Source organism: Bradyrhizobium sp. 63_E2_N1_3 (assembly GCF_052076005.1).
GTDB classification, from domain to species: Bacteria; Pseudomonadota; Alphaproteobacteria; order Rhizobiales; family Xanthobacteraceae; genus Bradyrhizobium; species Bradyrhizobium barranii.
The window spans coordinates 5707749-5762533 of sequence record NZ_CP197235.1 but is presented as its reverse complement, the minus strand read 5'-3'; the positions used below and the strand labels follow the sequence as shown (position 1 = coordinate 5762533).

Here is a 54785-nt window from a genome sequence, read left to right as displayed (position 1 = left end):
GCGTCACCCGCATCATCGACGGCAAGATCGTGCGCATCCGCGTGGCCGAGGATCTGGCGCATCGCGACGTCATCATCGACGACATCATTTCGAACTTCTTCCGCCGGGTCGGGTGGATCACCATTCCGATCCTGCTGATCCTGCTCGCCGCCGACATCATCATCTTCCGCCGCGCCATCGCGCCATTGTGGAAGGCCTCGGAGGAGGCCAGCAATATCGGCCCGGCGCGCACCGACATCCGCCTGCCGACGGAACAGATTCCGCGCGAGATCATGCCGCTGGTCACCGCCGTGAACCAGGCGCTCGACCGGCTCGAGGACGGTTTTCGGGTGCAGCGGCAGTTCACGGCGGATGCCGCGCATCAATTGCGCACGCCGCTCACGATCCTGCGTACGCGGATCGAGACGCTGGGCGATGGCGCCGCACGGCAGGCGCTGCACGCCGACATCGAGGGCATGAGCCGCATCGTCGCCCAGCTGCTGGAGATCGCCGAGCTCGACACCCTGGTGCTCGATCCCGGCGAGACCGCGGACCTGCGCGCCGTCTGTGCCGAGGTGGTCGGCTCCATCGCGCCGTTCGCGATCGCGCAGCACAAGGACATCGCGCTGAAGGGCGCCGACGCGCCGGTGCTGATCCATGGCAATGCGGAGATGCTCCAGCGCGCGATCTTCAACCTCGCCGAAAACGCCATCAAGTTCACGGCGAAGGATACCGCCGTCGACGTCGAGGTGCGCGAGGACGGTTCGGTGCGCGTGCGCGATTGCGGCCCCGGCATCGCGGAGAACGAGCGCGAGCTGATCTTCCAGCGCTTCTGGCGCGCCGACCGCCAGCGCAGCGACGGCGCGGGCCTCGGGCTCTCGATCGTGCGCGGGGTCGCGGACGATCATGCCGCGACGGTGGCGGTGGAGAATCTTCCGGGCGGCGGCGCGGAGTTCACGCTGCGGTTTCGGCTGGCGGAGAAGACGGCTTCTTCACCCTCTCCCCTTGTGGGAGAGGGTGGCTCGCCGCGATAAGCGGCGAGACGCGGCGCGCTATTTCAGCTTGCCCGTGGACAGGTCCATGACCATGCGCGTGGCCAGATAGAGCCGCGGCACGATGCTGTTGATCTGCACATATTCGGCATCGTTGGAGTGCGCGCCGAAGCCTGACAGGCCCATGCCTTCCACCACGGCGCCGCTGGTCTTGAGCGCGGCAAACGCGGCGTCGGTGCCGCCGCCGGTGGCCTTCTCGTCGACCTTGAGGGACAGTCCGATCTCCCCATAGATCGTCTTGCCGTAGGCCGCGACGCGGCGTGAGGCATCGTTGGCCTCCAGCGGCGGACGACGTACCTCGAATTTCAGCTCGACCCTGGAGTCGGGCAGCAGGCGGTTCTTGATCTTCTCCTGCAACGCCTTCTGCAACTCGTCGAAATCGGCGACCTTGAGCGCACGTGCGTCGGCCTGGGCCGAGGCGTCGGCCGGGATGACGTTGCGGTTGGTGCCGGCCTTCGAGACCGTCCAGTTCAGCTTCAGGCCCTGCTCGGGCTTGGACAGGTCCTTCATCTGCAGCACCTGGTGCGAGAGCTCGTACAGCGCGTTGACGCCGCCCTCGGGCCGCGCGCCCGCGTGCGAGGACTTGCCGTGCACCGTGAGATAGGCCGAGCCGATGCCGCTGGTGGCAAGGCGCAGCGTGCCGTCGGTGCCGCCGCCCTCGAACGAGAACACCACGTCCTGATCCGCGGCGAATTTGGTGATGGTGCTGCGCCAGCCGGGCGAGGAGATCTCCTCGTCGCCATTGGTGAGCACCGTGAGCGTGCCGTAATCCCTAAAATTGAGTTTCTGGAGCATCGCCACGGTATGGAGAATGAGCGCGACGCCCTGCTTGTCGTCGGCAATGCCGAGGCCGTAGGCCTTGTCGCCGTCGACGCGGAACGGTTGGTCCTTCAGCATGCCCTTCAGGTACACCGTGTCCATGTGGGCGATCAGCATGATCTTCTTGCTGCCGGTGCCCTTGAACACGGCGTGCACGGCCGGGCCGATTGTCTCGGGCGTGTCGTCGAGGCGATAGACGTCGGTGGGGTGCAAAATCTCCACCGTGCCGCCGAGCTGCTTGAGCTGGCCGGCAACGCGCTCGGCGATCTGGTTCAGGCCGTCGATGTCCTTGCTGCCGGATTCGATACTGACGAGATCGCGCAGCGTGTCGAGCAGCGGCTGCTGCTCCTTTTGCGCCAGCGCATGGACATCGGTCATCGGTTCCGCATGCGCAAACGTTGCGGCACATGCCACCCAGAGCGATGCGATCAAGGGAGCGAGCGACGGAGCAGGGAGCGATCGGGACATGCGCGGCGGTCCATCAGTTGGAGGATGGCCCGGTATGCCCGTGTTTGCGTTGCTTGTCACGCGCGCGGGCGCGCGCGTCATGAACCGCCGAGGCGGAACATGACGGCGATGGTTATGGCCGCTACTTCTGCGGCGGTCCGAGATCCAGCGGCGGCAGGTCGATCTGCGGCACTTCGATCTTGACCTTGTCGAGGTCGACGTTGAGCGGCTTGTCGAGCAGGCCCGTCACCGTGATCGGGAAGATGATCACGAGCAGCACCATGATCAGCTGCAGGCCGATCCAGGGGATCGCGCCCCAATAGATGTCGGAGCTCTTCACTTCCTTCGGCGCCACGCCGCGCAGATAGAACAGCGCGAAGCCGAACGGGGGATGCAGGAACGAGGTCTGCATGTTCACGCACAGCATCACGCCGAACCAGATCAGCGCCGCGTCCGGTCCCACCACCGGGGCGAGGACCTTCTGCGCGATCGGCGCGATCATCGGCAGGATGATGAAGGCGATCTCGAAGAAGTCGAGGAAGAACGCCAGGAAGAAGATGAAGAGGTTGATGAAGATCAGGAAACCCCACACGCCGCCGGGCAGCGAGGTCAGCAGATGCTCGAGCCAGACGCCGCCGGAGACGCCAAGGAACACCACCGAGAAGCAGGTCGAGCCGATCAGGATGAAGGTGACCATGCAGGTGAGGCGCATGGTGGACTCGTAGCCCTGCTTGATCAGGTCGCGCAGCTCGGGGATGCGTGCGGCCTGGATGCAGATCCACGCCACGGCGAGATAGGTGACGGCGAACGAGAGCCTGAAGACCAGGTTCTCGGTGAACAGCATCGCGACGATGGTGCCGACGCCGGCGGCGATCACGCCGCCGATCAGGATCATGCGATCCTTCGAGGTGAAGTCCTTGTGATGGATCGCGGCGAGCACGATGGCGCCGACCGCGCCCATCGCGCCGGCTTCCGTCGGGGTCGCAAGACCCATCATCATGGTGCCGAGCACGACGAAGATCAGCACGGCCGAGGGGATGATGCCCATCAGGCACTTCTTCCACAGCGCCCAGCCGGTGAGCGTGCGCGCTTCCTTCGGCACCGGCGGCACGTGGCTCGGCTTGATCAGGCCGAGGATGAAGGTGTAGCCGGCGAACAGCATGATCTGGAACACCGACGGACCCCAGGCGCCGAGATACATGTCGCCGACCGACTTGCCGAGCTGGTCGGCGAGCACGATCAGCACCAGCGAGGGCGGCACCAGCTGCGTGATGGTGCCGGAGGCCGCGAGCACGCCGGTGATGTAGCGCATGTTGTAGCCGTAGCGGATCATCACGGGCATCGAGATCAGCGCCATGGCGATGACCTGGGCCGCCACCGTGCCGGTGATGGCGCCGAGGATGAAACCGACGATGATGACGGAATAGCCGAGGCCGCCGCGGACCGGGCCGAACAGCTGGCCCATCGAGTCCAGCATATCTTCGGCTAGTCCACATCTCTCTAATATGGCGCCCATGAAGGTGAAGAACGGGATCGCGAGCAGCAGCTCGTTGGAAAGCACGCTGCCGAACACGCGGCCGGGAATCGCCTGGAGGAAGTTGAGGTCGAAGAATCCGAGATGGATGGCGAGGAAGCCGAAGGAGAGGCCGACCGCCGCGAGCGTGAACGCGACGGGGAAGCCGATCAGCATCGCCAGAACCAGGCCGCCGAACATCAGCGGCGGCATCATTTCCAGCGTAATCATTGGGTCGGCCTCTCGTACTTGGCGTCGATCGTCACATAGCCCTGGAGAGCCGCGATTCGCTTGATGACTTCGGAAACACCCTGGAGCGCCAGCAACACGAAGCCGGCGGGGATCACGAACTTGATGGGCCAGCGGATCAGGCCGCCGGCATTGCCCGACATCTCGCCGACGTTATAGGCCTGCATGAAGAACGGCCAGGACAGATAGGCGAGCAGGAGGCAGGAGGGGATCAGGAAGCAGAGCGTGCCGATCATGTCGAGCCAGAGCTGGCCGCGTTCCGAGAGCGTGAGGTAGAAGATCTCGACGCGGACATGCTCGTTGCGCTTGAAGGTGTAGGACGCGCCGAACATCACCAGGATGGCGAACATGTACCATTGCAGCTCCAGCCAGCCGTTCGAGGAGTTGCTGAAGGCATAGCGGATCATGGCATTGGCCGCGCTGACCAGGCACGCCAGCAGCACCAGGATATTACAGACGTACCCAATCTTTTCATTGAGGGCGTCGATGGCGTTGCTCACCGCCAGCAATGGACGCATCTTACTTTCTCTCCGTCGCCGTCGCGGCCTAACACTTTACGGGAGGCTTCAGCACGCATCGCCTGGCCGGCGTGCGAAAAGCACGCGACCGCACGGACAATATTCCGGAGCGATTGCGGCGTCAGTCCTCCCCTCGTGCCTTGCCGTCTTGACCGCGACCGCCAAAGGGGCGCGGCCGGCTTATTGCTGCCGGGCAAGCAAAGGCGGCTGCACCAAACCAGCGCGCTTGTGCGCCGTCAATCGGAAAATGGGCAAATTGACGCCGAGTCAAAAGCTTATGGCGGGGAGGGCGCGAATCCCTCAGCCGCCCGTGACGCTCATGTGCCTGGAGACGCTGGGGCGGTCGTGGCGGCGGTCGATGATGAAATCGTGGCCCTTGGGCTTCAGCCCGATGGCGAGGTCGATCGCATCCGCAAGCAGCATGTCGTCGTCAGATGCACGCAGGGGTTTGCGCAAATCTGAAGCATCCTCGTGGCCGAGGCAGGTGTGCAGCGTGCCCGTGCAGGTGATGCGCACCCGGTTGCAGGATTCGCAGAAATTATGGGTCATCGGCGTGATGAAGCCGAGCTTGCCGCCGGTCTCGGCAATGCTGACATAGCGCGCCGGCCCGCCGGTGCTCTCGGCCAGATCGGTCAACGTGAATTGCTGGGCGAGCCGCGCGCGCACCAGCGACAGCGGCAGGTACTGGTCGATACGGCCCGAGCCGATCTCGCCCATCGGCATGACTTCGATCAGCGTCAGGCCCATGCCCTTGCCGTGCGCCCAGCGCATCAGGTCGGGAAGCTCGTCCTCGTTGAGGTTCTTCAGCGCCACCGCGTTGATCTTCACGCCAAGCCCAGCGGCGCGCGCGGCTTCGATGCCCTCCAGCACCTTGTCGATCTCGCCCCAGCGGGTGATCTCGCGAAATTTCTTGGGATCGAGCGTGTCGAGCGAGACGTTGATGCGGCGGACGCCGCAATCGGCGAGCTCCCGGGCGTGTTTCGCAAGCTGGGTGCCGTTGGTGGTCAGGGTCAGCTCGCTCAGGGCGCCGCTCGAAAGGTGGCGGGACAGCGAGCGCACCAGCGTCATCACGTTGCGGCGGACCAGCGGCTCGCCACCGGTGAGCCGCAGCTTCTTCACGCCCTTGGCGATGAAGGCCGTGCAGAGCCGGTCGAGCTCTTCCAGCGTCAGCAGGTCCGCCTTGGGCAGGAACGTCATGTCTTCCGACATGCAATAGAAGCAGCGCAGATCGCAGCGGTCGGTGACGGATACGCGCAAATACGAGATGGTCCGCCCGAACGGATCGGTCATCGCGCTCGACAGCGCGTCGCGGGGGGTCGCTGCTGCGAGAGGGCTCGCGGAAGGTCCGTTCATACCAGATGCCTTGCCAAATGCCTTGTCACTTACGGCGACGGGCGCACCTTTGCTTCAGTGGTGCTCTGGAAGCAATCTAAGCATCGGACGCGGTTAGGACAATCGGGTGGTATACGTAATCAGCGCCTGGATCAGCGCTTTCCTGCGTTCGGATCGGGAAACGGCGAGGCCGCCACCGCAGCAGGTGCAGCATCCGCAGGGGCCGCAGCGGGTGCGGCATCCGCAGGTGCCGCGGCGGCTGCGGCCGGCTTCGGCTTCTTCGGCCGGTGCGGCTTCTTCACAGGCTTGGGCGGCACTGCCGGCTGGAGTTCCGCGAACACCGGATTCGGGTCGGTGGTGACCGAGGCGGGCGTGGTGAAATCCCCGGGATTCTTGATCACGTTCACCGGCACGCTGGCCGGCTGATATTTCGGCAGCGCGAAAGCGACGGCGAACGGCGCGTCGGGGGCGGGAACCGAGACGGAGCAGGGGGTCTTGCAACCCGCACCCAGCGAGGTCGTGGCGTCAGCTCCTGGAGGATTGGATTCCAGCCGGACCTGGACGGTCGGCGGCGCCGATTTGAACATGTCCCAAGACATCGAGGAGCAGCCACCAAGGCTCGCTCCCGCTAGCGCAATCGCGATGACACGACGCATGACCACCCACTTCTAACTGCGACGAACCGCCACATCCCCGGGCGAACCTACGAGCGTCGTTCCAAGCAAGCAACCGGCGCGCTGCGCATAGTTAATAGATGGTTAACGCAGGGTTCCGTAGAATATGGCAGTTATCTCAGAGGCTTGTGGTTCCTAGGCAGTCATCAGGCTGTGGGCCGCGGCCGGCAGGTCGCGCATGTGATGGATCAGCCGGTCCGGCTTCAGCTCGGCGATCGGCACGTCCGTATAGCCGAAGCTGACCCCGATCACGGGCACCCCGGCGCGCCGGGCCACGCCGACGTCGGTTCCGGCATCGCCGACCATGATGCTGGCTTTGACCGCCCCGCCGGCGCGCGCCACGGTCTCGCGGAAAATGGTCGGATCGGGCTTCTGGACGCCAAAGGTGTCCGCGCCGCAGATCGCGGCAAAGCGGCGGGTGAGGTCGAGCTGGTCCAAAAGCCGCTTCGACAGCCATTCCAGCTTGTTGGTGCAGACCGCCAGCCGGTGGCCCTGGGCGGCAAACTGGTCGAGCGCGGCCTCGAGCCCTTCGAACGGGCGGGATTCGACCGCGATATGGTCGGCGTAATAGGCGATGAAATCCGCCGTCATCCGGTCCATGTCCGCCGGCGTGACCATGCGGCCTTCGGCCTCCAGCCCCCGTTCGATCAGCTTGCGGGCGCCGGCGCCGATCATGTTGCGGGCCGAGGCCATCGGCACGGGCGGCAGCCCTTCGCGGTCGAGCACGAAATTCAGCGCGGTGATCAGGTCGGGCGCCGTATCCACAAGCGTGCCGTCGAGATCGAAGACGAGGGTGTAAGGGGAGGTCATGGTTCCAGCGCTATCGGGCCGGCCGGATCGGCGCAAGGGCCGAAGCCATAAGTTCACCTTATAAGATCGGCCCGGAGGCCTGTTCCGGCGGGAAAAACGAGGCTACATAGGCCGCCGCAAGCAACCTATCGGCGGCACACTCTAAAATTCAGGGGCGGGCGCATCGTGAACATGGACCAGTTGAAGCGGCAGGCTGCGGCGCGCGCCCTCGAGGAGGTGCGTGACGGCATGCAGCTCGGGCTCGGCACCGGCTCGACCGCCAAGCATTTCGTCGAGCTGCTCGGCGAGCGCGTGCAGGCCGGGTTGAAAGTGATCGGCGTACCGACCTCGGAGGCGACGCGCCTCGATGCGGAGCGCTGCGGTGTGAAGCTGACGACGCTGGACGAGATCGATCATCTCGACCTCACCGTCGACGGCGCCGACGAGATCGATCCCGACTTCAACCTGATCAAGGGCGGCGGCGGCGCGCTGCTGCGCGAGAAGATCGTGGCGGCCGCCTCGGATCGCATGATCGTGATTGCCGACGACAGCAAATGGGTGCCGACGCTCGGCCGCTTTCCGCTGCCGATCGAGGTCATCCCGTTCGGGCTCGGCGCGACGCGCCGCGCGATCGAGAAGGCATTTGCCGAATGCGGCGTTTCCGGGCAAATGGCGGTCCGCAAAGCCAAAGGCGGCGACAAGGATGGCCACGTTTTCGTCACCGATGGCGGCCACTGGATTCTCGATGCTCAGCTCGGACGCATCGTGGATCCGCCTGGCCTCGCCAAGGCGTTGAGCTCGATCCCCGGCGTGGTCGAGCATGGCTTGTTTATCGGCTTGGCCAGCTCGGCCGTTTTGGCGGGCGGCGAGGGAATTCGCGTGATTGAACGGCGTAAGCCGAAAGGAGACTAGGAATGAAGAGCGTATTGAGATTCTTGCCGGCCGCGACGCTTGCTGCTGGACTGGCCGTCTTGGCGGTCCCGGCGATCGCGCAGCAGGCCGCGCCGGCCCAGAAGGCTGCTCCCGCGCCGGCCCCGCCGAAAGCCTCGCCTGCGGCGATCGCGGCGGCCAAGGAAATCCTGCAGATCAAGAACGCCACCGCGATGTATCAGGGCGCCGTGCCTGGCATGGTCGAGAAGACCAAGATCACGCTGATCCAGCAGAATCTCAACTACCAGAAGGAGCTCAGCGAGGTCGCGCCGATCGTGGCCCAGCAGCTCAACGGCCGCCAGAACGAGATCGGCGAAGGCATGGCGCAGATCTATGCCAGCGAGTTCACCGAGCAGGAACTGAAGGACCTCGTCACCTTCTACAAGTCGCCGCTGGGCAAGAAGCTGATCGACGCCGAGCCGCGCGCCATCGGCCTCAGCATGGCCTTCATGAACTCCTGGGCCCAGAACTTCTCCGAGACCGTGATGGGTGCCTTCCGTGCCGAGATGCGCAAGCGTGGCAAGGAAATCTGACAGTACCTATCTGATCAGAAACCCCTGAAGCGCGTCATCGCGCTTTAGGCTGTTATTTGCGCATGATCCTATCGGAGAACCGCTGCACACTTCTCCGGATCATGCGCTGAAAGAAGAGGTCGGAGTGGACAATGGCTGAATTCGACGTCGACCTCTTTGTCATCGGCGGCGGCTCGGGCGGCGTGCGTGCCGCCCGCATCGCGGCCGGCCACGGTGCGCGTGTGATGATCGCGGAAGAGTACCGCATGGGCGGGACCTGCGTGATCCGCGGCTGCGTGCCGAAGAAGCTGTTCGTGATCGGCTCGCATGTCCGTCACGAGCTGGAAGATGCCGCCGGTTTCGGCTGGACCGTTCCGCCCGCGACCTTCGACTGGCCGACGCTGATCGCCAACAAGGACAAGGAGATCGCGCGGCTGGAAGCGGCCTACACGACGAATGTCGAGAAGTCGGGCGCGCAGGTCGTCAAGAGTCGCGCGGTGATCGAGGACAAGCACACCGTCCGCCTGCTCGAGAACGACCGGAAGATCACCGCAAAATACATCCTGATCGCCACCGGCGGCGCGCCCAACCACGGCGCCTCGATCCCCGGCATCGAGCACGTGATCTCCTCCAACGAGGCGTTCCATCTGAAGAAGCTGCCGAAGCGGATCGTGATCCAGGGCGGCGGCTATATCGCGCTGGAATTCGCCGGCATCTTCGCCGGCTACGGCTCCGACGTCACCGTGATCTATCGCGGTGACAACATCCTGCGCGGTTTCGACGAGGACGTTCGCGCCCACGTCCGCAGCGAGATGGAAAAACAGGGCATCACCATTCTCACCGGCTGCACGGTGGCGAAGGTCGATCGGCACGGCGAGGAATTTACCACGCATCTGTCGAACGGCTCGAGCCTCGCTTCCGACCAGGTGATGTTCGCGATCGGCCGCCATCCGTCGGTCGCCAATCTCGGCCTGGAGAAGGCCGGCGTCGCCATCAACCCCGAGAATGGCGGCATCGCGGTGGACCATTTCTCGAAGAGCTCGGTCGACAACATCTATGCGATCGGCGACGTCACCCACCGGCACAATCTGACGCCGGTTGCGATCCGCGAGGGGCATGCGTTTGCCGACACCGTGTTCGGCAAGCGCGAGGTGCAGGTCGATCATTCCTACATTCCGACCGCGGTGTTCTCGCAGCCGGAGGTCGGCACGGTCGGTCTGACGGAGACCGAGGCGCGTGCGCAATTCAGCCACGTCGACATCTACAAGACGACGTTCCGCCCGATCAAGGCGACGATGTCCGGCCGTGACACCCGCGTGCTGATGAAGCTCGTCGTCGATGGCTCGACCGACCGCGTGCTCGGCTGCCACATCGTCGGCGATTGCGCCGCCGAGGTCACCCAGGTGGTCGCGATCGCGGTGAAGATGAAGGCGACCAAAGCCGACTTCGACGCGACGATCGCGCTGCATCCGACCGCGGCCGAAGAGCTGGTCACCATGCGCACGCCGACGGCGCGGCATGTACGGCAGGCGGCGGAGTAGGACCGGCCTTTAGCGCGACCTCAAAGCACTGAGATCACGTCACGTCATCTCCGATATCTTGCCCTTGCCTTGGCAGGACTCGCATTTGACTGGATAGATCTTGCGACCCGGGTGCGTTGGCTCCTTGGATTTGGGAAAGCCGGTTCCATTGCACAGCGGGCAGGTATGTTCTTTGATCTTCGGGGGCATGCTAGATCCTTTCCGGCTGTGGTGGCGCAGCGGCCCCTGCAGGGGCCGCGTTGCCTTGTGGTCAATGGTTCAAGGCCGACCTAGCCTCCGGCGGGCTCATCCTCGGCGAAGGTCTGCTCGATGGCGGCGGGCATCTTCGCAACCGACATCAACGAACGTGCGACCTGATTGAGCAACTGGTCCGCGTTCTCTTCCTCCGCCAGATTCTTGGAAAGCAGCGCGACGACGGCGGTGTGACGCAACTGCTGCGCCAGGTTGCGGGCGGTCGCGTAGCCGGCAATCTCGTAGTGCTCGACACGCTGTGCCGCACCGATCAACGCGAGATCCGCAGCGGCATCGTCCTTCCTGGCGCCCTCCTTGATCACTTCGTCGCCTTCCTCGACAAGCCCCTGCATGCCCTTGCAAGCCTTGGCGCGCGGCTTCTTCCCAAGAAGTTCGAAGCACTCGTCGAGACGCTCGATCTGCGCTTCGGTTTCGGCCAGGTGAACGGTGAACAGCTCGGAGAGCTGGTCGTAGCGGGCAGCCTCGATCATCTGAGGCAATGCCTTGGTCAACTGCTTCTCCGCGTGCAGGAGATCCCGCAGCTGATCGATCAGCAGGTCGTCAAGGCCAACGGACGGTTCCGATGGCGAGCTTTCGGCAACGATGGAAGGCGCTGCGCCGGGATCGCCGCTCTGGAGTGCCGGTGATTCCATGAACACCCAGTCCTCGCCTTCATTCCAGGGACCTCTTGTGTCGATTTCTCCATTGTCGCCGGACCCTGTCGAATCGTTGAAGAACTGGTCCACGAGACCGGGCGTCGGAGCGATGCGGCCGATGCTGAACGTGGGCTTGTTCATGCTTTCCAGCGCGCGTGAGAACGCCTTCATGTGGGTGATTTCCCGTGTCATCAGGAATTGCAAGGCGTCCTTGGTGCCGGCGTCATCACAGAAATTGATCAGGCGCTCATAGACGATCTTGGCCCGAGCTTCTGCGGCGATGTTGCTGCGCAGATCGACGTCGAGTTCTCCGGTGATCTTGAGATAGTCCGCCGTCCAGGCACTGCCTTGCGAGTTGAACAGATTGACACCGCCGCCTCCGGCAATCGCGATCAAGGGATCGGCTTCCGCCGCTTCGCGATCGAACTTCATGGGTTTCAAGTGCAGCCGCGCGAGCGATCCGACGACCTCAAGGTGGCTCAACTCCTCGGTTCCAATATCCATGAGGAGATCCTTACGGTCGGGATCCTCGCAGTTGAGACCCTGAATGGAATACTGCATGGCGGCCGCAAGCTCGCCGTTGGCGCCACCGAATTGCTCCAGCAGCATATTGCCGAACCGGGGATCGGGCTCGTCGACCCGGACTGTGAACATGAGCTTTTTGACGTGATGATACATGGAAAGACCTTTGACTACAGGAGATACCGGGGCCAACTGAGCGCTGTGTTGGACGTTCCTAATTCGGATCGTGCCGCGACCAGATGCTTCTCGGGAGAATCAGGTGGCTCAATGCAGCGTTTCCGCCGCGGCTTCGTCGACAGCGGCCATCAGGTCAGCCGTATCCGATTGCTGGATCATGTGACCCGCATTCGGGACGCGACGCATCTTGCTGTGCTTGATCTCGTCATGCAGCCTGCCGGACTGTTCGTCGATGTCGATGAGGCGGTCGTCCTCGCCGGCCAGGATGGTGACCGGCATGGCCAATTCGCCGTAAGTCTTCGCCGACAGCATCGCAGAAGGGACCATCAACGCCGCTTCCGCGGCACCCGCACGAAGCTGCGACGGACGCACCGCCAGTGATTTGGGGAAGCCGTCGAATTTTTCCGGGACGGATTTGGGCCCGAACAGCTGCCGCAGCATCGTCGGCCACATCAGGCGGCTGAGGATCGGCGAGATCGTGTGACTGAGGATGTCGCCAAACCCTGGTATCGCCGGCCCGGCCATCGCCATCATCGCGTCGGTGCGGGCCGTCGGGAAATAATAGCCCGACGCCAGTATCAAGGCTTCGACCAATGAGGGGTGCCTGCTTGCCAGGGCGATCGCAACCGATGCGCCCCAGGAATGTCCGAGCACGATCGCCTTGTCGACGCCAAGGTGCGCAAGCGCGTCTTTGAAAAGGTCGGCTTGGGCGGCCGGCGTCCACACCACGTTGCGCGGCCTCAGACTGTGCCCGAAGCCGGGACGGTCGAACACGATGACCCGATAGTCCTTGGCTGCAAGATCGATCAGGCCACTCGACTCGAAATCCTGGATCATGCTGCCATTGCCATGGAGCAGAACCAGCGGGCGTCCGGACCCGCGCTCGACATAGTGCAGCCGAACACCGTCGATGTCGATGAACCGCCCTTGGGGCGGATTATCACGCTGCGCCTTGTCGGCAAGGCGCCGATTGACGAACGCGGCCGCTGCGAGCAGGCCGGCCGTCGCGGCAATCGTGGAGGCCAAGGGATGTTCTGCGAGAGCATGAAGGGCCGTGGCCGCCAAAGATGGCGAACGTTTTTTCAGTATGCGCATGTGACACTTTCGCTGACTGCGGCCAGCTGTTGGAGAGTGGGGAAGGGACGCTTCCGCATTGACGCCCTTGGTCGCATCACGACCGCGATGGCGCCGGATTCTTGCTGGAGGAGATTTCCGTGCGTCGCGGGTGCGGTTCGGAGACCGGATCAGCACCATCGAGCAGGGATCGATTTCGCCTTCTTGGGACCCGGAACAGTGCTGGTCCGGACCTCCCGGCATGCGCATTCACGGATCATGTCGTGCAGACGCAACAGGAGGGACGGAGAGATGTTCCTAATCCAATCGATGCAGCCAGCAGTCGGAAAATGCCGTAGATCGGAGGTAAAGGCGTGGTTCCTCGGGGCCGCGCACTGGTGAATGTCATTTGCGACACCATATCCAGGATATCACCCGCACAGACATGACAGGCGCCGGTGACAGAGAGACGCTGCCGCGCTCCCGCCACAACCGGAGGCGCGCATTGAACGTTATCTCCTATCCCCTGCATCTCTGCCGCAAGTTCGATCGCCGCTGGAGCGCGAAAGCGGTTCAGGACGAGACACAGCAATCCCCGTCACAACGGCCCAACGGCTGTACCGCCTGCGGGCGAATAGTGGCGGCTCCCTTGCATGCGACCTACTTGCCCACCGGGAACTTCGTCAATCAGTGGCGGTGCCCTGTGTGCAAGAACTCCTGGCAGACCTCTGCCGATGCCACGAGCAGCACTGATATCCAATTGAGCCAGTCCGAGCATCTTCGGCAGAATGCCGGGCACTGCCTGACGCTGGAAGACACCGCTGCCAACGACGCGGCGCGCAAGCAGTTCAGGAGCATGGGCGATGCCTGGCTCGCTCTCGCGGAGACGCAGGAGTGGCTCGATGGCGCGACGCCGCCGGTCTCGCGACCGCAGCCGCAAAGCGCTGATTTGATTCCGATGCCAACGCAGGGGCGTTCGTCATGAATGAGAAGCGCAACCGCGTGCGTCAGGCGGATTCACTTGCCGAGCGTCTCGCAGCTGATGCACTGAGGCTGCGTGAAGAGGCCTCGCACCTTGAACCCGGCCCAGAGCGGGATGCGCTGCTGAGCAAGGCACACCGGAACAAGATGGCTGCCGATATCAACTCCTGTCTGACCGCTCCGGGACGCCGCTTGCCTGGATAGCCAGCGCAGATCTCGAGCCCGAGCTTTCACCGTTTGCCAATAGTAACGAACCACCAAGGGTCCGATTGAGACCCATGGACGATTTGGCGTGGGCAGCACTGCCGGGTCTGACGCAGGCAAACGGTCACCTTTCCCCGGAATGCAAGGACCAGATGACATGGATCGAGACAAGAGCGGCCGCATCGTTGAGACTGCGCTCGAAGCGCGCCAAGGCGAGCTCGGTCCCAGCGTGTTGATGCTGCTGGGTGTGAGTGTGGGACTTGCAGTCATCCTCATGGTGATGACGTGGATGATATTCTTCAGAACCTGAGCGTGAAGGAGATGTCAAAGCGCGAGACGTAGGAACTAAAGCTCTGATGGGGGCTTGGATCACTCCTTAGACACTGGAGACCATCATGAAGCGCCCATCGTTTATCGTTTGCATTTCTTTATTCGCGGCGGCCACCGCCTTCGCAGCTGCTCCGGCCTCGGCACAAAATCCACCGGCGCAGTCCGGACCGAACAACAGCGCGGTCAACAGCGCGGGGCAAAACAACTCCGACGCTCCTGTCGCAGGTCGCAACAGTTTCACCGAAGGACAAGCCAAGTCGAAGATCGAGGATGCCGGCTACGCCAACGTCACCGAACTGAAGAAGGACGACAACGGTGTTTGGCGCGGCCATGCCAGCAAGGGTGGATCTGCCACCGCGGTCAGCGTCGACTTTCAAGGCAACGTCAATTCGGCCAAGTAAGCCATTAAGCAAATAAGAAGGACACACAATGACCGTTACAATTTCTCGTCTTTACGACAACTACAGCACTGGGCAGCAGGCGGTTCAGCGTCTCGAAGCTGCCGGCGTGCCGCATTCGGACATCAGCATCGTCGCCAATAATTCGGACAGCTGGTTCAACACCGACAAGAAGGTAGACCGTGACCGCGATGGCGTCGACGACCGCGCCGAAGGTGCCGGCAAGGGCGCCGGCATCGGTGCGGGCGTGGGTGGCACTGCCGGCCTTCTCGCCGGTCTCGGCCTTCTCGCAATCCCCGGCCTCGGACCCGTCGTTGCAGCCGGTTGGCTCGCCGCCACCGCGGTCGGCGCGGCCGCCGGAGCCGCCACCGGCGGTGTCGTCGGAGCGATGACTGAGGCCGGCATTTCGCGGGAAGATGCGGACTCCTACGCCGAGGGCGTGCGTCGGGGAGGCACGCTGGTGTCGGCGCGGGTCGCAGATGCCGATCGATCCCGCCTTGACGCGGTCCTGAACGAGTCGTCCGTCAATTTGCGTGACCGCAGCGCGGCCTGGCAGAAGACCGGATGGAAGTCGTTCGATCCCGCCAGCAAGCCCTACGGCGCGGACGAAGTTCGCAAGGAGCGGCAGCTCTATAGTGGATCAGTGCGCTAAAGTTCATGCGCCAAATGAGATCGCGACGGCCCGCTTCGGCGGGTCGTCTTTTTTGCGCGGCTACGCGTACAGATACCCGACCGGCTTGCCCTCGGTGCGCAGGGGACGGATGTCCTTCTGCGTGATGATCTGGCCGGCGAGGCCGTCGATCTCGTCGCGCTGCGTCGGCGTCCAGCCGCGAAGCTCGTTCATGCCCTTCAGCAGGCCGAGCCTGAGGACCTGGGTGTTTTCGCCGAGGCCGACAAGGCTGATCGAGCCCTTGCCTGCCGTCACCACATCGCCGGCGGAGAGTTCAAATGCCTCGCCGGACCTTTTCTTGAACTCGGCTGTGCCGCGAATGACGCGATAGATCACGACCTCGCCCTTGGCGAAACAGGTCGGGTCCGCGGCGATCGACGTGCTCTTGGGCAGCAGCGACTGGCCGGGTGGGTCGGTTGCGATGATGTGGCCGGTGACGAGATGGCCGCTCGGCACTTCGATGCCGATGTCGCGCACGTACACCGGCAAGGCCGATTTGATCGGACCGTCGACGAGTGGCTTGAACAGCGCGTCCAGCGCGAGGGGATCCTGAAGCCAGAAGCCCGCGTCGGCCGGCCGGTTGTGCAGCGGGTGGCTCCAGGCCACGCGCGGCGTCTCGGCCTCGTTGATCTGGTCCGGACCGACGATCGTCGGGTTCGGAAAGGTCGTCGGATCGGTCACGAAGGCTTCGAGGAATTTGCCAGAGTAGCCCATCGAGATCGGATCGGGTACCACGGTCTGCGGCGTCTTCAGGTTTTCTTCGGTCGACAGTCCCGACCAAGTGTAGAACAGCTGGCGGTGGACGATCGCGCTTTGCAACATCACCGCACCGGGGCCGACATTGTAGAAGCGCCCGTCGTAGTCGAAGGTGAAGGCGCCCGAGGTGACCAGCACGAGCTGAAAGCCGCCTGGCGGAAGATGAAGATGGAAATCGGTGGGGCCGGTGTCCGGGCGGTAGATCGGGAGGTTCGTCGCGACTTCGTGCAGGAGGAAGGTTTCGTTGTTGGCGTGGAAGCCCTCGTTCGCGCGGTTGTAGAGGGCTTGCGGCCGGTACGTCGCTTCGAACCTGGCGTTCCTGTCGCGATCGATCGCCACGAAATCCTGAGCGTTGAGGCGCAGTGGCGCGCCGTTCGGATGGGTGAGGCCGGTAAATTTGAGATCGCCGGCGGCATGCACGTTCATGGCACTCTCCGATCTTTGCCGCTCATCCGGTCTCCGGGCGCACGCATCTTGCTGCGCCAATTCGTGGGAGCAGGGAATCAGGCCTGACGCTGCCTTGCGAATTCTGGGCCAGTCGGGATGCAGCACGATGCGCGGGCTCGGCGGCTCCGCACGGCGCGATGAAAAATCGAGATTGCACCTGAGGTTAGACGGCAGGTCAGGCTGCCTTGCCTGGGCCACATCGCCGAGCCCGCAACCCCGGCGACGGGGTGCGTCTTGTCTAATTTGTCGGCAAGCCCTGGTGCGATCGTGCAGCCGCGCAGGTCGCGTCGATCAGCAAAGGCCGGCGGCCGGGCATGCGCAACCGCTCATTCGAACGGCTGACGTGTGATCCGCTCGGGCTTGCCGATGGGGCTGTCCGCCCACTTCGCCATGTCCACCGTTCGCGCGTCGATGCCTTCGCACCAGAGGCAGCTGAGCTCCGCGCGGCCCTTGGCCGAAAGCAGCGGTACAAGTCCGTGGCCGCAGCCAGCGCAAGACGTGACGCGATTCACGCGTTCCTCCACGATCACCGAATTCAGGAGCGACATTGTCGTTCGCCAAGCTTGCGCGGGCGCTATGACGGCGCACGAACGCTTCCGATCGGAGCGCTCGCGCCCGAGATCGTCGAGGCTGCGATCCAGCGCGAGACCGCCCCGATGTCCTCCGCATTCTCGCGATAGGCGCGAAGCTGGAATTCCGCCGAGCTGCCGCGCTCCACGATGGTCCGGCAGTGCTCGACCTCGGCGGCGCAGTTCAGCGCGGCTGCGTCCCCGGCGACGTCGTCGATGATCCGGGCCAGCAGCTCCGAGATGGTGACCGGCCCGTCTTTCGAGGCAAAGATGCAATCGGTGCCGTAGCGCTGGGCCCGCCATTTGTTCTCGACCGCAATCGCGCGTTCGACCACCGTGACCTCCTTCGACCGATGCGGCCGCAGATAAAGATGGCGCGTCAGGCAGCGATAGAGCGAGGCGATGGCAACGGCGTCGTCGATGAAAGTGCAGGTGTCGGGCGCGCGAAGCTCGAGGGTCGGATGCCTCATGGACGGCCGCATCGCCCACCAGATATGGCTCTCGTCGGGAATCACGCCGGAGCGTTGCAGCGCGCCGACATATTCGTCGTAGTCGTGCCTGGTTTCGAACAGTTCGGGCAAGCCGGTGCGCGGCAGCTCGGAATAGGCGGCAAGCCGGTAGCCCTTCAGCCCGGTCTTGTGGGAATTCCAGAACGGGGAGGAGGCCGACAGCGCGATGAACAGCGGCAGATGCGGCAGCATCGCCCGCATCACCGCCATCCGCTTCTCGGGATCGGGCAGCTGGACGTGCACATGCATGCCGCACATCATGTTGCGGTGGCCGATGCTGCGCAGATCCTCGATCATCTCCTCGTAGCGCGGCTTCGGACTCGGCTGCGACATCCGCCAGACCGCGGTCGGATGCGTGCCGCAGGCCATGATGACGAAGCCGTATTGCGCGGCGACGTTGGCGACCTCGCGGCGGAGGAACCGCAGCTCTTCCCGGGCGTCATTGACATCGACGTGAACGTTGGTGGCAACCTCGAGCTGGGATTGCAGCATCTCCCGCATCGCCTGGCCGCCGGTGGACCAGTTCACCGACTCGAACAGGGCGTTGGGCGTTTCGATCGCGACCTCGAAGCTGCGGCGATCGGCGAGGAAGTATTCCTCCTCGATGCCGAAGGAATATTCAGCCGCCTTGCCGCGTCCGCCGGCAGAGCGGATGACGAGGTGCTGCTTGTCATCGGAGGAATCGAGGCGCAGCAGTTTCAAAACGTCTGAAGCAAATGTCATAGGGCCACCCGGCAGTGGTATTACCTGCGGGCAATAATCCGCATGACGCGGGCCGGTTCCGCGTCGGACCCACCGGAAATTGCAACGTCGAACGGAACAATTTTCACGTTTTCGGACGCGCGCGCGACCAGCGCGTGATTCGGCGGAACTTCCGTCCAGTCCGTTTCCTTGTCGAACGGCTCGGACACGACGACGACCTGGCCGCCGCCGGCCTCGCGATAATAGAGCGTGTTGGCGGCATCGTTGACCGCGACGCGAAACGCATAGAGATCCCGGCCGTTTGCGATCGCGCTGGTGAAGCGCAGGCGCTCACGAAGCTCGCCCTCGTTGACCAGGCCGACCAGCGATTGCAGCACGGCTTGCGTTGCGCCAAGTGGATCGCTGTCGAGTCCCGCGCCCATCATGGCGAGGAACACGGCTTCCGAATCGGTCGTGCCCAGCCGCGAGGGGTAGTAGGCATCGGGGATCAGCGCCTCGACCTTGCGCCGCAGGCGATTCCAGCTGCCGACGAAGCCGTTGTGCATGAACATCCACTGGCCGCAGGCGAACGGATGGCAATTCTGCCGCGTCACCGCCGTGCCGGTGGCGGCGCGCACATGGGCGAAGAACAGATGCGAGCGCAGATGGCGACAGAGGTAGCGCAGGTTTTCGTCCGACCAGGCCGGACGGGTCTCGCGGTAAAGGCCGGGCTCCGGATGCTCGCCATACCAGCCGAGACCAAAGCCGTCGCCGTTCGAGCCCGCGGTGGATTGCAGCGAGCGGATGCTCTGCGCGATCAGCGAATGCTCGGGCTCGGTGACGTAAGGCTCGAACGAGGTGGTCTCGCCCCGGTATGCGATCCAGCGGCACATGCGGCCTTCCTGTCAGGATGTGGCGTAAGGTTCACCAACAAGATCGCCTGTGTTGGGTTCCCCGGCGATGTGTTCTGCAAAGTCCGGATCATTTCTGCGGCGTGTTTTAGACGTTCATTTACCCTGCATTGCGGGAACCCGCGCATTAATACGTCTCTTAACGCCGACACGGTTAGGTTGCGCGCGAATTTTGAGTGCGCATCATGAGCCGATTTGTTCTTTTCACCTGCATGGCGTTCGTCTCCACGTTCGTGGGCGTCTCCTGGGCGATTCGCGGATTTCCGGTGTCGCACGTTTCGCTGGTCGGTGAATTGAGGCCCACGCTCAGTTCCTCGTTCGGCGATGAGCATTCAAAGGCCAAGCAGCGGAAGGATTGGGAAGCGGAGCACACCCTGCAAAGCGACAAGGACCCGAAGCAAGACGCACTGCGGATGGACGCATTGCAGGCAAGCACCGCTTACGCGATGTCGCCGTGCGACGACACCATGAAGGCGAACCTGAGGGCGGCTACGGAGGCCTATGCGCGGGGCTGGGTGAAGATCTACGACTGCCCAAATCCGAGAATGGGCATGTTCTGCAGTGAAGAGAAGCGCGATCGGGCGAACGCCGCGTATTCCACGCCGCTGGACGTTCGCGTCAAGGCGCAGCTGGCCGAGGCGTTCAAACAAAAGGGCATCGTCAAGGAAGACTTCCCGGAGGATATCCGCGACGTCGTTCTCTGGTTCACCGGGCCTGGTATGTTGTTTGATCCGTCTCCGGTATGCCTGCCACGGCAGCAGGCGTCGGCGAGCTTCAAATGAGCCGCGCCTGGTTCATCGTCTGGGCGCTTGTCATCTGGCAGGTCGCCGCCTGGGCATTCGCTCCGCAGAAGACAGCCCAGCGACCAGCAGCACCGGTCGATGGTCCGGGTTATGGTTCCAACGAAGAGATCTTCGTGGACGGTCGCGCAGGCTTGCGCCGCGAGACCGCTCTGGCGTTCGAGCGCCCTTATGGATCGCGTTGCGCGGGAGAGGGGCGGAAGCAATTCGTCGCCCATATCGACTACTACTATTATCGTCGTCAGAACGACATGGAACACTACCCCAAGATTTTCGGGAAAGCCGGGGCAGACTACATCGCCAAGCAATGGTCGACCGGAGACGACAAGCGCTTCGAACGCCTGACGCAGGAAGCCTACGCGCAAGGCTATCTTGCCCTATCGGATTTCGGTGACGTCGGGCGCAAACTGGCGGAAGCCGTTGTGAGGGGCGAGCGCGTCGTCGCGCATTCCTGCGCAAGCTGATGGTCCACGGAGACTCTCGGTGAAGCCTCTCAGCACCGAGAATCCCGCTCTCTCAGACCGGAAGCGGGATCAGGGCGGCAGCTTCGCGATCATGCGCGTCCTCGCTTGCCGCAAGACCTTGCGCGACGCCGACACGATCGGCCTCGGGGCGGTTCTGGCTCATCTTGCGCTTGCCCTCGAACCGCACGACGGGAATGCGGACGCCAACGATCCCGCGCAGTTGCGCGGCGATGAAATCGGCGGGGGCATCACTGACGGCCCACGGCTTTGCGCGCGCGCCCTCGTGCCTGTTCGTCAGCCGCGTCACGGCCTCGAGCAGGCGCTCCGGCTCCTGGAAGAATTCCACCGGACCATAGGCGTGCACGGCGACGTAATTCCAGGTCGGCACCACCTTTTCCGTCTCTTGCTTGGTCGCATACCAGGACGGCGTCACATAGGCGTCGGGGCCGTTGAAGATGGCGAGCGCATCGCCGATCGGCGGGAGCTTCCATTGCGGGTTGGCCTTGGCGACATGCCCATAGAGCACGCCGTGCTCGCCTTCACTCTCGTCGAGGAACAGCGGCAGGGGCGTGGCGACCGGACCTTCGCTGGTCGCCGTCACGAGGCTGGCGAGCCGGGCGCCGCGGATGGTCGCGCGGATGCTCTCGATGTCGTCGTCCTTGAAGGCGGGCGGGATGTACATGGCGTGTCTCCGTTCTTGATGCGGAGATAGCCGAAATCTGGCCTATATGAAACGGCCAGTTTTACATGATTTAATCAGTCCAGTTCGGCGGCGGCCTGCGCGAGAATCTTGCAGCCTCTCTCGATCTGCGCAATCTCCAGCGCCGAATAGCCCATGACGAGACCGACGGTCTTCCGCGCCCTGCGTGGGCCGACCAACAACGCGGAGACGGGATAGACGCCGACGCCTTTCGTGCGAGCCGCCTGGATCAATGCATCTTCGCGCTTCTGCGGCAGATCGTCGAGCCACGCCACCACGTGCAGGCCCGCCGCCGTGCCCTCGATCCGGACGCGATCTCCGAACCGGCGGCGCAACGCGGCGAGCAGCGCCTGCTGACGCTCGGCGTTGCGCCGGCGCACGCGCCTGACGTGGCTGTCATAGGCGCCGCTTTCGAGCATCGAAGCGAGAGCGTGCTGTTCGATCAGCGGCGTGTGCCGGTCCATGATCTGCTTGGCGGCGGCGAACAGGGATCGCAGCCCGGCGGGCACGACCAGGTAGCCGATCCGCAAGGTCGGGGAGAGTGTCTTGGAGACGGTGCCGAGATAGATCACGTTGTCGCTGCCCTCCAGCGCATGCAGCGGCGGGATCGGCCTGGTGTCGTAGCGATACTCGCTGTCGTAATCGTCCTCGATCACGTAGGCGTCGTGCTTGCGTGCCCAGGCGAGCAATTGGTGCCGGCGTCCGATCGGCATGACGCCGCCGAGCGGATATTGATGCGATGGCGTCACATAGGCGAGCCGGGCCTCGATGCCGTCGAGCCGCGTTGTCTCCAGTCCATCCGCGTCAACGGGGATCGGCACCGTCTCGGCGCCCGTTGCCGCGAGCGTGTGCCGCGCCATCTGGTAGCCGGGATCCTCCATCACGAAGCGGTCGCCGGCGTCGAGCAGGAGGCGCGCGCAGATGTCGAGCCCCTGCTGCGAGCCGTTCACGACAACGATCTGATCGACCTCGCAGCGGACGCTGCGCGATCGCCACAGATAGCCCTGAAGCGCGGTCCGCAGCCGCAGCGCGCCGCAGGGGTCGTCATAGGCCAGCCGCTCGGGCTTGCGCGCCATCGCCGCCGTCACGGCCTTCTTCCACGCCAGCACCGGGAAATCCGACGGCGAGAGCTCGCCATAGCGGAAGTTGGCGATGAGCCCGCGCGGCGGCTCGGTCCAGCGCGGCGGGTCCGACCGCAACCGCTCGCCGAAGGCCGACAGAAGCGGCCTGCGCGCCGAGGGCCGCGATGCGGCGCGCGCGCGTCCGCGTTCGACGACGGCGCGGGCAACGCGCGGCCGCGCGCCATGGCGTGTCTCGATAAAACCTTCGGCGGCGAGCTGTTCATAGGCGACGGTCACGGTCGAGCGCGCCACGCCCATCTCGCCGGCAAGCGCCCGCGACGACGGCAGCAGGCTGTCGATCCCGTAGACCTGCGTCAGAATCTGATCCCTCAGGGCTTCGTAGATCTGGCGCGCGCCCATGCGGCCGGCGCGATCGCCGGGAGTCGTCTTCATCTGGACCATCCACATTCCTGGCTCGGCATTCGTCCGAACGGACGATGCCGGAATGTGTTTCTAGTCCCGTTCGCCGAGAGTTTCGACGTAAGCCTTGCCGTAGGGATAAAAATGCTCCTTGCGGCCCTGATCCCAGAGGGTCTTCAGCCCGGGCGCGGTGATGTCCCAGTCCGGACGGCAATTCATGCTGACGGCTCGGAGATCCTGGCGCAGCTCTTCGACGGTCGGGCGTCCGAAGAACCAATAGCCGTTATAGATCTTGTGAACGCGCAGGCCGGGCTCCAGCACGATGACATGCGGGATCATCGGATTGTGGACGGGATCGGTGTATTCGGCGATGTCGAGATCCTTCTGAACGATCCGCCGCGAATCCGACAGGAAAGGCCAGTGCGCCCCGACGCCGCTGCGATATTCGTTGGTCTGGGTGATGTTGTCGGTGGTGATCGTGACCAGCCGGCAATAGCCGACCTCCATCTCGCGATGGAGTTGCAGCAGACCTTCGGCCTGGCGGCGATCCTTCGGACAGAAGCCGCCGCGGCCGAGAACGAGCACCATTGGATCGCCACCCTGCAGCTCGGAGAGCTTTCGGTGCTTGCCGGTGTGGTCGCTGAGCTCGTAATCCGGGAAGGTTACTCCCGGCATCATGTCAGGTCGCATTGAACTCTCCCATATCTTCTCGCATGTCTGGCGTGGGTGCCGACACTCACAGATCGATCACGACGTCGCCCTGGGGCCGTGAACAGCAGATCAGGACATTGCCGTCCGCTGGTGCGTCGAGCGGATCCGGCGCATAGCTGACCGCGCCGGCCACCAGCCCGCTCTCGCAGTTGTGGCACACGCCGGTCCGGCACGACCAGCGCACGGGAACGTCGCAGGCTTCGGCCAGCTCGAGCAGGCTGGCATATGATGGTCCCCAGCAGACATTGAGGCCGCTGCGGGCGAACGAGACCATCGGGCCTGGGCCGGTTGCGCCGGCCGGCAAGTGCGCCCGCTTCTGCGGGGAGGACGCTATGCCGGGTGTCAGGGATGGTCCGGCGCCGAACATCTCGGTGTGAACGCGATCCGCTGCGATGCCGAGTCCGGCAAGCCCGCGCGAGAGATCGGTCATGAACGGTGCCGGCCCGCACAGATAGAAATCGCCGTCGCGTGGGACGCCGACGGATTGAAGCACCCGGAGGTCCAGATGTCCGATCGTGTCAAAATCCACATTGAGGCGATCGCCTGGATCGGGCGCGCTGTAGCAGACATGGCTGTGATGGTGGGCCAGCCCAGCCAACAGCCCGCGCACCTCGGCGGCGAACGCATGTTCGCGACCGTTGCGGGTGCCGTGCAGCCACCAGACCTCTCGCGTCGATGCTTCCGCGGCGAGCGCGTGCAGCATCGCAAGCACCGGCGTTACGCCAATGCCGGCACTCAGCAAGACGACGGGCCGCGCATCTTGCCGTAGCGTGAAACTTCCGCGCGCCGCGCCGATCTGCACAGCGTCGCCAATCTTGACCTCGTCGGCGATATATTGGCTCGCCGCGCCGTGGGCTTCCCGCTTGATGCTGATGCGCCAGGACGCGGCATCGGAGCGGCTCGACAGCGAATAGCTGCGCGTCATCGCCGGTGCAGTGGAGGTGCCGAGCCGCACGACGACGAATTGCCCGGGCAGGGCGGCGGCGACGGGATGTCCGTCCGTGGGTTCGAGGATCAGCGACGTCACGTTGCCGCTTTCGGCGATCTTGCGCGCGACGCGAAACGGCCGGAAGCCGCGCCAGGCCGGAGGCGGGCTCGACGCCGGGCCGAGCCCGGCGTTTCCCGCCGTCGTATCCTTGCGCTGCTGCTCGAGCAGCGCCTCGAAGGAATGACGCCAGCCGCCGCTCAGCGCCGGAATTTTCAGCGCGCGCTCCAGGCCGTCGCGCGGGTGAGGAGGCAGATAGAGCAGCGCATTGATCTCGGACACGCTCATGCGTTCGGGGCCATCAGCGATCTGCGTGATCTCGTCGCCGGCCTCGACGTCGCCTTCCTCGATCACACGAAAATAGAAGCCGGGCCGGCCGTGCCTGACAAGCAGCGCGGCCATGTCCGGCTCCTCCATGCGAATCCCCAGCCGGTAACAGGTGACGCGCGGCTGCGTCACCTCGAACAGGGCAGAGCCGATTTTGTAACGGTCTCCGATGCAGACGTCCCTGTCGGCGAGGCCGTCGACGGTAAAATTCTCGCCGAATTGACCTTGGACGAGGTTCGATCGACCGAGGTGCTCCTGCCAGTATTGATAGGACTCCCGCTGGTAGACGTAGACGGCGCGCTGCTCGCCGCCATGACCGGCGGTATCGCCCTGTCCATCGCCGTCGATGTTGAGCCGGCGCACCCTGCGCGGACCACTGACGGGCGTCTTCCAGACGCCGGTATAAACGGTCTTGCCTTGCCACGCGATGTCGCGCGGCAGGCCGACATTGAGGGAGAGCAAACGGGCCATGGGGTTCCCCGGCGTGACGGCGCGGCTCTGGCGGTTTCCAGGTCGCTGCAATGCCAATCTGCATCCATGTCGGAATTTTGGCCCGTTAGTCGTTGTTAGACGTTGCTAGCCGGTCTTGTCGCCGGCTGTCTGCGTCCCGATCTGGGGGCAGACACCGCAAGACGGGAGATCGCGATGGATGATCAGGCGATACTGGCGGCCCTTCAGCGCCATTGGGCTGCGTCGGACGCGAATGATTTCGAGGCCGAACACGACATTTACCGTGAGGACGCCGTGCTCGACTATCCGCAGTCCGGCGAGCGCATCCGCGGCCGCGGGACGATTCAGGAGAGCCGGTTCGTGCAGCCCAACAAGAAGCGCTTCACGGTCCGCCGGATCGTCGGCGGCGGCGATCTCTGGGTGAGCGAGTTCGTGCTGACCTATGACGGCGTGCCGTCCTATGTCGTCAGCATCATGGAATTCCGCGAAGGACTGGTGGCGCACGAGACGCAGTATTTCGGCGAGAAGTTCGATCCCGCACCATCGCGCGCGCATCTTGTCGAGGTCGTGAGGTAAGTTGCGCGTCAAACGGCGGTCTCGTGCCCCGGACGGAGCGCAGCGCCTCTTCGGCGGTGCGCTGCTGAGCCGGGGCCCATATTGCGGCGGAATGCGTGGCCTTCTGGGTCCCGGCTCTGCGCAGCAACGCGAAGGGCGTTGCAGCGCGTCCAGGACACGGAGAGACGCGCACTATTGGTTAACCAGATCCACTGACACGGAACCCGATGCGGCGGCTGGTCGCAGTCTTGTTGCCTTGATTCCGGCCCACCCATCTTTATGTCTGGAGCGAACAAGAATCCGGGCCCCTCTGGCGAGGACGCCGACAATGTCGGCAAAACCTTGCGATGTCGGATGACCTGTCCCGCGCGAATGCGATGGATCGGCCGATCGTCGGGCCTTCTCGAGTTCTCTCCGACTCAATCGTCCCCATCGCAGCCCCGCGCGGTCATTTCGCAACGTAAGGGAGCTACGATGTCCGACGCCGCCACTTCAAATCCGATCGAAATCGAGATCACGGAACCGTCCAGGCTGAACGAGCAGGCTGCGGTCGCGTTGGTGATCGCCGGCGCGCTCGTCGCCGTCGCCGACCGGCGCGTTTCGCCGGTCGAGCGCGACGAGGTGATCCGCTTCATCAGGGATCGCGGACTGGCGCCGCACATGAGTGACGACCGGCTGTTTGCGATATTCGACGAACTGGCGGAACGACTCGAGGAGCCTGACTTTGCCAATGTGGTGATCGACACGTTGCGTCCGGTCTCGGACCTGCCGCTGTCGGCCCATTTGATGGAACTGTCGGAGCGCGTCGCGGCTGCGGACGAGGACGTGCATCCCCATGAGGTGCAGGCGATCAAGCTGTTGCGCCTGCTGACGCTCGTGCTGCCGCGCGCAAAGCCGGTGGCGCCGGGCAGCGCAGGCACTGAACGGCGCGCCGCCGCGCAGGAGTGAGCATGAGCACAGCATCGGACGAGCGGACGACAGGAAATCTGGTCACCACCGGCCAGATGGCCGGTGGCGACCCGCGCCTCGACAAACTCGTCCGTCGCCTGCCGCCGCGCATGGGCGACACCGTCGCCTATCTGCTCAAACCGTCCAGCCGCTGGGTGAGGATCCCTTCGGGCGCGCTGCTCATCGTTGGCGGCGTGCTCTCCTTCCTGCCGGTGCTCGGAATCTGGATGCTGCCGCTCGGCCTCGCACTGCTCGCCGAAGACGTCCCGGCGTTGCGCGCCTCGCGCTCCAAGGTCCTGGATTGGGTCGAGCGGAAGAAGCCGCAATGGCTCGATCCGTCTGCATCGAAAAATGATCAATCATGACTGAATTCATCACCGCCGACGCGCTGACCGCGCTGCTCCAGGTCATCCTGATCGACCTCGTGCTCGCCGGCGACAACGCCGTCGTCATCGGCCTTGCCGCCGCCGGCCTGCCGGCCGAGCAGCGCCGCCGCGCCATTATCGTCGGCATCGTCGCCGCCACAGCCTTGCGCATCGTCTTCGCCGGCGTCGCGACCCAGCTCCTGCAGGTGATCGGCCTGCTGCTCGCCGGCGGCGTGCTGCTGCTGTGGGTGTGCTGGAAGATGTGGCGCGAGCTGCGCGAGCAGTCCGCGCACACCGAGCTCTCGTTGAGCCATGGCGGTAGCGCGGGCAGCGCACCGGCGTCGCGCAAGACCTTCGGGCAGGCGGCGTTGCAGATCGTCGCCGCTGACGTCTCGATGTCGCTGGATAACGTGCTCGCAGTCGCAGGCGCCGCGCGCGAGCATCCCTACATCCTCGCGTTCGGACTGTTGCTGTCGGTCGCGATGATGGGCGTCGCCGCCGATCTGCTCGGCCGGGTGTTGCAGAAGCAGCGCTGGATCGCCTATGTCGGTCTCGCCATCATCGTTTACGTCGCCTTCGAGATGATCTATCGCGGTTCGCTCGAGCTCGCGCCCGTCATCGCGAGTCTCTGAGGCGACAATTCCTGCCTGCAATCCGGAGTGATCCATGACGCCTGAACCCAAAGCACCTTCGGCGCACGCCGGGCCGCGACCGAAAATCGGCCCATTCGCCCAGCTCATCTTCGGCTCGCGCTGGCTGCAAGTGCCGCTCTATGTCGGCCTCATCGTCGCGCAGGGCGTCTATGTGCTGCTGTTCCTGAAGGAGCTCTGGCACCTGGTCGCGCACTCGTTCGACGCCAGCGAGCAGCAGATCATGCTGGTCGTGCTCGGACTGATCGACGTCGTCATGATCTCGAACCTGCTGGTCATGGTGATCGTCGGCGGCTACGAGACCTTCGTCTCGCGCCTGAACCTGAACGGCCATCCGGACGAGCCGGAATGGCTGAGCCACGTCAATGCCAGCGTGCTGAAGATCAAGCTCGCGATGGCGATCATCGGCATTTCCTCGATCTCGCTGCTCAGGACCTTCATCGAGGCCGGCAATCTCGGCACCACGCGCAGCAATTTCACCGAGTCCGGCGTGATGTGGCAGGTGCTGATCCACCTGACCTTCATCATTTCCGCAATCGGTATCGCCTGGGTCGACCGCATCAGCGAGAGCGGGCACCGCAAGGGTCACGCCTGAGGGGCGATCCGCACTCTCAGGCGCCGATGGCCAGATGCAACGGACGCCGTCCGCGTGCCAGCGTCTCGGACGGCGCTTCGCCGAAGGCCAGTCTGTAGCTCCTTGAGAAGTCGCCCAGATGCCAGAAGCCGTTACCGAGCGCTGCGGCCTTGACGGTCAAGCCATCGCCCCCGGTCATGAGCTGGACGCGAACGGCCCACAACCGTTTGAGGCGCAGATAGTGGTGCAGGCTCACGCCATGCACCGCGTGCGTCGCGACCTGGAGCGTGCGCACGGACACGCCGAGCGCGGCGGCGAGGTCGTCGCTGTAGAGCGGCTTGCTGCCGAACAGCGCAACGACGTCGTCGAGATGCGCGATCAGCTTGCGGTGCTTGTCGAATGAACCGGGGCGGGCGCTGCGTGCGCCTGCCGGCAGCAGGGTGGCGTCGAGGCCGGCGAGCAGCGTTTCCTGGATCGGGCGGTAGAGCGCCTCGAATTGCCGGGGATCGTTGCATGCCGACGCCAGCGAGAACATCTCCACGATAGCCGCGCGCAGGCGCGTCATCGGATCGTCCTGCGTGCGGACATAGGCGAGGCCGGTGTCGAAATCCGCCCAGCCGCGATGGCGCATGTCCGAGTTGAAGCGCAGCATCAGGTAAGTGTTGGGGTGATGCTCGATCGCCTTGACGGGGGCTTTGCCGCGCATGACGGCGATCATCGAACTATCGACCTCGCGGCCATTGGCGATGGAGTGAAAGGTGAGGGGAACAACGAGGCCGACGCCGTTGTCCGTGCCGATCTCGGCCTCATACCGCCGTGCAAAGGAGCGCTGGAGCACGAAGAGCCCGTCGCGGAGCGGCAGGATGGCGCGAGACAGCGAGAATTCCCGCGGACGGAGCGGCGTGCTGGTGCCGAGACCGAGCACCTCGTTGGCGCGAAATTCGTCGAAGTCCGAGAAGCGCTCGACGCCGAGGACGCGCGATGGCTTTAGCCGACGTACCGGCATTTCGGGATCCCAGGGCATGTCGGGGTGAGCGGGTTGAATCCGCACAAGCGTATCAGAGGCCCGACCGTCGGCCATATTCCGGGAAACTACTGCCTGCGCGGCGGCGACAGGGGAAGTCGGCGCGCTGCTGTGAGGACTTCACGGACAAGTACGCGAGTCCGGCAGGCTCAGATCGTTCACTTCAGAATTTCGCACACCGTAGGATGTGATCCGACGTCAAGCTGCGCGTTGCTTGTGGAGATGCTCCGCCACCACGCCTCCAGCGCGTCGCGCTCGCAGCCGAGCCTGACGCTCATGCCGCCGGCGAACTTGATCCAGTCGGCGAAATGGTCTCTGCCAACCGCGATCACCACGGGAATGTCGGCGTCGAGCGCGCGTCCGATCAGATGGGACAGGCCCTTGCCGTCGCGCTCGCGCTTGCCGAAGCGGTTGATGATGACGAGATCGGCGCCATGCGAGAGCGCGTCCGCGATCCGCATCCCCGCATTTTGCAGCCGCGCGAGATCGAGACGGCAGCCGCGCGCGGCCGGATCGAAATCCTGCGCGAGCAGAAGCGTCTCGCCGCTGTGAAGCAGCACGGCCGACAGGCTCAAATCCGCGCATTGCCCGGCCTGAACCATGCCGACGACGCGACGGCCACGCGCATTCAGATCCGCCGCAAAGCTGCGCAGGACCGCGTCGGGGTCCTGATGCGCCTCGTAGACGAGGGCGGCGAGGTCGCATTGCGCATCGAACATGGTCGGCCTCCGTTTGACGGCAAAGAATTGGGGCCGCGACGTTTCCGCCGCGGCCCCGGTTCTCCGATCAGGCCGCGGGCGGGCCGTTGATGATCTGCAGCTGTGTGAACTCGGCGAGGCCTTCCTCGGCGAATTCAGTGCCGATGCCCGATTGCTTGGCGCCGCCGAACGGGATGTGCGGGGCCATGTCGAGGTGCTTGTTGATCCAGACCGTACCGGACTCGAGCTGTGTTGCGACTTCGTGCGCGCGCTTGATGTCGGACGACCAGACCGAAGCGCCGAGGCCGTAGGTGGTGGCGTTGGCGCGGCGGATCGCATCGTTCTTGTCGGAGTACTTGATCAGCGGCAGCACCGGGCCGAACTGCTCCTCGTCGACCAGTTTCGAGCCTTCCTGGATGTCGCGCACGATGGTCGGCTCGATGAAATAGCCGGGACGGTCCATCGCCGAACCGCCGGCGACCACCTTGCCGTTCTTGCGCGCGTCCTCGAGGAACGTCTTCACCTTCTCGTACTGCATCTTGTTCTGCAGCGGCCCGAGCTTGGTGCCCTGCTTGGCGCCGTCGTCGACCACCGTGCTCTTGGCGATCGCGACCAGCTCGTTGCAGAGCTCGTCATAGACGGACTCGTGGACGTAGAGACGCTTGATGGCGAGGCAGACCTGGCCGGAGTTCTGGAACGCGCCCTCGAAGATGTCGGGAGCGACCTTCTTCGGGTCGACATCGTCGAGCACGATGCCGGCGTCGTTGCCGCCGAGCTCGAGCGTGATGCGCTTGAGCGTCTGCGCCGCGCTCGCCATCACCTTCTGCCCCGTGGCGGAAGAGCCGGTGAACGAGATCTTGCGGATATCAGGATGCTTGGTCATCTCGCCGCCGAGGTCGTTGGCGTCGGTGATGAAGTTGAGAACGCCCTTCGGCAGGACGTCCTTGATCAACTCGGCGAAGCGCAGGGTCGCCAGCGGCGTGGTCGGCGCCGGCTTCACCACCAGCGTGTTGCCGGCGAGCAGCGCCGACGGCAGCTTGAAGCTGAGGATGAGCAGCGGATAGTTCCAGGGAATGATGGCGCCGACGACGCCGAGCGGGCGGCGATAGGCTTCCACCTTGCGGTCACCGGAATCCTCGATCACCTTCATCGGCAATTCGAGCGAGCTGAGGTAGCGGAAGAACGCGGCCATGCCGAGGACCTCGCCGGTGGCGTCGCCAAGCGGCTTGCCTTGCTCGCTGGTGAGGATGTGGGCGAGCTCGCCCGAATTGGCCTCGATCACGTCGGCCATCTCGTTCACGAGCTTGCGGCGTTCCGCCATCGGGGTCGCGGCCCAGGCCGGGAAGGCGGCCTTCGCCGCGGCGACGGCGGCATCAAGCTGCGCCTTCGAGGCACGCGGACACTGCGCCAGCACCTCTTCGGTCGCGGGATTGAGAACCGGCATGGTCTGGTCGCCGGGCACCATCTTGCCGTCGATGAGAAGATTGTAGTCACTCATTGGCTTTGCGCTCCCTTGCAAAAACGGGCCGTTCGGGGCCTCGTTATATCGAACTATATATCACGACTTCGCCGGGCCGACCATGGCGGCCGGTTCGATCAATTCCAGAAAAGCAGGGCTGGACGCGGGTGGACATATCGATATATCGTGATGAATATAGCGAACCGTGTTCCGGGACTGACGATGGAAATCAAGGTGAGGCAGCTCACGACCTGCGAGGTGGCGTCCGACGGCGGCGCGATCTCGCTGGGCTTCGAGGATCTGGCGGGCAACCCCGCCGCGGTCAGTGTCTCGCTCAACCAGGTCGGCGCCCTCATCATGACGCTGCCCGGGCTGCTCGAGGCGGCGCTGAAGGCCCGCTACGGCGACCAGAGCTTGCGCTACGCCTATCCGCTGGCGTCCTGGGCGATCGAGCAGGCGACCGATACGACCCAGCGCATCATTACGCTTCAAACCGAGGACGGCTTCAAGGTGCGCTTCTCGATCCCGAAAGCCGAGCAGAGCCTGCTCGGCGAAGCGCTGACCCAGCCGATGCCGGAAATGTCGGTGCGGCCGAACTAGCGGCTTGGGCCAAAGGCGCAATTAAAACGCAGCCCAAGAATGAAATTGCCGATTGGGCCGGTCGGGCGCCGGAAATGTTGCACGCGTCGCCTGAACTAGAGAATCGCTTTGCCTGTTCGCCAGCCTAAAGTTGTGGGCGCGTAGGGGTGGCAAGCGATGAGAGATGTTCGAACGGGTTTCCTGGACGCTATCGGCAACACGCCATTGATCAGGCTGCGAATGCCGTCGGAGGCCACGGGTTGCGAGATCTATGGCAAGGCCGAATTTCTCAATCCCGGCGGCTCGATCAAGGATCGCGCGGCGCTGGCCATGATCGACGATGCCGAGCGATGCGGCAAGCTTGAGCCGGGAGGCGTCATCGTCGAAGGAACAGCCGGCAATGTCGGAATCGGCATAGCGCTCGTGGCGAATGCACGCGGCTATCGAAGCGTGATCGTGATGCCTGACACGCAAAGTCAGGAGAAAAAGGACATGTTGCGGTTGTGCGGTGCCGACTTGCGCCTGGTGCCTGCCGTACCCTATTCCAATCCGGGTCATTACGCGCGCTATTCCGGTCAGCTCGCCGAGGAGCTCGGTGCTTTCTGGGCCAATCAGTTCGACAATGTCGCCAATCGGGACGGGCATTATCGCACGACTGGTCCGGAGATTTGGCAGCAGACGGATGGACGAATCGATGGCTTCACATGTGCCGTCGGGAGCGGCGGTACCTTGGGTGGGATCGCGCGAGCCCTCAAGGAGCGAAATCCCGGCATCAAGATTGCGCTCAGCGATCCCATGGGGGCCGCTCTCTACAATTGGTTCACCAAAGGGGAACTGACGACAGAGGGAGACTCCATCACCGAAGGGATCGGGCAAGTCCGTGTCACCCGGAACCTCGAAGGCACGCCCATCGATACGGCATATCAGATTACGGACGAGGAAGCCTTGCCTGTCCTGTTCGACCTGATCGAGCACGAAGGACTGGTGTTGGGCGGCTCAAGCGCGATCAATATCGTTGGAGCCATGCGACTTGCGCGCGACCTCGGTCCAGGCAAAACCATCGTGACCATCCTCGCGGATGGCGGACAGCGCTATCAATCCAAGCTGTTCAACCCGGAATTCCTGCGCAAGAAAAATCTGCCCCTGCCACGCTGGATGCGCTAGCGAGCCGCCAGGATGCGCGCCCGTCCGTTCACGATTTCCGCGAACGGCCGATGTCGCTCCTGAGCGCTTCCAGCTCCTTGTGCACGGCGCGCGCGGCGTCGCGTTCGATCTTGCGGTAGCGCGCGACAAGCTTTTCGCCGAAGGGCGTGAGCATCGCGCCGCCGCCGTTCTTGCCGCCGGCCTGCGGCTCGACCACGGGATGTCCGCAAATGCGGTTGATCTCGTCCACGAGATCCCAGGCACGCTTGTAGGACATGTCCATGGCGCGGCCGGCCGCCGAGATCGAGCCTTGCTCGCGGATCTGCTCCAAAAGCTCGATCTTGCCGGGCCCGATCCGATCCTCGCCATCGAGGTCGATGCGCAGACTGAGCTGGGGAAGCGATTTGGCGCTCGCGCGCGGCATGACGGGGTCTCTTGGGGCACTTGCATGCGAGATTGCCACTCTTGCCCGCCGCGGACAAGGTGAGGGCGCCCGATTTCCCAAAAGATGGACCTTTGTCGAGGTCCCAAGGGCACGGGCTTCTGCCCCGTGCCCTTGATCGCTGCATCTTATTCCGCGGGGCTTCCGACCACCGCGCCCTGACTGACGTCCTCGCGGGCGAGGATCATCAAAAGGCCGACGATGATGAGCTCGACCACCGCGAAAGCAATGAAGGCGCCGGTGAACGAGCCGGCCGAGGCGTTGATGATGGCGCCCATCATCCAGGGCGCCACGAAGGCCGAGAAGATGCCAAATACCTCGGCGTATCCAATCGCGGCCGGTGCGAGCGCGTCGGAGTATTTTTCGCTGAGCAGGGCGAAGATAGCGCCGCCGCCGAGAAGCGCGATACCGCTGAGTGCTGCAAACAGCACCAGCATCGAGAACGGCATCGGTGTGACCACGCTCCACAGGAACATCAGCGCGGTCAGGAAAGCGAGACATGCGGTGAGTTTGATCATGAAGGGCTTGCCGAGCCGATCGGACATGTAGCCGCCAATCACCAGGAATAGCACCTGCGACAACCCCATGACGGTGCCGATGACAGCGCCCGCTTCCGGCGGCATGTGCTGTACTGTGATGAAGGCCGGCACCACCCAGGTGGCGGTGCCGGCGATCGCGAAGGTGCAGGCCACGATGCCGAAGCCGCCGACCGCGATCCATTTCGAGCGGAAGATCTCGCCGAGCGGCAGGTGCTCCTGCGGTGTTTCATTGCCCCAGGTAAAACCGTCGATGCCGAGCTCGCGCGGATTGTTACGGACGACGAGTGCGTCGACGGCTGCAACGAGCAGCGTGCCGATCGCCAGCACGGCGAAGAAGGTCCGCCAACCGGTCGCAATCGTCAGGGGAATGCCGAGCGCGAAATCCATGGTGATGGCGAGGCTGTAGGCGGCGAGGATGATGCCTACCACCGAGCCACGCCGACTTTGCGGAAACCAGCCGAAGATCAGCTTCATGTTGCCGATGAAGATGCCGGCGTCGAAGAAGCCGATCACGAGCCGGAGCATCACGAGCTGCGTGTAGCTTTGCACGAACACCTGGAGCACCATGCCAATACCAGTGCCCGCAAGCCCGATCAGCAGCATGTTGCGCGCCGTCATCGACCGGCTGACCGGAGACCAGACGACCATGCCGATGCCGTAGGTCAGCGCAAAGATGCCTTGGGCGAGTCCCGCCTCGGCGGGATTGAGCTTGAGGCTCTCGGAGACGAATGGCAGGACGGCCGCGAAGGCATACCAGTCGGCGGCGAGAAAGATCTCGCAGAGGATGGCGAGCGCCAGCATGGCTTTTTGCCACCGGGCTATCCGACGGCGGTCGTTCTCGGAGATGGACGTCCAAGTTGTTGTCAGCATGGTCATCATCGGTTCTCGCGGTTTGCGTGTCGACGGAATCGGCGTGGCCTCAGGCGGGCGGCGGCAGGAAGTTGACCTCGTGTTCGGCGGCACGTCGCACGACCTCCTGCGGATCGGGGAGATTGTGGATGCGCTCGAACAGCTCTTTCAGCGACCGCGTCGGTGCGACCCAGAACAGGCTGGTGGCGGTTTCACCCGACTTGTTGAAAATGCCGTGGGGGATGCCCTTGGGCATGCGGACGAGGTCGCCGGCCTTGGCGACAAAGTCCTTGCCGTCGAGCCAGAGGTCGTAGCGGCCGCTCAGCACATAGACGAATTCATCCTGGGTCGGATGCACGTGCGGCGGCACGAAGGTGCCATCCGGAAACACGGCATGCCAGGCCATCGACGCTTCGGAATGCTGCTTCAGCGTGTAGGTCTGGCCCAGAATGTTCCAGATGACGTTGCCAAAGCCTTCTTTGGCAGGGGTCACGCCCGGAGGCATCTCGATCATGGTGGTGTCCTCTGTTGTGTGCGGATCAATCGACGAGAAAATCGGTGACGTAGTGTGCGGAAGACGGCGTTTCCTCGAACACGAGATGACCGGTCGCCGGCACCAGCGTCACGCGTGCGTCGGGGAGCCCTGCTTTCCAGGCATCTGCCTGGGCGGTCGGGCGCAAGCGATCTGCGGCCCCCCACAGCACCAGCGTCGGCATCGTGATTCGATGCAGCCAGTGCGCGAGCTTGGGATTGCCCTGCGGTTCGCTGCGGATCAGCTTGGCAAAGCCCGTGACCTCGCGTCCAAGCCGGGCGTCGAAGGCCGGATCGGGCGCCTTGGGAAAGTAACGGAGTGCCGCGGCCGGATCGTGCGCGAGATAGGCTGGCAGTTCTTGCGGTGCGATCTCGAACAATCCGGGCGCAGGCGCGCTTCCGACCACAAGACCGGCGGGCGCAACCAGCACCAGCTTGCGGACCCGATCCGGCTGACGGATCGCGAACTCCGCGGCAAGCCATCCGCCGAGCGAGAACCCGGCGAGGTCGAACTGCTCAAGGCCAAGCTTGTCGAACAGATCCATGTAGTGAAGGACGTGATCCTCGACGGTGTCGATCGTCTCGGAGTCGCCGGAGTCGCCGAAGCCCGCATGATAGGGGATGATGACCGTGTGCCGCTTCGCCCAATCGCGCGCCATCTCGAAGCCGGTGAAGGTGCCGGTGCCGTGCAGGAACACCAGCACGGGGCCGCTTCCGATGCTGTGAACGACGGTCCGCACGCCGTTGATCGTATGTTCCGCGCGGGAGAAGCCGGTGAGATCGGGCGAGGGTTTGACGGTATCAAGCATGGTCGTCTCCGGTTGAAGGCGGCAGAGCCGGGCGTTGGTGAGTCATGCGGCGGCTTCCTGGCGACCGCTGAGAAGTGAGGCGAATTGTTCGACGGCGTTGGCGAGCCGCGCGGCCGTCATTGGTGCGAGCGGCTCGCCCGGTACGATCTCGCCGCTGCTGGAGTAGATCGCCGTCGAAACGGTGCAGGCTTCGAAGAAGCCGAACAGCGGGCGGAGCTGGTGCTCGACCACCAGCGAGTGGCGCAGGCCGCCGCCGACCGCGGTCAACAGCACCGGGCGGTTGCGCAGCACGCTGGGTTCGATCAAGTCGAATACGTGCTTGAACAATCCGGGATAAGAGCCCTGGAACACCGGGCATCCGATCACGAGACCGTCGGCTTGTTCGATGGCCTCGACGACGGCGCGCGCGTTGTCATCGAGTGCAGTCCGGGTGAAGCCGGCGATGCCGCAACCGGCGTCGACAAGGTCGAGGACGGTGGTCTTCAGTCCATGCTGCGCCTGAAGATCGGCGGCGACGGCTTCCACCAGCATGCGCGACTTCGCCGGGCGCCAACTATTGCCGCAGAAGCCAACGATGCGGGATGTCCTCACCTCGACGCCCTCGTGTCTGGTCGCTTGCTCAGCCCGTCACCCCGAAGACCGTCCATTGCGCACCAGGGCCGGGGAGGCCGAGCAGCGCACGGCCGCACTCTTCGACGATCTGGTCGGCCATCAGGATGTGCTGCGTGCCCGAATGGATGTCGCGATAGAACCGCTGCATCGGCGTGTTGTGCAGCGAGGCGCCGCGCGCGGCGCGATGCGCGAAGGTGGCGACATCCGACAGAACGTCGTGGACGTGGCGCAATGACAGCTTGATCATCGTCATCTGCTCCAGCGACGGACTTTCACCGCCGGCACAAGTCTCCGAGACGTCCTTCCAGGTTTCGTGGACCAACGCACGTGCTGCGCGGAAACGAGCTTCGGCCTGCGCAAACTGGAACTTGAAGCTCGCGCTGTCGCGCGACTTGCCGAATGGATCCTGGCGCTGGACGATCACCTTGACGAGTTCGTCGAGCATGCGGCGGCCGACACCGACGGCCCAGGCGGAATGCGCCCAGGCGCTGTAGCCCGCCAGTCCCAGTGCACCCTGCACACCACCTCGGCGCGGCGCGCCAATGTCAAAATCGTAGGTCATGTGCGTGGGCACGAACAACTCGTCGCCCTCGCTCAAAGTGTAGTCGAAACTTCCCGTCGCGCGCAGGCCGAGCACGTCCCAATTGCCCATCAACTTGATGGTCGCGCGCGGATGGTGGGTGACGACGATCTTGGGCTGGCCGTTCGGGCCGAACACCATGTCCTTGCCGGATGCGTCGGTGACGAAGCAGCCTGAATGGACCCACTCGGCGTGCTGAATGCCGCTGCCATAGGCCCAGTTACCGCGGATCATGTAACCGCCATCGACCGGTCGGGCGAAGCCGCGCGGCACGCCGTTGCCGGCAATCGTAATGTCGGGCCCGCCCGCGAAGACTTTCTTGATGCCTTCGTCCTCGATGTAGATGGCGAGCGTCGTGCCTTCCATGTTGTTGCCGATGGCGCACCAGCCGGCGGAGGCGTGTGCGTAAGCGAGCCGCTCGATCACGGTCATGGCGTCGTAAGGCAGAAGCTCGGCGCCGCCGACCTCCTTCGGGAACAGCATGGTGTAGATGCCGGCCTTGCGCAGCGCCGCTACCACGTCGTCAGTCAGATAGCCCTGTGTCTCAGCCTCCGCGGCCCTGGATTCGACCAGCGGTAGCAGCGCGTCGAGGCGCGCATGGAACTCGGCCACCGTCGGGGTCGCGGAAGGCTTTACGGCGAGTTGCACGGAAGGGCTCATGGTCGGTGTCTCCACGTCGGGCTGTTGGTTCTTCGCGCAACGCTGCTGCACGCGAAGATCTGGGTCGGGCGGAACAGACGCCGGTCGCGGGCAAGACTCCGCCCAAACGCGCCAAAGACTGTTGGTGCGCGCGACGAACGGCTCGCGTTGGTGTCGAGATGTCCCCGTCGGAACCGCGCGAACGTCGTTACGCGATCCCGATGGCCGGGATGCTAGAGATGAGGCGGCCAAAGCAGCAATCCCCCATCATGGGGGGTGTTGGCCATGCTGCTCTGCCGCAAAGCTGGGCCGGGAGAGCAGTGTTTTGCCGCTTCTTTTCGCTTGACCAAAGGTCAGGCGAGGCAGAAATTTTAAGCCTATAACAATCGGCAATGACGCGCGTGTGTCCGAGGGCACCGCGCGTTCGCGCGAGGAGTGGCGGTGAGAGCCGAGCAGGAGCATTTGGATGGTCTGCCCGAGCGCCAGCTCGCAGATCGGCTGATGTCCATCGCCGAGAGCCGCTCGGTGCGCGCGCTTGGCATTGCCTGCTGCTCGGCGATCACGGAATTGACGGGATCGCCGACCGTCGGCCTCTATTTGCTCGACGGGCTCGAACCGGAACTGGTCTACAGCCGGCACGTCGCAGAAGGCCTGCTCGACAATTACAGGGCCGGCTTCTGGAAGCGCGACCCCGTGCTCGACTGCATCATGACCCAAGGCCGCGCGGTCGACGGCGAAACGGTGATCGGTCCGCAGCAATGGCGGCACAGTCCGTCCTTCGAGATGCTGCACGAGTGGGGCTTTGCATACAACATGGGCGGCCCGTTGTGGTGCGGGCAGAAGATCGTCGGCGTGCTGTTTACGGCGACGACCGATACGGACGCGCCCTACACGATGCGGTCGCGGCAGCGCATGGAGATGCTGTGTCGGGCCGGCTCGCTCGCTTTGACCAACATGACGAACGCGGGCGCGATCGACGCCCATCCTGCCGCAATCCGGGTCCCCGAGCCGGCAACGACGCCGGTGGCGACGCTCTCGGCATCGCTTCCGCCACGGTCCGCGGACGTCGCGATCCGGGTCTGCCGCGGCCAGACCAACAAGGAAATCGCCCGCGAGATGGGGATTTCCGATCAGACCGTGAAGGAGCACGTCGCGAACCTGTGCCGACGCTTCGGCGTGCACAACCGCACCGAGCTTGCGGCTTGCCTGCTGAGTCCGAGCGCTCGGCAATAAGGTGCCGCGCCGGGGCAGATGTGGTTGACGATCAGCTTGAGCGAACCGACGAAGGTCGGACGCTGCCGATAGTGCCCGTACCGCGCGTCCCAGCGGCCGGACGTGAGATCGTTGCCGAGCCGAGCATCATCGCACGGCGTGCATCTCCAGAAACGCCTTCACGCCGGTTACGTTACCGGTATCCGACGGCACGTAGCCGGGCAGGGTGGCGACGGCGGCGCGGAAATCGGCGCTGCGCATGATCTCCAGGATGCGCTGCATCGGCCCGGTATCGAGGAAGGCACGCTTGCAGACGAAGAAATAATCCTCGGTGAGGATGCGGATGAAATCGAGGCCGAAGTGGCGCGCGGCCGCCTCGACACCAAAGCTCGCATCCGCCATGCCGCTCGCGACATAGGCCGCGACGGCGGCGTGGGTGAACTCGATCTGCTGCGCGCCGTTGATCTTGCTCTCGTCGATGCCGTTCGCGGCAAGCAGCTGGTCGAACAACAGGCGCGTGCCGGAATCATGGTCGCGGTTGACGAAGCGGACTTTTGGACCGGTGAGATCCTGAAGCGAGGAAATACGCAGCGGATTGCCGCGCGCGACCATCAGCCCCATCTCGCGCGTGACGAAACTGATGATGCGATCCTCGCGCGGATCCAGCCATTCGCGCGCCGCCTTGATGCCCTGGGCCCGCAACGCGCCGTGCGGCAGATGCAGGCCCGAGAGATCGCAGGCGCCCTGCGCCAGCGCGACCAGCGAATGTTGGTTGCTGACATAGCGCAAATCGACGCCGATGCCGGGCTCGCGATCGAGGAATTCGCGCAGCTTTGCCACGGCAAAGCCGTGGCTGGCATGAACGCGGATCACCGAAGGGCGCTGTTCGAGGAACGGCTTGATCTCGCTCGCCAGCTCCTGCGCCAGGTTTTCGAGCTGCGGCCCGAGCCGGGCCTGCATGCGTTCGCCGGCCCATACCAGCCGCTCGCCGAACGGCGTGAGCTTCGAGCCCTTGCCGCGCTGGGTCTCGACCAGAGGGGTTCCGAAGAACTCCGACCATTGCTCGATCAGATTCCAGACGTGCCGGTAGGACAGGTGCACATCGCTGGCCGCGCTCGTGATCTTTCCGGTCTTCCGGATCTCGTTGAGCACGCCGAGCATGATCACGGCGGTGCGCGGGCTGCCCTCGTGGCGAAATCGCCAGACGGCCTCGATCTCGATCTGAAGCATCTGAAATCCTTATGAACTGCACTTCATATGTGAGGCGTCCATTTGCAAACCATATCATATTTACTCCGGCCAATAGGCGCCTAGTCTGGTATACCAGATCAGGAGGAAATATGATGTCCGTTGCATATGACTTTGCGCACTCGCCGGCCACCGAGTTCATGTCCCGGCCGCAGCATCTGCTCATCGACGGCCGCCGCGTCCCCGCGAGCTCCGGCCGTACCTTCAAATCCCTCAATCCCGCCACCGGGCAGGTCATCGCCATCGTCGCCGAGGGTAACGAGGCCGATGTCGAGCACGCCGTGGCAGCCGCGCGGCGGGCCTTCGAAGGCCCCTGGCGCACGATGCGGGCGTCGGAGCGCGGCCAGATCCTGCTGCGCTGGGCGGACCTGCTCAAGCAGCACGCCGAAGAAATCATCGAGCTCGAATCGATCGACGCCGGCAAGCCGATCTCCGCGACGACGCGCCAGGATTTTCCGGCCGCGGTCGACACGCTGATCTATTACGCCGGCTGGGCCGACAAGATCAGCGGCGATGTCGTGCCGGTGCGCGACGATGCATTGACTTATACCGTGCGCGAGCCGGTCGGCGTGGTCGCGGCCATCGTGCCGTGGAATTTCCCGCTGATGATCGGCATGTGGAAGCTCGCGCCGGCGCTGGCCTGCGGCTGCACCATCGTGATGAAGCCGGCAGAGCTGACCTCGCTGTCGGCGCTGCGCATCGCCGAGCTCGCACTCGAAGCGGGCCTGCCGGCGGGCGTCTTCAACGTCGTCACCGGTCCGGGCCGCGTCGTCGGCGACGCGCTGGTCAATCACCCTGACGTGGACAAGGTGACCTTCACCGGCTCACCCGGCGTCGGCCGTGGAATCATGAAGGGCGCGGCGAGCAACTTCAAGCGCGTCTCGCTCGAGCTCGGCGGCAAGTCGGCCAACGTCATCTTCGACGATGCCGATCTCGAAGCGGCGTCCAAGGCTGCGGCCTCAGGCATCTTCTTCAATGCCGGCCAGGTGTGCTCGGCCGGCTCCCGCGTGCTGGTGCAGGAGAAGGCTTACGACGAAGTCGTGGAGCGTCTGGCGGCGCGCGCAAAGTCGCTCAGGATCGGCGATCCGCTCGATCGCAAGACGGTGCTCGGTCCTGTGATCTCCGAGAAGCAGATGAAGTCGATCCTCGACTATGTCGACATCGGCCAAAAGGAGGGCGCGACCCTCGTCACCGGTGGCGAGAAAGTCGGTGATCGCGGCTATTTCATCAGCCCCGCGGTGTTCGCAGGCGTCGCACACGAGATGCGGATCTCGCAGGAGGAGATTTTTGGCCCCGTCGTCAGCGTCATCAAGTTCAAGGACGAGGCCGATGCGCTCAGGATCGCCAACGGCACGGCCTACAGCCTCGCCGCCGGGGTCTGGAGCCGCGACATCGGCAAGCTCCAGCGCTTCGCCAAGCGGGCGCGTGCGGGCACGGTCTGGATGAACACCTATGGCTACACCGACGTGCGCCTGCCCTGGGGCGGCGAGCGCGACTCCGGCCTCGGCCGTGAGCACGGCACCGCCGCGCTCGACAATTTCACCGAGCCCAAGGCTGTCTGGATGAATCTGGCCGTCTGATAACCTCCCGATCGGCCAATCCTGGGCCCGCCTGATCGTCCGGTCAGGCGGGCTCTCTTTTCGACATCGATAAAATTGTCTGCATTCCGCTCAGCGGCGGCAAACCCTGCGGACAAGAAGGCTGCTGCCTTAAACCTCCACTTTGGAACCGGCGTGCATCCTGCCTGCAAAAGGTTGGGGCATCGACATGTCTGTTCTCAGGGAGATCGTTGCGGCGGTTGCGGGAGTCTACGCGCTCCTGTTCGTCTGCGACGCATTGTTCGGCGTCGGCGAGGCGCGTTTCGACGACGCCTATTACAGCGCCAGCTTCTACGCGCCGCGGCCGAAGGAATTCCGCTTCGCCAGCGATACGCCGCCGGCGGTCCGCGTCAGCGAGGCCTTCGCGCAGTTTGCGCCGGGCGAGGCCAAGCCGAACCGGCGCTACTCGTCTCTGACGACGATCATTCGCTAACGTTCGGCCATTCAGGCTTGCTCCGGCGCCGGGGCGTCGCCGGGATGCTGCCCCGCGCGTTGCGGGATCAGCAGCAGGCACCCCAGCATAAAAGCTGCGATCACGACCGAGGCCAGCGGCCGGCTCAGCGCCAGCCCGCCGTGGTCGAGCGGCTTGTCGAGAAAGTCGCCGACGGTCGCACCCAGCGGACGCGTCAAGATGACGGCGGCCCAGAACAGCGTGACGCGTGAGACGCGGGTCCAGAAGTAAAGTGCAGCGATAACGACGAGTCCGGCCGCGAAGATCAATGCGCCGCCGCGATAGCCCATATCGCCGGTATCCGCGATCCAGTCGCCGAGCGCAGTACCCAGCGTTTGCGAAAAGGTGATCGCGCCCCAATAGAACGCCTCAACGCGCGGTGTGCTGACGCTGTTGACCGAGATCGTTCCCTCGGCGCGATACCAGAGGCCGAGCACCAGCACGAGACAAGTGAGCAGCAGCGTCGAGCCGCCGGTATAGCCGATGCCGAGCGAGCGGTCGGCGAAGTCAGCCATCGTGGTGCCGAAGGTGGTCGATGCGACGATGGTGGCCCAATACAGTGCCGGATGGAATTTGCGCGCGCGGACCTGCGCCGCGACCAGGACGATCATGGCCGCGAGGAACAGGCAGGTCCCGGCCAGATAGCCCCAGTTCAGCGTCATGGTGACGGTGTCACCGCCGGTCTCGCCGAGCGTGGTGGCGGCGATCTTGATGATCCAGAAACCGAGCGTGACCTCGGGGACCTTGCTCTCGCTGATGATATTGCTTTTGGTCTGATCTTCCATGGTGTCCTCGTTGATATGTCAGCCGCGGACCGGGATCCGCGGCTGACGGGATGATGGCGCGCAGAGGCGTCAGGACTTCGCGGCGGTATCCATGGCCGCGAGCAGATCAGCGACTGCCTGTTTGCACTTCGCCGCATCCGGCGCGCCCGCGCGCAACGCCTCCAGCGCGCGGTCGATCGCCTTGTCGACGGTGTGCCAATCGGCTGCCGCGCGCGGCTTCAATCCGGCTTCTGCCTCGTCCCATTTGGTCTCGAGGTCCTTGATCCTTGTCTTGGCGGCGGGGAGGTCGCCCTTGTCGATCAGCGCGGCGACGTCGACCACGATGCTCCGGAACGGCGTGAGATCGCCGAGCTTTGCGGTCGCGGCTTCCGCGAGCGGCACGAAGGTGAAGTGCTGGCTCGCATGCATGCGCGGTTCGCCCGTGAAGGTCGTCACGAGGCAGACGGCGACGGCGGAAATCAGTTTCATCATGTGGTTTCTCCTGGTGGAGCTCCTGCTTCATGCAGAGAGCGGGATTTCGCGGTTGAAGCTATTGCGCCGGATCGGCGCGGCGCCTGTCGTCGCCCTCGAAGGTCACCCAGGCGACGAGGCCGACGATCACGGTCAGGAAGGCGATGCTGGTCTGGATCGTGCCGAGGCCGATGCCGCCGTACTCGCGTGATTGCGAGAGCAGATCGCCGAGCGAGGCGCCGAGCGGGCGGGTCAGGATGTAGGCAAGCCAGAAGGTGAGGACGGGATTGGCGCCGAAATAATAGGCCATCATCACCGCCGCGATCAGCACGCCGAAGGCGGCGACGCCGAGCTGGAAACCGAGACCAAGTGCTTCGGTGGCAAGATCGCCTGCGGCCGTGCCGAGCGCGAAGGTGAAGAGGATGGCCGTCCAATAAAACAGCTCGCGCCGCGTCGTCACGATGCTGTGGATCGACAGCGTACGCTCGACGCCGTACCAGACCGCAAAGGTTGCGGCGAGCGCGCAAGCGAACGCCGCTGTGCTGATGTAGAGGCTGATCTCGAGCTTGTCGGTCAGGAGATCCGTGAGCTGCGTGCCGACGATACTGACGAGAACGACGGTCAGCCAGTAGATCCAGGGCACGTAGACGCGGCGGTTCAGTTGCAGCAGCAGGGCAGCGACCAGCAGGCCGCTCATGCAGATCGCGGTCAGGCTGGCGCCGAGGCCGACATGCACCGCGAGATAGTCGGCGCCGGTCTCGCCAACCGTGGTCGAGAGAATCTTGATGGCCCAGAAGATCGCCGTGACCTCCGGAACCTTGTTCAGCATCCGTTTTGCGCCAAAACCTGAATATTGCGACACGCCCAAATCTCCCAAGCCGAAGCGATGCGAGACCGTCGCGCAGGCGACTTAGGCCGGGCTTAGGGACGAGAATCTTCAACGCGGGGCGGCCTTCGCCGCATTTTGGGCCTGCTGGCGCTCCCTAACTCTGCGCTAAGTCGGAACGGTCATGATTTTGACGGCCGGATGGCCCGGCGGTTTCGAGGATCGAGCTTTGCGGGTTTTACTGATCGAGGATGACAGGATGGTCGGTGCCGCCGTCGAGCAGGCGCTGAAGGATGCTGCCTACGCCGTCGACTGGGTGAGGGATGGCGAGTCCGCGCTGCTTGCCGCCTCAGCCGAGTCTTACGAGGTGCTGCTGCTCGATCTCGGCCTGCCGAACGCGGACGGCCGGGATATCCTGCGGCAGTTGCGCGCGAATGGCTGCAGGTGCCCGGTCATTATCGTCACCGCGCGGGATGGCGTCGATCACAGGATCGAAGGCCTCGATCTCGGCGCAGACGATTATCTGGTCAAGCCATTCGAGATTCGCGAATTGCTGGCTCGGATGCGGGCAGTGCTTCGCCGCGAAGGCAGCGGTGCGTCCGCTGTGCTTGGCAACGGCAAGCTCAGTCTCGATCCTGCGACCCGCGAGGCGTCGCTGTCTGGCCAAACGGCCCTCCTGACCGCGCGCGAGTTCGCGCTGCTCCAGGCTTTGTTGACGCGCCCCGGCACCATCCTGTCGCGGAGCGAGCTCGAGCGGCAGCTTTACGGCTGGAACGAGGAGGTCGAAAGCAATGCGGTCGAATTCCTGATCCACACCATCCGCAAGAAGCTCGGCACGGAGGCGATCCGTAATGTGCGCGGGATGGGATGGATGGTGGATCGCGCGCCATGATCAACTCGCTGCGCGGCCGGCTGTTCATCAGCTTGACGACGATCGTGCTGGTGACCGGCCTCATCGGAGGCGTCTTCGCACACCGGTGGGCATTCGATGAGGCGATCGAGACGCAGGACTCCGTGCTGATCCAGATCGCGGGCCTCGTTCAGAGCGGTGGCTTCACCGGAGCTCAGGACCTCCATGGGGTCGATGAAAACTCCGAAGTCTGGCTGATGGAGCTGGGCAGGGCGCCGCAAGGCACACCCGAGGAGCGCCAATTGTGGCGGCTTCAGGATGGGATGCGCGATGCAACGCGACAGGGAAAGCCGGTCCGGGTGGTGCTGAAGACGCGATCCGACGGCAGCCGGTTTGCCGTGGCCCAGAGCACGGGTGTCAGGGATGAGATCGCAAGTGACATGGCGCTCCGCACCGTGCTTCCGATCGCCGCGCTGATCCCTTGCCTGATGCTGGTGATCGCCCTTGTCATAGCCGGATCGCTTCGACCCATGGTCCGGCTGGCGGACGAACTCAACGCACGGCGTGCGGATGACATGACGGCCTTGCCGCTGCGCGACCTCCCAAGCGAACTGAATCCGTTCGTGTCTTCCATCAACGGCCTGTTGCAGCGCATGCACGAGATGATAGGGCAGCAGCGAAGGTTTATCGCGGACGCCGCGCACGAACTGCGCACTCCGCTTACGGCGTTGAGCGTACAGGCTGAGAATCTCGATCACGTCGAACTGCCACCGGCCGCGCGCGAGCGCCTTGCAGCGCTTCGGCAGGGCATGAGTCGCAGCAAGCATCTTCTGGAGCAGTTGCTTGCGCTGGCACGACACGACGCTGAGTCCACCGATTGCGGGCAATGGGAGGTTGTGGAGCTCGACCTCGCGGCGAAGAGCGTCATCGCCGATCTGTTGCGGGAGGCGATCAGCCGCGGAGTCGATCTTGGTTTCGAACGGGCCGAGTCAGCTCCGGTGCGCGGCGAGCCGGTCATGCTCGCAGCCATGATCCGCAATCTTCTCGATAACGCGCTCCGTTTCACGCCGGCGGGCGGCAGGATCGATGTGGCGATTTACCGGGACGGCACCAAGGCTGTGCTTCGGATCGAGGACAATGGGCCAGGCGTGTCCCCCGAAGAGATCGGCCGGATATTTGAGCCGTTCTTCCGTGGGCAGCGGCCGGAAGGCGAGGGCGTCGGTCTGGGCCTCTCGATCGTCAAGCGGATTGTCGATCGGCTTGGGGGATCGATCGACGCTGCGAACATCACGGAGGGCGAACGAAGCGGATTGCGGATCGTCATCAAACTGCCCGCGGCGGCCGCGTAATATCACTCCCCCTGGATCCATTCCGCCACGCCGCGCCACAGCGTGTCGCGGTGCTCCGGGCGGAAGAAGCCGAAATGGCCGATCGCCTTGGCGCCGATTTCGGACGGCTTGACCGTCAGCACCTCCGGCTTGATCGCGGAGAAGCCGCTCGCGAGCAGCTCGACCGCGGGCCGCGTCGCCCAGGGATCGTCGGAGAAGCAGAGCGCGCGCAGCTCGCCCTTGAACTTTGCGAAGTTCTCCAGCGCCGGCAATTTGGAGTCGAACAGATAGCGCGGGCTGGAGACCCAGTCGGCCCATTGCAGGAAGACGCCCTTGGGCAGATCCTCGCCGATACCGGCCCAGGCCGGCGCGTAGCCGAGCGCGTGGACGAGCGGCACACCGACGAAATTCATGAAGGCGTAGACGCGATATTTTTCCGGCGACTCCATCAGCCGCCAGGTCGCGGCCTGCGAGGCCACGAAGGCGGCGCGTGAAATGTCGCTGTTGTTGTCGATCAGCCCCAGCGCCTGGCCGCCGAAGGAGTGGCCGACATAGGCGAGCGGCAGGGTGGTGTAGCGCTCGCGCATCCAGCGCACCGCGGCGGTGACGTCCTGCGCGGCCCAGCCCGACATCGAGGCCTTGAATCCGACCAGCGATTTCGGCTGGTTGTAGCCGACCATCGCCGGCTGCCGGGAATCGCCGATGCCGCGATAATCGTAGGTCAGGACCGCGCAGCCGCGATGGGCGAGGTAGGAGGCAAAGCCGCGATAGATCTTTCGCGGGACGGCGGTGGCGGAGTTGATCAGCACGGCATGGCGTTTGGTGCCGCGCGGCAGGAACAGGGTGCCTGCCAGCGGATACCCGTCAGTCGCCGGGAAGCTGATCTCGTCGATGAAAACGTCGTCGCGCGCCGCGTCCATGGGCAGCCGATGTCCTGCCGGTTTCCTTGCCAGCCCTCAGCAAATGCGAATTCGGCTTTCCCCGCAAGGGTTTGCAGTGCGAAATGGATTTACAACTGGCGGCCGGGGACCGGGCTGTGTATAAGGCGGCCCTCGCAACCCACAGATCAGGTTGTGCTTTTTTACTTCACGGAGAGATTGCGATGTCCGAGCGGTGGACGCCCGAGTCCTGGCGCAGCAAGCCGGTGCTACAGGTGCCCGATTATCCCGACGCCAAGGCCTTGGCCGACGTCGAGGCGCAGCTTGCGACCTTTCCGCCGCTGGTGTTCGCGGGCGAGGCGCGCAATCTGAAGAAGTCGCTGGCCCGCGTTGCGGCCGGCGAGGCCTTCCTGCTCCAGGGCGGCGATTGCGCCGAGAGCTTTGCCGAGCACGGCGCCAACAACATCCGCGATTTCTTCCGCGTGCTGCTCCAGATGGCGGTGGTGCTGACCTATGCCGGTGCGGTGCCGGTGGTGAAGGTTGGCCGCATTGCCGGCCAGTTCGCAAAACCGCGGTCGTCGCCGACCGAGAAGATGAACGGTGTCGAGCTGCCGAGCTATCGCGGTGACATCGTCAACGACATCGCCTTCACCAAGGAAGCGCGCGTGCCGGATCCGCAGCGCCAGCTGATGGCCTATCGCCAGTCGGCCGCGACGCTGAACCTGCTGCGGGCGTTCGCGACCGGTGGTTACGCCAATCTCGGCAGCGTGCATGAGTGGATGCTCGGCTTCCTCAAGGATAGCCCGCAGTCCCGCCGCTACAAGGAACTCGCCGACCGCATCTCGGACGCGCTCAATTTCATGCGCGCCTGTGGCCTCGATCTCGAGGCCCATCCCGAGTTGCGCGCGACCGATTTCTACACCAGCCACGAAGCGCTGCTGCTCGGCTACGAGCAGGCCATGACCCGCGTCGATTCCACCACCGGCGACTGGTACGCGACCTCGGGCCACATGATCTGGATCGGCGACCGCACCCGGCAGCTCGATCACGGCCATATCGAATATTTCCGCGGCATCAAGAATCCGATCGGCCTGAAGTGCGGCCCGTCGCTCAAGTCCGACGAGCTGCTGAAGTTGATCGACGTGCTCAACCCCGACAACGAGCCGGGCCGGCTGACGCTGATCAACCGCTTCGGCTCCGACAAGGTCGCCGATCATCTGCCGGGACTGATCCGCGCCGTGAAGCGCGAGGGCAGGGTTGTGGTCTGGTCGTGCGATCCCATGCACGGCAACACCATCACCTCAACGTCAGGCTACAAGACGCGCCCGTTCGACCGCGTCCTGTCGGAGGTGAAGTCGTTCTTCACCATCCACGCGGCGGAAGGCACGCACGCCGGCGGCGTGCATCTGGAGATGACCGGTCAGGACGTCACCGAGTGTATCGGCGGCGCCCGCGCGATCACCGACGAGGATCTCAACGACCGCTACCACACGGTCTGCGATCCCCGCCTTAATGCCGAGCAATCGATCGACATGGCTTTCCTGATCGCGGAGCTCCTCAAGCAGGAACGCGCCGGCAAGGCCAGGCCGATGCCGGTCGCCGCGGGGCTCTAACACCTTGCTGCGGATCTGGAAGGCGACGATCAATTCGCGTAACGGTCTGGCCTTCGCGTTCCGGTCGGAGCAGGCCGTTCGCGAGGAGATTTTTGCGCTCATCCTGTCGGTGCCGCTGGCATGGTTCGTCGCCGCGACGGCGCTGCGGGCGGTCGAGCTGGTCTGTTCGGTTGCGTTCGTGCTGACGGTCGAGCTGCTCAACACCGCGATCGAGAAGCTTGCCGACCGGCTGACCATGGATCACGACAAACAGATCGGCCGGGTCAAGGACATGGGCTCGGCCGCGGTCGGCGTTGCGCTGCTGATGGCCGGCGCATTCTGGATCATCGCCATCATCGAGCGATTGGGGTTCCTCTGAAGCGGAGTGCGGCGGCCATGACCGAACGTCTCAACGTATTCGCGGTCACGCTCGCCCAGCTCAATCCGACCATGGGCGACATCGAGGGCAATGCCGCGAAGGTGCGTGCCGCGCGCGCGCAAGCCAGGTCCGACGGCGCCGATCTCGTGCTGTTTCCGGAATTGTTCATCGCCGGCTACCCGCCGGAAGATCTGGTGCAGAAGCCGGCGTTCCAGGACGCCTGCCGCGGCGCGATCGAGGCGCTCGCGCGCGAGACCGCCGATGGCGGCCCGGCGGTGCTGGTCGGCACGCCCTGGGTCGAGGACGGCAGGCTCCATAATGCCTGCGCGCTGCTCGATGGCGGAAAAATCGCCGCACTTCGCTTCAAGTGCAATCTGCCCAATTACGGCGTGTTCGACGAGAAGCGGCTGTTTTCGCGCGGCCCGGCCGCGGGTCCCGTGACCGTGCGCGGCGTGCGCATCGGCGTGCCGATCTGCGAGGACATCTGGCAGGAGGAGTCCGAGGATTACGAGAACGTGGTCGAGACGCTGGCCGAGACCGGCGCCGAGATCATCCTGGTGCCGAACGGCTCGCCCTATGCCCGCGACAAGAGCGACGTGCGCCTCTCGGTCGCCGTGGCGCGCGTCACCGAGAGCGGGCTGCCGCTGGTCTATCTCAACCAGGTTTGCGGACAGGACGAGCTGGTGTTCGACGGCGGTTCCTTCGCGCTCAACGGCGATCTCTCGCTCGCGGCGCAATTGCCGGCGTTCGAAGAGAGTGTCACCACATTGCGCTTCACCAGGAACGGCGAGGATTGGCGCTGCGCGGGGCCGATTGCCGCGCAGCCGGAGGGCGACCACGCCGACTACGCCGCCTGTGTGCTGGGCTTGCGCGACTATGTCGCCAAGAACGGCTTTCCCGGCGTGCTGCTCGGCATTTCCGGCGGCATCGACTCCGCTCTCTGCGCGGCGATCGCGGTCGATGCGCTCGGTGCCGACCAGGTGCACGGCGTGATGCTGCCTTATCGCTACACCGCGGCGAGCTCGATCGCGGACGCGGGCGAGCTCGCCGGGCATCTCGGAATCCGCTACGAGGTGCTGCCGATCGCTGAAGCCGTGACCGGCTTCGAGACCATCCTGTCCGGCATCTTCAAGAATCTGCCGCCCGACATCACCGAGGAAAACCTGCAGGCCCGCACCCGCGGCACGTTGCTGATGGCGATCTCCAACAAGACCGGGCTGATGGTGGTGACGACAGGCAACAAGTCTGAAATGTCGGTCGGCTACGCCACGCTCTATGGCGACATGAACGGCGGCTTCAATCCGATCAAGGACATCTACAAGACGCAGGTGTTTCGGCTGGCCGCGCTGCGCAACCACTGGAAGCCCGACGGCGCGCTCGGGCCTGCGGGCGAGGTCATTCCGCCTGATATCATCACGCGCCCGCCGACGGCGGAGCTGCGCGAGAACCAGACCGACCAGGACTCGCTGCCGCCTTATGACGTGCTCGACGCCATCCTGGAGCGTCTGATCGAGCGCGAGGAGCCGCTCGACAAGATCATCGCCGCCGGCTTCGACCGCGAGACGGTCACCCGCATCGATCATCTGCTCAACGTCGCCGAATACAAGCGCCGCCAGGCTGCACCGGGCGTGAAGGTGACGGCCCGGAATTTCGGCCGCGACCGCCGCTATCCCATCACCAACCGCTTTCGCGACAAGGGCGAGCCGTCGCCTGCGGCGGACGAGACACTGGTCTCACGCGGCAGCAAGGCGTCGATCGACGCGTTCGAGGGCTGATGCGAGCCGCGCGGCGGGGCAGGCGATGGCGCCCCACCGCTGTCATCATCCGCGGGGGCGGATGATCCAGTACTCCGTGGCGGGCATTGTAGGAACCGACTGCTGACACGGGTTACTGGATGCCCCGCCTTCGCGGGGCATGACAGTGCGAAATCAGCTTGCTGCTACGACGGGACTGCGAAAAACATCACCCGAAGCAAGTGGGTGTATTCGGATTCGAGCACCATGATGGTCACAAACACCATTACCGCGATCGGCGGCAGCAGGATGGCATAGGTGAGGGCCAGCCGCTCCCAGGCCATGTGCATGAAGACGGCGACGATCAGGCCGGCCTTCAACACCATGAACAGCAGGATCAGCGACCACCTGAGGTAGCCGTGTAGGCCAAAGTAGTCGACAAGGTAGGAGCATGTGCTGAGGACGAACAACCAGCCCCAGACCACGAGGTAGAGCTTGATCGGGTGCTGTTGCCCTTTGGCGTGCACGGCTGCTGTTGCGACTGCGCCGTGCGCCGGAGCGTGGAGCTGGCCTTCCATGTGTACCGCCGCGTTTGTCATGCGCCGACCTCACCAAAGATAGAACAATGCAAAGATGAACACCCACACGAGATCGACGAAGTGCCAGTACAGGCCCATGATCTCGACGATCTCGTAATAGCCCTTGCGGCTTGTGAAGAAGCCACGCCTCTCGACGTCGAAGTCGCCCCGCCAGACCTTTCGCGCGATCGCGATCAGGAAGATCACGCCGATCGTCACGTGGGTGCCGTGGAAACCCGTGATCATGAAAAAGCTTGAGCCAAACTGCGCCGCGCCCCATGGATTGCCCCAGGGTCGAACGCCCTCCATGATCAGCTTGGTCCATTCGAACGCCTGCATTCCGACGAAGGTTGCGCCGAATGCCGCCGTGACCAGCATCAGGATTGCGGTTCTCACGCGATCGCGGCGGTAGCCGAAATTGACGGCCATCGCCATCGTGCCGCTGCTGCTGATCAGGACGAAGGTCATGATGGCGATCAGGATCAGCGGGATGTGGTGGCCCCCGATATTGAGGGCGAAGACTTCGCTGGGATTCGGCCACGGCACGGTCGTGGACATGCGCGCCGTCATGTAGGAGAGCAGGAAGCAACTGAAGATGAAGGTGTCGCTGAGGAGGAAGATCCACATCATGGCCTTGCCCCAGGACACGTTCTTGAAGGCGCGCTGATCGGACGCCCAGTCGGCGGCGATGCCGCGCCAGCCTTCAAGCCGCGCAGGCGATTGGCCCGAATGTGTCAGCACGGTTTCAGCCATCTGGTCTCGCCTCCCTAGCTCAGCAATTGACGGCAGATGTTGACGAAATCGTCGGTCCAGCCCGTGAGAAGACCGAGCAGGACAAGCCAGACCAACAGCAGGAAGTGCCAGTAGATGGCGCACAGCTCCACGCTCAAGCGCATCTCGGCGATCTCGGCGCCGCGCCATACCTTGGCCGAGGTTCGCCCGAGGGCCACCAGGCCACCCGTCAGATGCAGCCCGTGCACCGCGGTCAACAGGTAGAAGAAGGAATTTGCCGGATTGGACGCCACGAAATATCCGGCAGCCCCGAGCCGTTGCCAGGCCAGGAGCTGTCCGGCGAGGAAGATCACGGCAGATGCTCCGCCGGCGAGCAGACCGATCTTGACGCTCTCGGTATCGTCTCGCCCGGCAGCCACGTACGACCATTGCAGCGCGACACTGCTCAGGACCAGGACGCCCGTGTTGACCCACAGCAGCCGCGGGACCGGCAGCGGCCGCCAGTCCACCACGCTCATGCGCATCGAGTAGGCGCTGATGAAGAGGACGAACAGTGTGCTCGCGACAGCGAGAAACACGCCAAGTCCGACCTTCGCTGCCGGCCAGGTCATGCTATCGCCGCCGGGGAAATCACCGACCGAGCCTTCCTCCAGCCAGGGCTTGGCCATCAGCCGCTGCTGCGACAGCCACCATCCGGCGATCACCGCAAGCACAGCCAGGAACAGGATGATGGCACTCACGAAGCAGCTCCCTGAACGAGCTGCGTCGCGCGCGGCGGCTGGTTCTGCGGAATGAAGTCCTCCGCAGCACCGGGCACACTGTAGTCATAGGCCCAGCGGTACACGATCGGGAGCTCCTTGCCCCAGTTGCCGTGCCCCGGCGGCGTCTCCGGCGTCTGCCACTCCAGCGTCGTCGCCCGCCACGGATTGCCGCCCGAGGCCTCACCCTTGAACAGGCTCCAGGCAAGATTGAACAGGAACACCATCTGGCTGAAGCCGACGGTCAGGGCCACCACGGAGATGAAGGCGTTCAGTGTATGGGCCGAGGACGGGATGAACGCCGTGTCGCCGAGTTCGAAATACCGGCGCGGAACCCCGAGCAGTCCCAGATAGTGCATGGGGAAGAAGATCAGGTAGGCGCCGAGGAAGGTGACCCAGAAGTGAAACTTGCCCAGGACGTCGTTCAGCATCCGCCCCGTGACCTTGGGGTACCAATGATAGATCGCGCCGAGCACGACCATGATCGGTGCCACGCCCATCACCATGTGGAAATGCGCGACCACGAACATGGTGTCCGAGAGGGGCACGTCCACGACAACGTTGCCGAGGAAGAGGCCGGTGAGGCCGCCATTCACGAAGGTGATGATGAAGCCGAGGGCGAACAGCATCGGCACCCTGAGATGAATGTCGCCGCGCCACAGCGTCAGCACCCAGTTGTAGACCTTGATCGCGGTGGGGATCGCGATGATGAGCGTCGTGGTGGCGAAGAAGTACCCGAATTGCGGGAACATGCCGCTCACATACATGTGGTGCGCCCACACGACGAAGCTGAGCGCACCAATCCCCACGATGGCCCAGACCATCATGCGATAACCGAAGATGTTCTTGCGCGCATGCGTGCTGATCAGATCGGAGACGATGCCGAAGGCGGGCAGGGCAACGATGTAGACCTCGGGGTGGCCGAAGAACCAGAACAGGTGCTGGAAGAGCAGCGGGCTGCCGCCGCCATATTTCGAAAGCGTGCCCATCTCGACGAGGGAGGGCATGAAGAAGCTGGTTCCC

Annotated in this window: 60 protein-coding genes (2 of these 60 cut by a window edge); 26 read left to right on the top strand and 34 right to left on the bottom strand. The window is 64.3% G+C overall.

Features of this window, described 5'->3' with window-relative positions:
- Positions 1-1013, top strand: the 3' portion of a protein-coding gene (locus AB7531_RS27875) for a sensor histidine kinase (protein WP_371498199.1). The gene continues 322 nt to the left of window position 1, outside the view; the window shows 1013 of its 1335 coding nt (coding positions 323-1335); its start codon lies beyond the left edge, outside the window; the stop codon is at positions 1011-1013.
- Positions 1014-1031: 18 nt separating this feature from the next.
- On the opposite strand, the gene AB7531_RS27870 is transcribed toward AB7531_RS27875, so the two are convergent.
- The 6 genes from AB7531_RS27870 to AB7531_RS27845 all read right to left on the bottom strand — a co-directional run bounded on the left by AB7531_RS27870 (position 1032) and on the right by AB7531_RS27845 (position 7393).
- Positions 1032-2318 (bottom strand): M20/M25/M40 family metallo-hydrolase, encoded by a 1287-nt coding sequence (locus tag AB7531_RS27870; RefSeq protein WP_063984026.1) that lies wholly within the window; start codon positions 2316-2318, stop codon positions 1032-1034.
- A 121-nt stretch (positions 2319-2439) separates the two neighbouring features.
- Positions 2440-4041 carry a TRAP transporter large permease gene (locus AB7531_RS27865; RefSeq protein ID WP_063984025.1) on the bottom strand — a complete coding sequence of 534 codons (1602 nt, stop codon included), beginning with the start codon at positions 4039-4041 and terminating at the stop codon, positions 2440-2442.
- Entirely contained in the window at positions 4038-4577 is a 540-nt protein-coding gene (locus tag AB7531_RS27860; protein ID WP_014496195.1) for a TRAP transporter small permease subunit, read from the bottom strand. The genes AB7531_RS27865 and AB7531_RS27860 overlap by 4 nt, the downstream gene beginning before the upstream one ends.
- A gap of 300 nt (positions 4578-4877) precedes the next feature.
- The gene (moaA, locus tag AB7531_RS27855; RefSeq protein ID WP_231144576.1) at positions 4878-5930 is read right to left on the bottom strand and encodes a GTP 3',8-cyclase MoaA; all 1053 of its coding nucleotides are present in this window, start codon (positions 5928-5930) and stop codon (positions 4878-4880) included.
- Positions 5931-6061: 131 nt separating this feature from the next.
- A complete protein-coding gene (locus AB7531_RS27850; RefSeq protein WP_063984023.1) occupies positions 6062-6565 on the bottom strand; it encodes a hypothetical protein in 504 nt (167 codons plus the stop codon).
- 153 nt (positions 6566-6718) lie between these two features.
- On the bottom strand, positions 6719-7393 hold the full coding sequence (locus tag AB7531_RS27845; protein WP_063984022.1) for an HAD-IA family hydrolase: 675 nt from the start codon (positions 7391-7393) through the stop codon (positions 6719-6721).
- A 165-nt stretch (positions 7394-7558) separates the two neighbouring features.
- Here AB7531_RS27845 and rpiA point away from each other — a divergent pair, with 165 nt between their 5' ends.
- From rpiA to gor, 3 genes are all read left to right on the top strand, one after another.
- Positions 7559-8284 carry a ribose-5-phosphate isomerase RpiA gene (gene rpiA, locus AB7531_RS27840; protein WP_028146742.1) on the top strand — a complete coding sequence of 242 codons (726 nt, stop codon included), beginning with the start codon at positions 7559-7561 and terminating at the stop codon, positions 8282-8284.
- A gap of 2 nt (positions 8285-8286) precedes the next feature.
- Positions 8287-8835 (top strand): DUF2059 domain-containing protein, encoded by a 549-nt coding sequence (locus AB7531_RS27835; RefSeq protein WP_063984021.1) that lies wholly within the window; start codon positions 8287-8289, stop codon positions 8833-8835.
- A gap of 131 nt (positions 8836-8966) precedes the next feature.
- Entirely contained in the window at positions 8967-10355 is a 1389-nt protein-coding gene (gor, locus tag AB7531_RS27830) for a glutathione-disulfide reductase (protein WP_063984020.1), read from the top strand.
- Positions 10356-10624: 269 nt separating this feature from the next.
- Here the strand turns inward: gor and AB7531_RS27825 are convergent, their stop codons facing one another.
- Positions 10625-11920: a DUF892 family protein gene (locus AB7531_RS27825; protein ID WP_063984019.1), complete on the bottom strand. Its 1296-nt coding sequence runs from the start codon at positions 11918-11920 to the stop codon at positions 10625-10627.
- Positions 11921-12028: 108 nt separating this feature from the next.
- Complete coding sequence (locus AB7531_RS27820) at positions 12029-13036, bottom strand: alpha/beta fold hydrolase (RefSeq protein WP_063984018.1); 1008 nt, start codon at positions 13034-13036, stop codon at positions 12029-12031.
- Positions 13037-13499: 463 nt separating this feature from the next.
- Here AB7531_RS27820 and AB7531_RS27815 point away from each other — a divergent pair, with 463 nt between their 5' ends.
- The 5 genes from AB7531_RS27815 (at position 13500) to AB7531_RS27795 (ending at position 15559) form a co-directional block, all read left to right on the top strand.
- A complete protein-coding gene (locus tag AB7531_RS27815; protein ID WP_155795277.1) occupies positions 13500-13979 on the top strand; it encodes a hypothetical protein in 480 nt (159 codons plus the stop codon).
- Positions 13976-14179: a hypothetical protein gene (locus AB7531_RS27810; protein ID WP_063984017.1), complete on the top strand. Its 204-nt coding sequence runs from the start codon at positions 13976-13978 to the stop codon at positions 14177-14179. Before AB7531_RS27815 ends, AB7531_RS27810 begins: the two co-directional genes overlap by 4 nt.
- Before the next feature lie 157 nt (positions 14180-14336).
- On the top strand, positions 14337-14489 hold the full coding sequence (locus AB7531_RS27805; protein ID WP_187387736.1) for a hypothetical protein: 153 nt from the start codon (positions 14337-14339) through the stop codon (positions 14487-14489).
- 85 nt (positions 14490-14574) lie between these two features.
- Positions 14575-14910 (top strand): hypothetical protein, encoded by a 336-nt coding sequence (locus AB7531_RS27800; protein ID WP_063984016.1) that lies wholly within the window; start codon positions 14575-14577, stop codon positions 14908-14910.
- Between the two features lie 28 nt (positions 14911-14938).
- Complete coding sequence (locus AB7531_RS27795; protein WP_063984015.1) at positions 14939-15559, top strand: hypothetical protein; 621 nt, start codon at positions 14939-14941, stop codon at positions 15557-15559.
- A gap of 60 nt (positions 15560-15619) precedes the next feature.
- Here AB7531_RS27795 and AB7531_RS27790 read toward each other — a convergent pair whose 3' ends face one another.
- The 4 genes from AB7531_RS27790 to AB7531_RS27775 all read right to left on the bottom strand — a co-directional run bounded on the left by AB7531_RS27790 (position 15620) and on the right by AB7531_RS27775 (position 19432).
- On the bottom strand, positions 15620-16759 hold the full coding sequence (locus AB7531_RS27790) for a glucuronate isomerase (protein ID WP_231144578.1): 1140 nt from the start codon (positions 16757-16759) through the stop codon (positions 15620-15622).
- Positions 16760-17106: 347 nt separating this feature from the next.
- Positions 17107-17328: a hypothetical protein gene (locus AB7531_RS27785; protein WP_175618061.1), complete on the bottom strand. Its 222-nt coding sequence runs from the start codon at positions 17326-17328 to the stop codon at positions 17107-17109.
- Between the two features lie 26 nt (positions 17329-17354).
- Positions 17355-18581 (bottom strand): carboxylate-amine ligase, encoded by a 1227-nt coding sequence (locus AB7531_RS27780; RefSeq protein WP_063984014.1) that lies wholly within the window; start codon positions 18579-18581, stop codon positions 17355-17357.
- Positions 18582-18601: 20 nt separating this feature from the next.
- Positions 18602-19432, bottom strand: coding sequence for a class II glutamine amidotransferase (locus tag AB7531_RS27775; RefSeq protein WP_063984013.1), 831 nt, complete (start codon positions 19430-19432; stop codon positions 18602-18604).
- Between the two features lie 203 nt (positions 19433-19635).
- Between AB7531_RS27775 and AB7531_RS27770 the strand changes: the two genes are divergently transcribed.
- Both AB7531_RS27770 and AB7531_RS27765 read left to right on the top strand, forming a co-directional pair.
- Positions 19636-20232 (top strand): hypothetical protein, encoded by a 597-nt coding sequence (locus tag AB7531_RS27770; RefSeq protein WP_231144579.1) that lies wholly within the window; start codon positions 19636-19638, stop codon positions 20230-20232.
- Positions 20229-20714 carry a hypothetical protein gene (locus AB7531_RS27765; protein WP_231144580.1) on the top strand — a complete coding sequence of 162 codons (486 nt, stop codon included), beginning with the start codon at positions 20229-20231 and terminating at the stop codon, positions 20712-20714. The genes AB7531_RS27770 and AB7531_RS27765 overlap by 4 nt, the downstream gene beginning before the upstream one ends.
- Before the next feature lie 52 nt (positions 20715-20766).
- Here AB7531_RS27765 and AB7531_RS27760 read toward each other — a convergent pair whose 3' ends face one another.
- The 4 genes from AB7531_RS27760 to AB7531_RS27745 all read right to left on the bottom strand — a co-directional run bounded on the left by AB7531_RS27760 (position 20767) and on the right by AB7531_RS27745 (position 25389).
- On the bottom strand, positions 20767-21396 hold the full coding sequence (locus tag AB7531_RS27760) for an FMN-binding negative transcriptional regulator (RefSeq protein WP_063984011.1): 630 nt from the start codon (positions 21394-21396) through the stop codon (positions 20767-20769).
- Positions 21397-21470: 74 nt separating this feature from the next.
- On the bottom strand, positions 21471-22937 hold the full coding sequence (gene pdxR, locus AB7531_RS27755; protein WP_231144581.1) for a MocR-like pyridoxine biosynthesis transcription factor PdxR: 1467 nt from the start codon (positions 22935-22937) through the stop codon (positions 21471-21473).
- 51 nt (positions 22938-22988) lie between these two features.
- Positions 22989-23585, bottom strand: coding sequence for a redoxin domain-containing protein (locus AB7531_RS27750; protein WP_084795175.1), 597 nt, complete (start codon positions 23583-23585; stop codon positions 22989-22991).
- A 46-nt stretch (positions 23586-23631) separates the two neighbouring features.
- Positions 23632-25389, bottom strand: a complete 1758-nt coding sequence (locus tag AB7531_RS27745; RefSeq protein ID WP_063984009.1) for an MOSC and FAD-binding oxidoreductase domain-containing protein — start codon at positions 25387-25389, stop codon at positions 23632-23634.
- A gap of 174 nt (positions 25390-25563) precedes the next feature.
- On the opposite strand from AB7531_RS27745, the gene AB7531_RS27740 reads away from it, so the two are divergent.
- The 5 genes from AB7531_RS27740 to AB7531_RS27720 all read left to right on the top strand — a co-directional run bounded on the left by AB7531_RS27740 (position 25564) and on the right by AB7531_RS27720 (position 28481).
- Complete coding sequence (locus AB7531_RS27740) at positions 25564-25944, top strand: nuclear transport factor 2 family protein (protein WP_231144582.1); 381 nt, start codon at positions 25564-25566, stop codon at positions 25942-25944.
- Between the two features lie 453 nt (positions 25945-26397).
- Positions 26398-26871: a TerB family tellurite resistance protein gene (locus AB7531_RS27735; protein WP_063984008.1), complete on the top strand. Its 474-nt coding sequence runs from the start codon at positions 26398-26400 to the stop codon at positions 26869-26871.
- Positions 26872-26873: 2 nt separating this feature from the next.
- Positions 26874-27236, top strand: a complete 363-nt coding sequence (locus tag AB7531_RS27730; RefSeq protein ID WP_063984007.1) for a hypothetical protein — start codon at positions 26874-26876, stop codon at positions 27234-27236.
- The gene (locus tag AB7531_RS27725) at positions 27233-27868 is read left to right on the top strand and encodes a TerC family protein (protein ID WP_063984006.1); all 636 of its coding nucleotides are present in this window, start codon (positions 27233-27235) and stop codon (positions 27866-27868) included. Before AB7531_RS27730 ends, AB7531_RS27725 begins: the two co-directional genes overlap by 4 nt.
- 34 nt (positions 27869-27902) lie before the next feature.
- Positions 27903-28481, top strand: coding sequence for a TIGR00645 family protein (locus tag AB7531_RS27720; protein ID WP_085404852.1), 579 nt, complete (start codon positions 27903-27905; stop codon positions 28479-28481).
- 16 nt (positions 28482-28497) lie between these two features.
- Here the strand turns inward: AB7531_RS27720 and AB7531_RS27715 are convergent, their stop codons facing one another.
- From AB7531_RS27715 to AB7531_RS27705, 3 genes are all read right to left on the bottom strand, one after another.
- Complete coding sequence (locus AB7531_RS27715; RefSeq protein WP_063986457.1) at positions 28498-29466, bottom strand: helix-turn-helix domain-containing protein; 969 nt, start codon at positions 29464-29466, stop codon at positions 28498-28500.
- Positions 29467-29642: 176 nt separating this feature from the next.
- Positions 29643-30203, bottom strand: coding sequence for a DUF2478 domain-containing protein (locus tag AB7531_RS27710; RefSeq protein WP_063984004.1), 561 nt, complete (start codon positions 30201-30203; stop codon positions 29643-29645).
- Between the two features lie 67 nt (positions 30204-30270).
- Entirely contained in the window at positions 30271-31680 is a 1410-nt protein-coding gene (locus tag AB7531_RS27705) for an aldehyde dehydrogenase family protein (protein WP_063984003.1), read from the bottom strand.
- A 183-nt stretch (positions 31681-31863) separates the two neighbouring features.
- On the opposite strand from AB7531_RS27705, the gene AB7531_RS27700 reads away from it, so the two are divergent.
- Both AB7531_RS27700 and AB7531_RS27695 read left to right on the top strand, forming a co-directional pair.
- Positions 31864-32241 (top strand): hypothetical protein, encoded by a 378-nt coding sequence (locus AB7531_RS27700; protein WP_028159380.1) that lies wholly within the window; start codon positions 31864-31866, stop codon positions 32239-32241.
- A 156-nt stretch (positions 32242-32397) separates the two neighbouring features.
- Positions 32398-33384 carry a cysteine synthase A gene (locus tag AB7531_RS27695; protein WP_063984002.1) on the top strand — a complete coding sequence of 329 codons (987 nt, stop codon included), beginning with the start codon at positions 32398-32400 and terminating at the stop codon, positions 33382-33384.
- A gap of 28 nt (positions 33385-33412) precedes the next feature.
- On the opposite strand, the gene AB7531_RS27690 is transcribed toward AB7531_RS27695, so the two are convergent.
- The 6 genes from AB7531_RS27690 to AB7531_RS27665 form a co-directional block, all read right to left on the bottom strand.
- On the bottom strand, positions 33413-33787 hold the full coding sequence (locus AB7531_RS27690) for a winged helix-turn-helix domain-containing protein (RefSeq protein WP_063984001.1): 375 nt from the start codon (positions 33785-33787) through the stop codon (positions 33413-33415).
- Between the two features lie 146 nt (positions 33788-33933).
- Positions 33934-35145 carry an MFS transporter gene (locus tag AB7531_RS27685; protein ID WP_441280189.1) on the bottom strand — a complete coding sequence of 404 codons (1212 nt, stop codon included), beginning with the start codon at positions 35143-35145 and terminating at the stop codon, positions 33934-33936.
- Positions 35146-35263: 118 nt separating this feature from the next.
- The gene (locus AB7531_RS27680; RefSeq protein WP_028159377.1) at positions 35264-35707 is read right to left on the bottom strand and encodes a cupin domain-containing protein; all 444 of its coding nucleotides are present in this window, start codon (positions 35705-35707) and stop codon (positions 35264-35266) included.
- Positions 35708-35732: 25 nt separating this feature from the next.
- Positions 35733-36533 carry an alpha/beta fold hydrolase gene (locus AB7531_RS27675; protein ID WP_063984000.1) on the bottom strand — a complete coding sequence of 267 codons (801 nt, stop codon included), beginning with the start codon at positions 36531-36533 and terminating at the stop codon, positions 35733-35735.
- Between the two features lie 42 nt (positions 36534-36575).
- On the bottom strand, positions 36576-37124 hold the full coding sequence (locus tag AB7531_RS27670; protein ID WP_084795173.1) for an NAD(P)H-dependent oxidoreductase: 549 nt from the start codon (positions 37122-37124) through the stop codon (positions 36576-36578).
- 28 nt (positions 37125-37152) lie between these two features.
- Entirely contained in the window at positions 37153-38385 is a 1233-nt protein-coding gene (locus AB7531_RS27665; RefSeq protein ID WP_063986456.1) for an acyl-CoA dehydrogenase family protein, read from the bottom strand.
- 420 nt (positions 38386-38805) lie between these two features.
- Here AB7531_RS27665 and AB7531_RS27660 point away from each other — a divergent pair, with 420 nt between their 5' ends.
- A complete protein-coding gene (locus tag AB7531_RS27660) occupies positions 38806-39597 on the top strand; it encodes a response regulator transcription factor (protein WP_135214413.1) in 792 nt (263 codons plus the stop codon).
- Between the two features lie 126 nt (positions 39598-39723).
- On the opposite strand, the gene AB7531_RS27655 is transcribed toward AB7531_RS27660, so the two are convergent.
- Positions 39724-40806, bottom strand: coding sequence for a substrate-binding domain-containing protein (locus AB7531_RS27655; RefSeq protein ID WP_063983998.1), 1083 nt, complete (start codon positions 40804-40806; stop codon positions 39724-39726).
- A 113-nt stretch (positions 40807-40919) separates the two neighbouring features.
- Here AB7531_RS27655 and AB7531_RS27650 point away from each other — a divergent pair, with 113 nt between their 5' ends.
- Together AB7531_RS27650 and AB7531_RS27645 are read left to right on the top strand one after the other, a co-directional pair.
- On the top strand, positions 40920-42404 hold the full coding sequence (locus AB7531_RS27650; protein WP_063986455.1) for an aldehyde dehydrogenase family protein: 1485 nt from the start codon (positions 40920-40922) through the stop codon (positions 42402-42404).
- 187 nt (positions 42405-42591) lie between these two features.
- Entirely contained in the window at positions 42592-42855 is a 264-nt protein-coding gene (locus AB7531_RS27645; RefSeq protein WP_063983997.1) for a hypothetical protein, read from the top strand.
- Positions 42856-42866: 11 nt separating this feature from the next.
- On the opposite strand, the gene AB7531_RS27640 is transcribed toward AB7531_RS27645, so the two are convergent.
- From AB7531_RS27640 to AB7531_RS27630, 3 genes are all read right to left on the bottom strand, one after another.
- Positions 42867-43658: a COG4705 family protein gene (locus AB7531_RS27640; RefSeq protein WP_441280188.1), complete on the bottom strand. Its 792-nt coding sequence runs from the start codon at positions 43656-43658 to the stop codon at positions 42867-42869.
- Positions 43659-43727: 69 nt separating this feature from the next.
- Complete coding sequence (locus AB7531_RS27635) at positions 43728-44066, bottom strand: hypothetical protein (RefSeq protein ID WP_063986454.1); 339 nt, start codon at positions 44064-44066, stop codon at positions 43728-43730.
- Between the two features lie 121 nt (positions 44067-44187).
- Positions 44188-44937, bottom strand: a complete 750-nt coding sequence (locus AB7531_RS27630) for a COG4705 family protein (protein ID WP_063983995.1) — start codon at positions 44935-44937, stop codon at positions 44188-44190.
- A gap of 226 nt (positions 44938-45163) precedes the next feature.
- On the opposite strand from AB7531_RS27630, the gene AB7531_RS27625 reads away from it, so the two are divergent.
- A complete protein-coding gene (locus AB7531_RS27625) occupies positions 45164-45826 on the top strand; it encodes a response regulator transcription factor (RefSeq protein WP_063986453.1) in 663 nt (220 codons plus the stop codon).
- Positions 45823-47133 (top strand): ATP-binding protein, encoded by a 1311-nt coding sequence (locus tag AB7531_RS27620; RefSeq protein WP_084795172.1) that lies wholly within the window; start codon positions 45823-45825, stop codon positions 47131-47133. The genes AB7531_RS27625 and AB7531_RS27620 overlap by 4 nt, the downstream gene beginning before the upstream one ends.
- A 2-nt stretch (positions 47134-47135) precedes the next feature.
- Here the strand turns inward: AB7531_RS27620 and AB7531_RS27615 are convergent, their stop codons facing one another.
- Positions 47136-48032: an alpha/beta hydrolase family protein gene (locus AB7531_RS27615; RefSeq protein WP_063983993.1), complete on the bottom strand. Its 897-nt coding sequence runs from the start codon at positions 48030-48032 to the stop codon at positions 47136-47138.
- A 182-nt stretch (positions 48033-48214) separates the two neighbouring features.
- On the opposite strand from AB7531_RS27615, the gene AB7531_RS27610 reads away from it, so the two are divergent.
- The 3 genes from AB7531_RS27610 to AB7531_RS27600 are packed head-to-tail and all read left to right on the top strand — an operon-like array spanning position 48215 to position 51736.
- Positions 48215-49603: a class II 3-deoxy-7-phosphoheptulonate synthase gene (locus tag AB7531_RS27610; protein WP_063983992.1), complete on the top strand. Its 1389-nt coding sequence runs from the start codon at positions 48215-48217 to the stop codon at positions 49601-49603.
- Between the two features lie 4 nt (positions 49604-49607).
- A complete protein-coding gene (locus tag AB7531_RS27605; RefSeq protein WP_063983991.1) occupies positions 49608-49961 on the top strand; it encodes a diacylglycerol kinase in 354 nt (117 codons plus the stop codon).
- A 17-nt stretch (positions 49962-49978) separates the two neighbouring features.
- Complete coding sequence (locus AB7531_RS27600; RefSeq protein WP_063983990.1) at positions 49979-51736, top strand: NAD+ synthase; 1758 nt, start codon at positions 49979-49981, stop codon at positions 51734-51736.
- A gap of 164 nt (positions 51737-51900) precedes the next feature.
- On the opposite strand, the gene AB7531_RS27595 is transcribed toward AB7531_RS27600, so the two are convergent.
- The 4 genes in view from AB7531_RS27595 to AB7531_RS27580 are tightly spaced (at most 14 nt apart) and all read right to left on the bottom strand, a layout consistent with a single transcriptional unit that may run on beyond the window.
- Entirely contained in the window at positions 51901-52293 is a 393-nt protein-coding gene (locus tag AB7531_RS27595) for a cytochrome C oxidase subunit IV family protein (protein WP_063983989.1), read from the bottom strand.
- A 9-nt stretch (positions 52294-52302) separates the two neighbouring features.
- On the bottom strand, positions 52303-53025 hold the full coding sequence (locus tag AB7531_RS27590; RefSeq protein ID WP_063983988.1) for a heme-copper oxidase subunit III family protein: 723 nt from the start codon (positions 53023-53025) through the stop codon (positions 52303-52305).
- A gap of 14 nt (positions 53026-53039) precedes the next feature.
- Positions 53040-53744: a cytochrome c oxidase subunit 3 gene (locus tag AB7531_RS27585; protein WP_063983987.1), complete on the bottom strand. Its 705-nt coding sequence runs from the start codon at positions 53742-53744 to the stop codon at positions 53040-53042.
- A protein-coding gene (locus AB7531_RS27580; protein ID WP_063986452.1) for a cbb3-type cytochrome c oxidase subunit I crosses the window boundary here: on the bottom strand, positions 53741-54785 show its 3' portion. The gene runs 734 nt beyond the window's last position; the window shows 1045 of its 1779 coding nt (coding positions 735-1779); its start codon lies beyond the right edge, outside the window; it ends in the stop codon at positions 53741-53743. The genes AB7531_RS27585 and AB7531_RS27580 overlap by 4 nt, the downstream gene beginning before the upstream one ends.

Coding starts and splice junctions, on each gene's coding strand:
- AB7531_RS27870 (WP_063984026.1), bottom strand. CDS start 2,318: ATGTCCCGATCGCTCCCTGCTCCGTCGCTCGCTCCCTTGATCGCATCG.
- AB7531_RS27865 (WP_063984025.1), bottom strand. CDS start 4,041: ATGATTACGCTGGAAATGATGCCGCCGCTGATGTTCGGCGGCCTGGTT.
- AB7531_RS27860 (WP_014496195.1), bottom strand. CDS start 4,577: ATGCGTCCATTGCTGGCGGTGAGCAACGCCATCGACGCCCTCAATGAA.
- moaA (WP_231144576.1), bottom strand. CDS start 5,930: ATGAACGGACCTTCCGCGAGCCCTCTCGCAGCAGCGACCCCCCGCGAC.
- AB7531_RS27850 (WP_063984023.1), bottom strand. CDS start 6,565: ATGCGTCGTGTCATCGCGATTGCGCTAGCGGGAGCGAGCCTTGGTGGC.
- AB7531_RS27845 (WP_063984022.1), bottom strand. CDS start 7,393: ATGACCTCCCCTTACACCCTCGTCTTCGATCTCGACGGCACGCTTGTG.
- AB7531_RS27835 (WP_063984021.1), top strand. CDS start 8,287: ATGAAGAGCGTATTGAGATTCTTGCCGGCCGCGACGCTTGCTGCTGGA.
- gor (WP_063984020.1), top strand. CDS start 8,967: ATGGCTGAATTCGACGTCGACCTCTTTGTCATCGGCGGCGGCTCGGGC.
- AB7531_RS27825 (WP_063984019.1), bottom strand. CDS start 11,920: ATGTATCATCACGTCAAAAAGCTCATGTTCACAGTCCGGGTCGACGAG.
- AB7531_RS27820 (WP_063984018.1), bottom strand. CDS start 13,036: ATGCGCATACTGAAAAAACGTTCGCCATCTTTGGCGGCCACGGCCCTT.
- AB7531_RS27810 (WP_063984017.1), top strand. CDS start 13,976: ATGAATGAGAAGCGCAACCGCGTGCGTCAGGCGGATTCACTTGCCGAG.
- AB7531_RS27805 (WP_187387736.1), top strand. CDS start 14,337: ATGGATCGAGACAAGAGCGGCCGCATCGTTGAGACTGCGCTCGAAGCG.
- AB7531_RS27800 (WP_063984016.1), top strand. CDS start 14,575: ATGAAGCGCCCATCGTTTATCGTTTGCATTTCTTTATTCGCGGCGGCC.
- AB7531_RS27795 (WP_063984015.1), top strand. CDS start 14,939: ATGACCGTTACAATTTCTCGTCTTTACGACAACTACAGCACTGGGCAG.
- AB7531_RS27790 (WP_231144578.1), bottom strand. CDS start 16,759: ATGAACGTGCATGCCGCCGGCGATCTCAAATTTACCGGCCTCACCCAT.
- AB7531_RS27785 (WP_175618061.1), bottom strand. CDS start 17,328: ATGTCGCTCCTGAATTCGGTGATCGTGGAGGAACGCGTGAATCGCGTC.
- AB7531_RS27780 (WP_063984014.1), bottom strand. CDS start 18,581: ATGACATTTGCTTCAGACGTTTTGAAACTGCTGCGCCTCGATTCCTCC.
- AB7531_RS27775 (WP_063984013.1), bottom strand. CDS start 19,432: ATGTGCCGCTGGATCGCATACCGGGGCGAGACCACCTCGTTCGAGCCT.
- AB7531_RS27770 (WP_231144579.1), top strand. CDS start 19,636: ATGAGCCGATTTGTTCTTTTCACCTGCATGGCGTTCGTCTCCACGTTC.
- AB7531_RS27765 (WP_231144580.1), top strand. CDS start 20,229: ATGAGCCGCGCCTGGTTCATCGTCTGGGCGCTTGTCATCTGGCAGGTC.
- AB7531_RS27760 (WP_063984011.1), bottom strand. CDS start 21,396: ATGTACATCCCGCCCGCCTTCAAGGACGACGACATCGAGAGCATCCGC.
- pdxR (WP_231144581.1), bottom strand. CDS start 22,937: ATGGTCCAGATGAAGACGACTCCCGGCGATCGCGCCGGCCGCATGGGC.
- AB7531_RS27750 (WP_084795175.1), bottom strand. CDS start 23,585: ATGCGACCTGACATGATGCCGGGAGTAACCTTCCCGGATTACGAGCTC.
- AB7531_RS27745 (WP_063984009.1), bottom strand. CDS start 25,389: ATGGCCCGTTTGCTCTCCCTCAATGTCGGCCTGCCGCGCGACATCGCG.
- AB7531_RS27740 (WP_231144582.1), top strand. CDS start 25,564: ATGGATGATCAGGCGATACTGGCGGCCCTTCAGCGCCATTGGGCTGCG.
- AB7531_RS27735 (WP_063984008.1), top strand. CDS start 26,398: ATGTCCGACGCCGCCACTTCAAATCCGATCGAAATCGAGATCACGGAA.
- AB7531_RS27730 (WP_063984007.1), top strand. CDS start 26,874: ATGAGCACAGCATCGGACGAGCGGACGACAGGAAATCTGGTCACCACC.
- AB7531_RS27725 (WP_063984006.1), top strand. CDS start 27,233: ATGACTGAATTCATCACCGCCGACGCGCTGACCGCGCTGCTCCAGGTC.
- AB7531_RS27720 (WP_085404852.1), top strand. CDS start 27,903: ATGACGCCTGAACCCAAAGCACCTTCGGCGCACGCCGGGCCGCGACCG.
- AB7531_RS27715 (WP_063986457.1), bottom strand. CDS start 29,466: ATGCCGGTACGTCGGCTAAAGCCATCGCGCGTCCTCGGCGTCGAGCGC.
- AB7531_RS27710 (WP_063984004.1), bottom strand. CDS start 30,203: ATGTTCGATGCGCAATGCGACCTCGCCGCCCTCGTCTACGAGGCGCAT.
- AB7531_RS27705 (WP_063984003.1), bottom strand. CDS start 31,680: ATGAGTGACTACAATCTTCTCATCGACGGCAAGATGGTGCCCGGCGAC.
- AB7531_RS27700 (WP_028159380.1), top strand. CDS start 31,864: ATGGAAATCAAGGTGAGGCAGCTCACGACCTGCGAGGTGGCGTCCGAC.
- AB7531_RS27695 (WP_063984002.1), top strand. CDS start 32,398: ATGAGAGATGTTCGAACGGGTTTCCTGGACGCTATCGGCAACACGCCA.
- AB7531_RS27690 (WP_063984001.1), bottom strand. CDS start 33,787: ATGCCGCGCGCGAGCGCCAAATCGCTTCCCCAGCTCAGTCTGCGCATC.
- AB7531_RS27685 (WP_441280189.1), bottom strand. CDS start 35,145: ATGCTGGCGCTCGCCATCCTCTGCGAGATCTTTCTCGCCGCCGACTGG.
- AB7531_RS27680 (WP_028159377.1), bottom strand. CDS start 35,707: ATGATCGAGATGCCTCCGGGCGTGACCCCTGCCAAAGAAGGCTTTGGC.
- AB7531_RS27675 (WP_063984000.1), bottom strand. CDS start 36,533: ATGCTTGATACCGTCAAACCCTCGCCCGATCTCACCGGCTTCTCCCGC.
- AB7531_RS27665 (WP_063986456.1), bottom strand. CDS start 38,385: ATGAGCCCTTCCGTGCAACTCGCCGTAAAGCCTTCCGCGACCCCGACG.
- AB7531_RS27655 (WP_063983998.1), bottom strand. CDS start 40,806: ATGCTTCAGATCGAGATCGAGGCCGTCTGGCGATTTCGCCACGAGGGC.
- AB7531_RS27650 (WP_063986455.1), top strand. CDS start 40,920: ATGTCCGTTGCATATGACTTTGCGCACTCGCCGGCCACCGAGTTCATG.
- AB7531_RS27645 (WP_063983997.1), top strand. CDS start 42,592: ATGTCTGTTCTCAGGGAGATCGTTGCGGCGGTTGCGGGAGTCTACGCG.
- AB7531_RS27640 (WP_441280188.1), bottom strand. CDS start 43,658: ATGGAAGATCAGACCAAAAGCAATATCATCAGCGAGAGCAAGGTCCCC.
- AB7531_RS27635 (WP_063986454.1), bottom strand. CDS start 44,066: ATGCATGCGAGCCAGCACTTCACCTTCGTGCCGCTCGCGGAAGCCGCG.
- AB7531_RS27630 (WP_063983995.1), bottom strand. CDS start 44,937: ATGCTGAACAAGGTTCCGGAGGTCACGGCGATCTTCTGGGCCATCAAG.
- AB7531_RS27620 (WP_084795172.1), top strand. CDS start 45,823: ATGATCAACTCGCTGCGCGGCCGGCTGTTCATCAGCTTGACGACGATC.
- AB7531_RS27615 (WP_063983993.1), bottom strand. CDS start 48,032: ATGGACGCGGCGCGCGACGACGTTTTCATCGACGAGATCAGCTTCCCG.
- AB7531_RS27610 (WP_063983992.1), top strand. CDS start 48,215: ATGTCCGAGCGGTGGACGCCCGAGTCCTGGCGCAGCAAGCCGGTGCTA.
- AB7531_RS27600 (WP_063983990.1), top strand. CDS start 49,979: ATGACCGAACGTCTCAACGTATTCGCGGTCACGCTCGCCCAGCTCAAT.
- AB7531_RS27595 (WP_063983989.1), bottom strand. CDS start 52,293: ATGACAAACGCGGCGGTACACATGGAAGGCCAGCTCCACGCTCCGGCG.
- AB7531_RS27590 (WP_063983988.1), bottom strand. CDS start 53,025: ATGGCTGAAACCGTGCTGACACATTCGGGCCAATCGCCTGCGCGGCTT.